This window comes from Pseudomonas kitaguniensis, from assembly GCF_009296165.1.
GTDB lineage: Bacteria > Pseudomonadota > Gammaproteobacteria > Pseudomonadales > Pseudomonadaceae > Aquipseudomonas > Aquipseudomonas kitaguniensis.
Genome location: NZ_VUAZ01000075.1, coordinates 1 through 52,751 on the forward strand (window position 1 = coordinate 1; position 52,751 = coordinate 52,751).

Below are 52,751 nucleotides of genomic sequence, written 5' to 3' on the forward strand. Positions count from 1 at the left end.
GCGCCCGCTGCGTGCGGGCGCCATGCTTTGGCAACTTGCCCAGATGCTTTGGGTTGGCGGCGTGTGGTTGTTACACATTGGCATACTGCCGGCGCTGGGCCTGATTGGTTTGGCGCCGTTGCTGATCGATGAGATCGATGGATTGCTGAGCGTGCTGCTGGTGAGCTTTGCGGCGGCGTGCGTCACGCTCCAGGTGCTGGTGCTGATCAAGGCCGAGGGCATGGAGAGTTTGTGGCGGGATATTCGCGGCCAGCTGCTGTTGATGGCGCTGTATGCATGCGCAATGTTTTGCGTGGTGCATGTATGGCTGCCGCAAGCGTTGCGCTGGCAGCTGTTCAGCTATCTTGTGCTAGGGTTTGCAGGCCTGGTGCTGGTTATGCAACCGGCGCCGGGATGGAGTGGCGGGGCACGCGAAGCGCGCCCGTAACCCTTGTTGTCATTTGAGCGTTATCACTTGAAGCGATGAACGTTCGACAACTGCTTGTTGGCGCTGAAGTTCTTGCGATACAGCAGCGCCATCTTGCCGATGACCTGAACCAGGTCTGCTTTGCCGACCTTGCACAGTTCTGCAATGGCGGCCAAGCGCGCTTCGCGGTCAAGGATGTTGACCTTGATTTTGATCAGTTCGTGATCGCCCAATGCGCGTTCAAGTTCGGCTAACACACCTTCAGTCAAACCGTTGTCTGCCACAATCAAAACTGGTTTCAGATGATGGCCAATGGATTTGTACTGTTTCTTCTGCTCTTGAGTGAGCGGCATAATCTGACCCCTGCGTCTGATCTTGTAAAAAGCGGCGGCCAGTTTACCCGAGCGAGTCCGGGACCGCCCAGTTAATCACGACCCGTTTTATTTTCGAGGTGGCCCGTGGCCCGTTCCAAAACTAGCCTTAAGTGGCTGCAAGAGCATTTCAACGACCCTTACGTCAAAATGGCGCAAAAGGACGGCTACCGCTCCCGTGCGAGTTACAAGCTGCTTGAGCTGCAGGAAAAGGACAAACTGATCCGCCCTGGCATGACGGTTATCGATCTTGGTGCCGCGCCTGGCGGTTGGTCGCAGGTGACCAGTCGTCTGATTGGTGGTCAAGGGCGTTTGATCGCTTCCGATATTCTGGAGATGGACAGCATCTCTGATGTGACCTTTGTTCACGGGGACTTCACTCAGGACGCCGTCCTGGCTGAAATTCTCGCGGCGGTGGGAAATTCGCAGGTAGACCTTGTGATTTCCGACATGGCCCCCAATATGAGTGGATTACCGGCCGTTGATATGCCACGAGCGATGTTCCTGTGTGAACTTGCACTGGACTTGGCGGGTCGAGTACTGCGTCCGGGCGGTGATTTTTTGGTCAAGGTTTTCCAGGGTGAAGGCTTCGACGAGTATCACAAGAACATTCGCAAGCTGTTCGACAAGGTACAGATGCGCAAACCGGACTCTTCACGCGGCCGGTCTCGTGAGCAATATTTGCTGGGCCGCGGTTTCCGTGGCATCGAAGGCGCCGCCAGTGATGAGCGTCTTTGAGGATTTGAAAGGAGGCGATAGGTTTTTTTATATCGCTTTCGTCACGAAGCTTTACGAATATTGTGTAGTCAAAGTTTCACAAAGGGTTACAGACGGCGCCTGCCAGTGTTGTAGGTAATGTAGTAAGTTAGGCCGGTGAATATCATGCGAAGCGCGCGCCAGTAGCGGAGCTTGCTTCAGAGGGTAGTTAATTGAACGATATGGCAAAGAATCTGATCCTGTGGTTGATCATCGCGGCTGTCCTGGTGACGGTGATGAACAACTTCTCCAGCCCTAACGAGCCGCAGACCCTCAACTATTCCGACTTCATCCAGCAAGTTAAGGATGGCAAGGTCGAACGCGTAGCGGTTGATGGCTTCGTGATCACCGGCAAGCGTAACGATGGCGACAGCTTCAAGACCATCCGCCCGAATATCCCGGACAATGGCCTGATCGGCGACCTGGTGGATAACCACGTGGTTGTTGAAGGCAAGCAGCCTGAGCGCCAGAGCATCTGGACCCAGTTGCTGGTTGCCAGCTTCCCGATCCTGGTGATTATCGCCGTGTTCATGTTCTTCATGCGCCAGATGCAAGGTGGTGCGGGGGGCAAGGGCGGACCCATGAGCTTCGGCAAGAGCAAGGCACGCCTGCTCTCCGAAGATCAGGTTAAGACCACCTTGGCTGACGTTGCAGGTTGCGATGAAGCCAAGGAAGAAGTCGGTGAGTTGGTCGAGTTCCTACGCGATCCAGGCAAGTTCCAGCGTCTGGGCGGCCGCATTCCTCGCGGTGTGCTGATGGTGGGTCCTCCGGGTACCGGTAAAACCTTGCTGGCCAAGGCGATTGCTGGCGAAGCCAAGGTGCCTTTTTTCACTATTTCCGGTTCTGATTTCGTAGAAATGTTCGTCGGCGTCGGTGCGAGCCGTGTTCGCGACATGTTTGAGCAGGCCAAGAAGCACGCGCCGTGCATCATCTTCATCGATGAGATCGACGCAGTGGGTCGCCATCGTGGTGCTGGCATGGGCGGCGGTCATGACGAGCGTGAGCAGACCCTCAACCAGTTGCTGGTTGAGATGGACGGTTTCGAAATGAATGACGGCATCATCGTCATTGCCGCAACCAACCGTCCGGACGTACTGGACCCTGCATTGCTGCGTCCAGGCCGTTTCGACCGTCAGGTGGTGGTGGGTTTGCCGGACATTCGTGGCCGCGAACAGATTTTGAAAGTACACATGCGCAAAGTGCCAATGGGTGACGACGTGGCTCCTGCCGTCATTGCCCGTGGTACACCTGGTTTCTCCGGTGCTGACTTGGCTAACCTGGTGAACGAGGCTTCGTTGTTCGCAGCCCGTACCGGCAAGCGCATTGTTGAAATGAAAGAGTTTGAGCTGGCCAAAGACAAGATCATGATGGGCGCCGAGCGCAAATCGATGGTCATGTCCGAGAAAGAAAAGCAAAACACCGCCTATCACGAAGCGGGTCACGCCATTGTTGGTCGCGTTGTGCCTGAGCATGACCCGGTCTACAAAGTGTCGATCATTCCTCGTGGTCGGGCGCTGGGTGTGACCATGTTCCTGCCGGAAGAGGATCGTTACAGCCTCTCCAAGCGTGCACTGATCAGCCAGATCTGCTCGTTGTACGGTGGCCGAATTGCTGAAGAGATGACCCTTGGTTTCGACGGTGTGACCACAGGTGCTTCCAACGACATCATGCGTGCCAGCCAGATTGCACGAAACATGGTGACCAAGTGGGGCTTGTCGGAAAAACTCGGTCCTTTGATGTATGCCGAGGAAGAAGGCGAAGTGTTCCTTGGGCGGGGCGGTGGCGGTCAAAGCGCCAGCTTCTCCGGTGAGACAGCCAAGCTGATCGACTCCGAAGTGCGCAGTATCATTGACCAATGCTACGGCACGGCCAAGCAGATCCTGACCGACAACCGCGACAAGCTGGATGCCATGGCTGACGCGCTGATGAAGTACGAGACCATTGATGCCGATCAGATTGACGACATCATGGCAGGTCGTACACCGCGCGAACCTCGCGACTGGGAAGGTGGCTCGGGTACATCGGGCACTCCGCCGGTGGTTTCGAACGAACGCCCTGAAGCCCCGATCGGTGGCCCTGCAGCTGATCACTAAGGTTTGAAATGACTTCTGCGTTGTCCTCAACCCGGTTGCCTTGCGGCAACCGGGTTCTTGATTTGGCCCATACACATGTCATGGGCATTCTTAACGTAACCCCCGATTCATTCTCCGACGGTGGCCGATTCGGTCAGCTGGATGCCGCATTGCGTCATGCCGAGGCAGTGGTTGCGGCTGGCGCTACGTTGATTGATGTCGGTGGTGAGTCGACCCGGCCCGGCGCTCGCGTGGTTTCTCCTTTGGAGGAACTGGAGCGGGTGGCGCCGGTTGTCGAGCGTATCGCGCGTGAATTGGATGTGATCATCTCGGTTGATACATCAACCCCTGCAGTGATGCGCGAGACAGCGCGCCTGGGGGCGGGGTTGATCAACGATGTGCGCTCGCTTCAACGCGACGGTGCCCTGGATGCTGCAGCAGCAACCGGTTTGCCGGTGTGCCTGATGCACATGCTCGGTGAGCCCGGCAACATGCAGGACAGCCCGCATTACGACGACCTTGTTGGCGAGGTGAGTGGGTTTCTTGCGCAAAGAATGGCTCAATGCGCCAAGGCAGGAATTGCTGCCGAAAAGATCATCCTTGATCCCGGGTTTGGCTTTGCCAAGACCCTTCAACATAATTTAAGTCTGTTCAAGCACCTGGAGTCCTTGCATGCTTTGGGCCGGCCCTTGTTGGTCGGCGTTTCGCGCAAGAGCATGATAGGGCAGGCCTTGAACCGTCCAGTGGGTGAGCGGCTATACGGCGGCTTGGCGCTTGCGGCGCTTGCCGTGACCAAGGGCGCACGTATTTTACGTGTGCATGACGTGGCCGAGACGGTCGATCTAGTGCGTATGATCGCTGCTGTAGAATCAGCCGAATAAGAATGATGGAGTACTTATGACAAAGAAATATTTTGGCACCGACGGTATCCGTGGTCGGGTCGGCGAATTCCCGATCACCCCTGACTTTATGCTCAAATTGGGCTGGGCAGCGGGCATGGCGTTTCGCAGCATGGGCGCGTGCCGCATTCTGGTCGGCAAGGACACCCGGATTTCGGGGTACATGTTTGAGTCGGCTCTGGAGGCCGGCTTGTCCGCCGCAGGTGCTGATGTAATGCTGCTCGGCCCAATGCCGACGCCTGCGATCGCCTACCTGACGCGTACCTTCCACGCTGAAGCCGGTATTGTGATCAGTGCCTCGCACAACCCGCATGATGACAACGGTATCAAGTTCTTCTCGGGTCAAGGCACCAAGCTGCCGGACGAGATCGAGCTGATGATCGAAGAGCTGTTGGATGCGCCGATGACGGTGGTGGAGTCGAGCAAGCTGGGCAAAGTATCGCGGATCAACGACGCGTCTGGTCGTTATATCGAATTCTGCAAAAGCAGCGTGCCCAGCAGCACCAATTTTGCCGGTTTGAAGATCGTAGTCGACTGCGCCCATGGTGCGACTTACAAGGTCGCGCCGAGCGTATTCAAAGAGCTGGGCGCGCAGGTAACCGTGCTCTCCGCTCAGCCAAACGGCTTGAACATCAATGATAACTGCGGCTCCACTCACATGGAGCAGTTGCAGGCGGCGGTTCTGGCCGAGCACGCCGATTTGGGCATCGCCTTTGATGGCGACGGCGATCGCGTGCTGATGGTCGACCACACCGGTACTGTGGTTGACGGTGATGACCTGCTGTTCATCATCGCTCGCGACCTGCACGAGCGGAACAAGCTGCACGGCGGTGTCGTCGGAACATTGATGAGTAACCTTGGGCTTGAGCTGGCATTGGCAGACCTTGGGATTCCCTTTGTCCGTGCCAACGTCGGTGACCGTTATGTGATCGCGGAGCTGCTGGAGCGTAACTGGTTGGTCGGCGGCGAGAATTCGGGGCACATTGTGTGCTTCCAGCACACCACCACGGGTGACGCAATTATTGCGGCGCTGCAAGTGCTGTTGGCGTTGCGTCGTCGCGAGGAGAGCCTGGCTCAGGCGCGCCAAGCGCTGCGCAAGTGCCCGCAAGTGCTGTTGAATGTGCGTTTTGCCGGCGGCGAAAATCCGATCGAACACCCTGCCGTCAAAGAGGCTTGCGAGCGTGTGAACCTGGCAATGGCGGGGCGTGGGCGGGTGTTGTTGCGCAAGTCTGGCACAGAGCCTCTGGTGCGCGTCATGGTCGAAGGTGAAGACGAAACACAGGTTCGCGGCCATGCCGAAGACCTGGCAAAACTGGTAACTGAAGTTTGCGCCTGAATTCGGCTTGCCAGTGATGATGCGGTTGGGTAACATCTGCGCCCACTTTGACCGACGAGGTACAGCATGCGTCGCACTATGGTAGCTGGTAACTGGAAGATGCACGGTACCCGCGCCAGTGTCGCTGAGCTGATCAACGGCCTTCGTCACTTGGCCTTGCCTGGCAGTGTTGATGTTGCGGTTTTTCCGCCTTGCTTGCATATCAGCCAAGTGGTTGATGGTTTGGAAGGCAAGTCGATCCAGGTCGGCGCGCAGAATTCTGCGGTAGAGCCCATGCAAGGTGCGTTGACCGGTGAGATTTCGCCGAGTCAGCTGGTTGATGCGGGTTGTGCATATGTACTTGTCGGGCACTCCGAGCGCCGTCAGATGATGGGCGAGCGTGATGAAACGCTCAACCGCAAGTTTGCAGCAGCACAGGCTTGTGGTCTGACTCCGATACTGTGCATAGGGGAAACCCTTGAGCAGCGTGAGTCGGGCAAAACGCTTGAAGTTGTCTCGCGTCAGCTGGGCAGCATCATCGAGGAGCTGGGTGTGGGTGCGTTTGCAAACGCAGTAATTGCTTACGAGCCGGTCTGGGCCATTGGTACCGGGCTGACTGCTACACCGCAACAGGCGCAGGATGTGCACGCAGCCATCCGCGCTCAGTTGGCGGCAGAGAATTCTGAGGTCGCACAAGGTGTGCGGCTTCTATACGGCGGCAGCGTGAAGGCGGCCAATGCGGTCGAACTGTTCGGCATGCCGGATATCGATGGGGGGCTCATTGGTGGAGCTTCCCTGAATGCAGATGAGTTCGGTGCGATTTGTCGCGCCGCGGGAAACTGAAAAAATGCTGGAAACAGTCGTAGTCGTTTTTCATCTGTTGGCTGCCCTGGGCGTAGTTGCCCTGGTTTTGCTGCAACAGGGTAAAGGTGCGGATGCTGGTGCGTCTTTCGGTGCAGGTGCTTCAAATACTGTATTCGGAAGCCAAGGTTCCTCTACCTTTCTTAGTAAGTTTACTGCTATACTTGCCGCCGGTTTCTTCATAACCAGCTTAGGGTTAGGTTACTTTGCTAAAGAGAAAGCTCATGTGCTGACTCAAGTAGGTTTGCCAAACCCGGCAGTGTTGGAAGTACCCAAAGCAAAACCGGCTTCTGATGATGTCCCGGTGCTTCAAGAGCAAAAGTCGGCTACTCCAGCGACTGACGTACCTCCAGCTCAAGAGCAGAAGTAAGAAGGGTTGTAAGCGCTGTATTGCCGAGGTGGTGGAATTGGTAGACACGCAACCTTGAGGTGGTTGTGCCCATAGGGTGTAGGGGTTCGAGTCCCCTTCTCGGTACCAATTATCAGGAGAGCCCGCTGTTGCGGGCTTTCTTGTAGGTGGAAGGTTACATTGACCCTGTAAGGGATCGGTCGTATACTTCCGCCCCAGCTTTGTCGCGGGGTGGAGCAGTCTGGTAGCTCGTCGGGCTCATAACCCGAAGGTCGTCGGTTCAAATCCGGCCCCCGCAACCAGTTTTAGCGGAGCCCCTTTTAAGGGGCTTTTTGTTAGCTGGACACTTTCAACGCCGCTGTTCGACGGCGTTTCAAGGATGGGCGTTTCGCCCATTTTTTTATTTTGCACAGCATGCACATACATGCACGAGGGGGTTCAGGTGTCGAGCAAGCTAGAAGAGTTGCAGGCCTTGCTGGCCCCGGTGATCGTGGCCCTAGGCTATGAATGCTGGGGTATTGAGTTTTCGGCTCAAGGTCGCCACTCAATGTTGCGCGTTTATATCGATAAAGAGGGCGGCGTGCTGGTGGACGATTGTGCCATTGTCAGCCGTCAGATCAGCGGTGTGCTGGATGTTGAAGATCCAATCGCTGTTGAATATACCCTCGAAGTTTCCTCGCCAGGCATGGAACGCCCACTGTTCACTATTGATCAGTTTGCAAAATTTGCCGGTGAACAAGTGAAGATCAAGCTGCGATCGCCATTCGAAGGGCGACGCAATTTTCAGGGCCTTCTGCGCGGTGTAGAAGAGCAGGATGTCGTGGTGCAGGTAGAAGACCATGAGTTCCTGTTGCCGATCGATATGATCGACAAGGCCAACATTATTCCCAGTTTTGACTGAGACGCGGATCCCGCGGATCCAATGGCTTGCGAAAGGCGAGGCGTACGATGAGCAAAGAAGTACTGCTGGTTGTTGAGTCGGTATCCAATGAAAAGGGCGTACCGGCAAACGTGATTTTTGAAGCGCTGGAGCTGGCCCTGGCCACTGCTACCAAAAAGCGTTTTGAAGACGAAGTGGATCTGCGTGTGGAAATCAACCGCCACACCGGTGCCTATGAGACTTTCCGTCGTTGGACGGTCGTCGAAGAAGCCGATCTTGATGATCCGGCCATCGAAACCTGGCCAAGCAAGGTTGCCGAAACGCATCCTGGCTCCAGCGTTGGTGATGTAGTCGAAGAAAAGATCGAGTCTATCGAGTTCGGCCGCATTGCTGCACAGACCGCCAAACAGGTCATCGTGCAGAAGGTTCGCGAAGCTGAACGCGCTCAAGTCGTTGACGCTTATCGCGAGCGCCTGGGTGAGATCATCTCCGGCACCGTGAAAAAAGTCACCCGCGATAACGTGATCGTCGATTTGGGTAACAACGCCGAAGCGTTGTTGGCTCGCGAAGACATCATTTCTCGCGAAACTTTCCGTGTTGGCGTGCGTTTGCGTGCGCTGCTCAAGGAAATCCGCACCGAGAACCGCGGCCCTCAACTGATCCTGTCGCGTACCGCGCCGGAAATGTTGATCGAGCTGTTCCGTATCGAAGTGCCGGAAATTGCCGAAGGCCTGATCGAAGTCATGGCTGCGTCCCGCGACCCGGGTTCGCGCGCCAAGATCGCGGTTCGGTCCAAGGACAAACGCATCGACCCGCAGGGCGCTTGCATTGGTATGCGCGGTTCGCGCGTCCAGGCAGTGTCGGGCGAATTGGGCGGTGAGCGTGTGGACATCGTGCTGTGGGACGATAACCCGGCGCAGTTCGTGATCAACGCCATGTCGCCGGCTGAAGTGGCGGCAATTATCGTTGACGAAGATGCCCATGCAATGGACATCGCCGTTGGCGCAGACAATCTGGCTCAGGCCATTGGTCGTGGTGGTCAGAACGTGCGTCTGGCCAGCCAACTGACCGGCTGGACCCTGAACGTGATGACCGAATCGGACATCCAGGCTAAGCAGCAAGCTGAAACCGGTGACATCCTGCGCAACTTCATCGACGAGCTGGAAGTCGACGAAGATTTGGCGCAGGTGCTGGTAGATGAAGGCTTCACCAGCCTGGAAGAGATTGCCTACGTACCGTTGGAAGAAATGCTCAACATCGACGGCTTTGACGAAGACACCGTCAACGAGCTTCGCGCTCGGGCCAAGGATCGTTTGTTGACTAAAGCCATCGCTACTGAGGAAAAGCTGGCAGACGCCCATCCGGCCGAAGACCTACTCTCGCTTGAGGGTATGGACAAGGATTTGGCGATGGAACTGGCGGTGCGCGGCGTAATTACCCGCGAAGACCTGGCCGAGCAGTCTATTGACGATCTGCTCGACATCGACGGCATTGACGATGATCGTGCCGGCAAGTTGATCATGGCCGCCCGAGCCCATTGGTTCGAGTAACTAGGCGCGGCCTGAGGAGAGAAGTGCATGACGCAAGTCACGGTGAAACAACTGGCCGATGAGGTCAAAACACCGGTAGAGCGCCTGTTGCAGCAGATGCGTGAGGCAGGTCTGCCGCACACCGCCGCCGACGAAGGTGTGAGCGACAGTGAGAAGCAGTCTTTGCTGACTCACTTGAAGAGCAGCCACAAGGCGAAAGTGGAAGAACCGCGCAAGATTACATTGCAGCGCAAAACCACCAGCACCCTGCGTGTTGCTGGTAGCAAAAGCATCAGCGTTGAAGTACGCAAGAAGAAAGTCTTCGTACAACGCAGCCCGGAAGAAATCGAAGCCGAGCGCAAACGCGATCTGGAAGAACGTCGTGCAGTAGAAAATGCTGCTCGTCAGAAGGCTGAAGAAGAAACCAAGCGTCGCGCCGAAGAAGAAGCGCGTCGCCAGCCTACTGCCGCGCAACCTGCTGCTGACGCAGTTGCCGCGCCAAGCGCTCCTGTTGAAGCTGTGCGTGAGGCCGCTCCGGTTGCCGCCGCTCCAGCGCCTGCAGCAGACGCCCGCAAGCGCGACGAACCTCGTCGCCCGGACAAACCTCGTGCCGACGACAACAATCGTCGCAGTGGCGGTGGTGATGGTGAGCGTAAAAACGCTCCGCATCGTGCTTCGGTCAAAGAGAAAGCGCCTGCTCCACGCGTTGCTCCACGTACCACCGACGAAGAAAGCGACAGCTTCCGTCGTGGTGGTCGCGGCAAGGCCAAGCTGAAAAAGCGCAACGCTCACGGTTTCCAGAGCCCAACCGGCCCTGTCGTGCGTGATGTGCAGATCGGCGAGACCATTTCTGTTGGCGATCTCGCCAATCAGATGTCGGTCAAAGCGGCTGAAATCATCAAGTTCATGTTCAAACTGGGTACTCCAGCGACCATCAACCAGGTGCTTGATCAGGAAACTGCTCAACTGGTAGCCGAAGAACTGGGCCACAAAGTGACCCTGGTCAGCGACACTGCCCTGGAAGACTCCCTGGCCGAGTCCCTGAAGTTTGAAGGTGAGACGTTCTCCCGTGCGCCAGTCGTGACCGTAATGGGCCACGTTGACCATGGTAAAACGTCGCTGCTCGACTACATTCGTCGTGCCAAGGTAGCTGCTGGCGAAGCCGGCGGTATCACCCAGCACATCGGTGCGTACCACGTTGAAACCGAACGCGGCATGGTCACCTTCCTCGACACCCCGGGTCACGCCGCGTTTACCGCAATGCGTGCCCGTGGTGCCAAGGCGACTGACATCGTGATTCTGGTAGTTGCAGCGGACGACGGCGTAATGCCGCAGACCATTGAAGCTGTCCAGCACGCCAAGGCTGCTGGTGTTCCACTGGTTGTTGCAGTGAACAAAATCGACAAACCGGGCGCCGATCTTGATCGCATCCGTAGCGAGCTGTCGGTTCACGGCGTGACGTCCGAAGAGTGGGGCGGTGATACGCCATTCGTTTCGGTTTCGGCGAAAGTCGGTACCGGTGTAGACGAATTGCTCGAAGCGGTCCTGCTGCAAGCTGAAGTACTCGAACTGAAAGCAACCCCTTCGGCCCCAGGTCGCGGTGTTGTGGTTGAATCGCGTCTCGACAAAGGTCGTGGCCCGGTTGCAACTGTTTTGGTTCAAGACGGTACTCTGCGCCAAGGCGACATGGTGCTGGTCGGTTCGAACTATGGCCGCGTACGTGCCATGCTCGACGAGAACGGCAAGCCAATCAAGGAAGCCGGTCCTTCCATCCCTGTCGAGATTCTCGGCCTGGACGGTACCCCGGACGCTGGCGACGAGATGAGCGTGCTGTCGGACGAGAAGAAAGCCCGTGAAGTGGCTCTGTTCCGTCAAGGCAAGTTCCGCGAAGTCAAATTGGCTCGCGCTCACGCCGGCAAGCTGGAAAACATCTTCGAAAACATGGGCCAGGCAGAGAAGAAGACGCTTAACATCGTCCTCAAATCTGACGTCCGTGGTTCTCTCGAAGCGTTGAACGGCGCCTTGAATGGCCTGGGTAACGACGAAGTGCAAGTGCGTGTTGTCGGTGGCGGCGTAGGTGGTATCACCGAATCCGACGCCAACCTGGCACTCGCTTCCAACGCTGTACTGTTTGGCTTCAACGTGCGTGCCGATGCTGGCGCTCGCAAGATCGTCGAGCAGGAAGGCCTGGACATGCGTTATTACAACGTCATCTACGACATCATCGAAGACGTCAAGAAAGCCCTTACCGGCATGCTTGGCAGCGACGTTCGGGAGAATATCCTGGGTATCGCCGAGGTGCGTGACGTGTTCCGCTCGCCGAAGTTCGGCGCGATCGCAGGTTGCATGGTTATCGAAGGTGTTGTGCACCGTAACCGTCCAATCCGCGTACTGCGTGAAGACATCGTTATCTTCGAAGGCGAGCTGGAATCCCTGCGCCGCTTCAAAGACGACGCTTCCGAAGTGCGTGCCGGCATGGAATGCGGTATCGGCGTCAAGAGCTACAACGACGTCAAAGCTGGCGACAAGATCGAAGTTTACGAGAAGGTCCAGGTTGCTCGTAGCCTCTAACTCTCGCACTTCAGGAGCCACGCAGTGTGTGGGCATGCAAATGCCCCGCGCAGCGTTCGGACTCTAAACGCAACGCCCGGTCTGGCTTTTGTCAGGCCGGGCGTTTGCCGCTTTCAGACCCCACGGGTTTCACCGTGTGGCAGTAACAGGTAACAAGACATGGCAAAAGAATACAGCCGTACCCAGCGTATCGGCGATCAGATGCAGCGCGAGCTGGCCCAACTGATCCGTCGCGAAGTCAAAGATCCACGCGTTGGCCTGGTGACCATCACCGCCGTTGAAGTGAGCCGTGACGTAGGTCACGCCAAGATCTTCATCACCGTGATGGGGCAGGACAGCAGCGAAGAAATCGCGCAAAGCATCAAGGTGCTCAATTCCGCCGCAGGTTTCCTGCGCATGCAGTTGGCCCGTGAAATGAAGCTGCGCAGCGTTCCCCAGTTGCATTTCCACTACGACGAAAGCGTCGTACGGGGTGCGCACCTGTCGGCACTGATCGAGCGCGCCGTGGCGGAAGACAATCACCACCCGTCCACACCTGAAGACGCCAAGGAGTAAGCGGTGGCTCAGGTCAAACGTATCCGTCGCAACGTCAGCGGCATCATCCTGCTCGACAAGCCCATTGGTTTTACCTCCAATGCTGCCTTGCAGAAGGTTCGCTGGCTGCTCAATGCCGAGAAGGCCGGGCACACCGGTAGCCTCGACCCGCTGGCCACCGGCGTACTGCCGTTGTGCTTTGGCGAGGCGACCAAGTTCTCGCAGTACCTGCTCGATTCCGACAAGGGTTACGAAACCCTGATGCAACTGGGCAAAACCACCACCACGGCGGATGCCGAAGGTGATGTTTTGCAGGTTCGCGACGTGACCGTTGGTCGTGCTGATATTGAAGCTGCTTTACCCGGTTTTCGCGGGAAAATCAGCCAGATACCGCCGATGTACTCCGCGCTCAAGCGTGATGGGCAGCCACTTTACAAACTGGCACGTGCGGGCGAAGTAGTGGAGCGTGAACCGCGTTCTGTTACTATTGCGCGCTTGGAATTGCTCGCCTGTGAAGGCGACACTGCCCGCTTGGCCGTGGACTGCAGCAAAGGCACCTATATCCGTACCCTGGTGGAAGATATTGGTGAACAGCTCGGTTGCGGCGCGTACGTTGCAGAACTGCGACGCACACAGGCTGGCCCTTTCAGCCTGGCGCAGACCGTCACGCTGGAAGAGTTGGAAGCCGTACACGCCGAGGGCGGCAATGAAGCGGTTGATCGCTTCCTGATGCCATCGGACAGCGGTTTGCTCGATTGGCCATTGCTGCACTTCTCGGAGCACAGCGCGTTCTACTGGCTTAACGGCCAACCGGTACGCGCCCCGGATGCCCCGAAGTTCGGCATGGTGCGAGTACAAGATCACAACGGTCGCTTTATCGGTATCGGTGAAGTGAGCGAAGACGGGCGCATCGCGCCACGTCGACTGATTCGGTCAGAATGACCGGACGAGTGTGGCTGTTAACAGGCACGGTCAACACTCATTTTTAGATACAGGGATTTGTCCCTGGCCTGTTGAGATCACCCTTTGGGTGGTTTCCTGAAAAAGGATTGCCTCATGGCTCTCGACGTTCAAGAAAAAGCACAAATCGTAGCTGACTATCAGCAAGCTGTTGGTGACACTGGTTCGCCAGAAGTGCAAGTTGCACTGCTGACCCACAACATCAACAAGCTGCAAGGTCACTTCAAGGCCAACGGTAAAGATCACCACTCCCGTCGTGGTCTGATCCGCATGGTAAACCAGCGCCGTAAGCTGCTGGACTACCTGAAAGGTAAAGATCTGGGCCGTTACCAGGCTCTGATCGCTCGCCTGGGTCTGCGTCGCTAATAAGCGATTGCGCTAGAGGTTGGTTGTCTGTCGTGTGTCAGTGGGATTCCCGCTGGTTCATGGCAGGCTCCCAGCCTCAAGTTTTATCTGGATACACGTTTTACCCTGGACCAGGATCGGGCCGATTCCCGACATTGCCCAAGAATTTCGCAAGAAGACAAGTTCCCCAAGAGCCACAAAGAAGGTAGGACACCGTGAACCCGGTTATCAAAAAATTCCAGTTCGGTCAGTCGACCGTTACCCTCGAGACAGGCCGTATCGCCCGTCAAGCCTCCGGCGCAGTGCTGGTTACCGTTGACGACGACGTCACCGTATTGGTGACCGTTGTGGGTGCCAAGCACGCGGACCCAAGCAAAGGCTTTTTCCCTCTTTCCGTTCACTACCAGGAAAAAACTTACGCTGCCGGTAAGATCCCTGGCGGTTTCTTCAAGCGCGAAGGTCGTCCTTCCGAGAAAGAAACCCTGACTTCCCGACTGATCGATCGTCCGATCCGTCCGCTGTTCCCGGAAGGTTTCATGAACGAAGTGCAGGTTGTCTGCACCGTCGTTTCCACCAGCAAGAAAACCGATCCGGACATCGCTGCGATGATCGGTACCTCGGCTGCGCTGGCAATCTCCGGTATTCCTTTCGATGGCCCGATCGGCGCTGCCCGTGTTGCTTTCCATGAAAGCACCGGCTACCTGCTGAACCCGACTTACGAGCAACAGAAAGCATCGAGCCTGGACATGGTCGTTGCCGGTACCTCGGAAGCTGTATTGATGGTTGAATCGGAAGCCAAAGAGCTGACCGAAGACCAGATGCTGGGCGCGGTGCTGTTTGCTCACGACGAGTTTCAGGTTGTGATCAACGCCGTTAAAGAATTGGCTGCTGAAGCTGCCAAGCCGACATGGGCCTGGGCGCCACAGCCTGAAGCCACTGCATTGCTGGGCGCTATCCGTGCCGAGTTCGGCGACGCGATCTCCCAGGCTTATGCCATCACCGTCAAGGCCGACCGTTACGCTCGCCTGGGCGAGTTGAAGGACCAGGTTGTTGCCAAGCTGTCCGGTGAAGAAGGCCAGCCTTCTTCCAGCGAAGTCAAAGCTGCTTTCGGCGAAATCGAATACCGCACCGTTCGCGAAAACATCGTTAACGGCAAGCCACGTATCGACGGTCGCGACACCAAGACCGTACGCCCGCTGAACATCGAAGTCGGCGTTCTGCCGAAGACTCACGGTTCGGCGCTGTTCACCCGTGGCGAAACGCAGGCCCTGGTCGTTGCCACTCTGGGTACTGCCCGTGATGCCCAACTGCTGGACACCCTGGAAGGCGAGAAAAAAGACCCGTTCATGCTGCACTACAACTTCCCTCCGTTCTCGGTAGGTGAGTGTGGTCGCATGGGTGGTGCTGGTCGTCGCGAAATCGGTCACGGCCGCCTGGCTCGTCGTTCGATTGCCGCCATGCTGCCTGCTGCTGACGTGTTCCCGTACACCATTCGTGTTGTGTCGGAAATCACCGAGTCCAACGGTTCCAGCTCCATGGCTTCGGTCTGCGGTGCTTCCCTGGCGCTGATGGACGCCGGTGTGCCGATGAAGGCGCCGGTAGCCGGTATCGCCATGGGCCTGGTTAAAGAAGGCGAGAAGTTCGCCATCCTGACTGACATCCTGGGTGACGAAGACCACTTGGGCGACATGGACTTCAAAGTAGCCGGTACCGCTAAAGGTGTTACCGCGCTGCAGATGGACATCAAGATCAAAGGCATCACCGAAGAAATCATGGAGATCGCTCTGGGCCAAGCCCTGGAAGCGCGCCTGAATATCCTCGGCCAGATGAACCAGATCATTGGTCAGTCGCGTACCGAGCTGTCGGAAAATGCTCCGACCATGATCGCGATGAAAATCGACACCGACAAAATCCGTGATGTTATCGGTAAAGGCGGCGCGACCATCCGTGCGATCTGTGAAGAGACCAAGGCTTCGATCGACATCGAAGACGACGGCTCGATCAAGATCTTCGGCGAAACCAAAGAAGCTGCAGAAGCTGCGCGTCAGCGCGTTCTGGGCATCACCGCTGAGGCCGAGATCGGCAAGATCTACGTCGGTAAGGTTGAGCGCATCGTCGACTTCGGCGCATTCGTCAACATCCTGCCGGGCAAAGACGGTCTGGTTCACATCTCCATGCTGAGCGATGCTCGCGTAGAGAAAGTGACCGACATTCTGAAAGAAGGCCAGGAAGTGGAAGTGCTGGTACTGGACGTGGACAACCGCGGCCGTATCAAGCTGTCCATCAAGGACGTAGCAGCAGCCAAGGCTTCGGGCGTTTAATTACCCGCAAGCTTCACGCTGAAAAGAGGACCCTTCGGGGTCCTTTTTTTACGCCTGCAGAAAATGTCTAAAAATCAGGCGCTTAGTTATATCTAAAAACCGCAACTTGCATGCAGTCATGGCTGCCTTCATGCAAGTTGCACGATTTCGAAAATCCATGATTTTGTTAAGTTGTTGTTTTATAAGGTTTTTTATTTGAAAAGTAACTTGGCACAGTGCCTGCAATATCCCTGTTAACGCTGCAGCATCAAGGTTCACACACTGCAGTCTTTCAATAAAACAGGAGTTACTCGTATGAAGAAGTTCGCTCTCGCTACCGCAACTGCTACTGCTCTGACCCTGGCCATGGCTAACGCTGCCTTCGCCCAGCCTTCCCAGGCGCCTATGACTTTGGCAGCCGGCGAAATGACCCAGGCCAAAGAGTCGACTTCGGACACTTGGATCACTACTAAAGTTAAAGCTGATCTGCTGACCGAGAAAGGCATTCCTGGTTCGGACATCAAGGTTGAGACCAACAAAGGCGTGGTTTCCCTGTCCTCGACAGTAGCAATCTCCGACTCGCAGAAAGCGACCGCTGTAGCGATCACCAAGCGCATCAAAGGTGTAACCGCAGTTTCGGCTGACGGCCTGCTGGCTGGCGGCGCTGTTAAGGCTGACAACATCGACAAATCCAAAGATGCCACTTCGGACACTTGGATCACTACCAAAGTGAAAGCTGATCTGGTCACAGAGAAAGGCATTCCTGGTACCGACATCAAAGTCGAAACCAACAAGGGTGTAGTTTCCCTGTCCTCTTCTGTCGCAGTGACCGAAGCACAGAAAACCACCGCGGTGAATATCACCAAGAAAATCAAAGGCGTTAAAGCTGTATCGGCCGATGGCCTGAAAGCAGAGTAACGCTACATTATTCGTTTGAATCGAACGGCGGCGGCTTAGGGTGAGTTAGATTTCCACCCAACGCACCTCTGGAGTTCATGCGACCGACCACACGGATGTGGTCATTACAGGCCCCGGCACTTGTGTCGGGGCCTGTTCTATTGCGGGGCAGGTATTGCTGTAACCCTCAACTCAAGGTTACAAGGCTGCTGTGGCGAGCGCGCTTGCTCGCCACAGGGCGCAAGACTCACAGCCAGCCGCCGATTACTCGGCGTCCAGGTGCAGTGGCGTAATGACTCGGCCATCCTTCTCGGCTTGCCCCAGGTTGGCGTCAATGAAGTACACCCGGTCATCTTGTAACTGGCCCTTGTCCACCAGGTAGTCCTTGATGGTACTGGCCCGGTCCTGGCCGAGTTGGCGCAGCAGCACATCACTGGCGCTCCAAAACTTGATCACGCCGTCACGCAGCTTCGCGGTGCGCTCGTCACTGCTCAGGTCTTTCCACTGCGCCGGAGGTTGTTGTTTCAGGCGGGTGCGGTAGATACCTTCCAGCAACGGCGCTTTTTCTTTTTCAGGTACTTCCAGCAGCGATGCCTGGGCCGGGACTTTGTCCCCGCGGCGCTGGAGTATCTTGTAGTAGTTGTATTGGTATTCACGCTCAAGACGTTCGGCGGCGATGAACGGGCCATCGCTGCTTGCAGCCGCAGTGCCTTCGATTTCCAGGCGCAGGGTAGGGCGCTCTTTCAGCGCCTTGGCCAGGGTGTTAAGCGCGCCTTCGGCGTCCTTGCTCAAATCGCTGGAGCCCGCAGCGAAAGACACCGTACCGAGGTCTTCCGAGCCGCCACCGCTGACCAGCCCGCCAATGAACTTGAATGGCGACGTAGCCGCGCGCACCACCAGGTTCCGCAGGGTTTGCCACACAATCGGCATCACGCTGAATTGCGGGTTGTTCAGGTCACCCGTCACCGGCAACTCCAGCGAGATTTTGCCGTCGCTGTCTTTGAGCAGTGCAATCGCCAGGCGAATCGGCAAGTCCACCGCATCGGCGCTGTCGACCTTGTCACCCAGTTGCAGCTGTTCAATCACCACTTTGTTCTGCGCCTTCAACTGGCCTTTGGTGATCACGTAGTGCAGGTCGAGGTTCAGGCGGCCCTTGCGGATACGGAAGCCCGCGAACTTGCCGGAGTAAGGCGTCAATGTAGTCAGTTCGACGCGCTTGAAGCTGGTGGCAATATCCAGCGCCGCCATTGGGTTAAATGGGTTCACAGCACCTTTGATAGTCACCGGCGCATAGCGATCCACCTTGCCGTTGATATCGACGCTGGCCGGTTTGGCCTGACGACTATCAATAGTGCCGATCTGCCCGTTGAGTTGTTGAACGGCCGTGGCGAAGTTCGGCGTGAGGCTGAAGTCGGCAAAGTTGGCCGAGCCGTCGTTGATCGCGATTTGCCCGATGTGAATGCCCAAAGGCTTGTCTTTACTGGCGGCAGGTTTGGCTGCCGATGAGCGGCCAATGTCGGCGGGCTGCGGGATCAGCAAGTCGTCGATGTTGGTCGTGCGGTCATCGTTGATCATGAAACGCACATAGGGTTGCAGCAGGTTGACCTTGTCGATCGACACGCTGTCGCCGTGTTGATAGTTCACGCCTTCCAGCACCAGGCGCTGCCACTTGAGGAAGTCGCGGGTCTTGAGGGTGTCGAGGGTGTGCAACTGATCGACCTGAGCATTGCCGGTTACCTGAAGTGCCAGCGGGTCAATGCTTTTCAGGTTCACATTGAGGTTGCTGCCGAGCATGCCACTGCGCAGTTCCAGCCGAATAAACGGGCTGATATACGCCTGCGCTACCCGTAGGTCGATGTCTTGGGTGGTGACGTTGAGCTTGGCACTGACCGGGTTGAGGTTGACCGCGCCGGTAGCCTGAATTTTGCCTTGCTTGCCCAGGCCGGTGTCGAGCTTCAGGTTAAACGGGCTCTGGTTGAGACTGTCGAAGTTCTGCACGTCGACATTCAGCGGCCCCAGTTCCAGCGCTACTGCCGGGTTGGCCTGACGGTCGGCCAAGTGCACCTGATAGTTGCGCAACTGCACATCTTTGAGCAGCACTTGCCACGGTTTGCTCGGCGCCGCAGGTGCAGCTTTGGGCGAATCGGCGGTTGCCGGGGCGGTGGCCGGTTCCGTCGCCCTGGAAGGTTTGCTCGGTTGGCTGGCAAACAGTTTCTGCCAGTCCAGTTGGCCATCGGCTTCGCGGGCGGCCCATGTTTCCAGTTTATTGCTGCGAATCTTGCCGACAATGACCTGCTGCTTGGCCAAATCTACTGTGGTTTCGCTGATGTCCAGGCGTTCCAGGCGTGCCAGCGGGCGACCATCCGGCGCTTTGATCGCGAAGGGCGCGATGCTCGCGGCGGTGTTGGTCAGCTTCAATTCGGTTTGTTTGTCGAGGCTGAAGGTGTAGTCGGTGCTGAAATTCAGTACACCGTTTTCCAGCACCAATGGCACCGCGTCACGTACGTACGGCCACCAGGCTTTCATCTTGCCGTCGGTGACTTTCAGCGTGCCCTTGGACGTGATCGGTACCAGGCTGAAATTACCTTTCCAGTCAATTTGCCCACCCTCCGGGCCTGCGGCCACCAAGGTCATGTCGGCATTATCTTCCGGCAGCGTGCTGAGGTTTTTCAGCTCAAAGTCTAGCGTGTCGTAGAGGAATTCAATCGGTTCACTGGGGCGCAAGTCTTGAAAGTGCACATAGCCGCCCGCCAGCTTGATGCTGTCGATGCGCAATGGGAACGGTTTTGCGTTCGGGTCGGCCGGGGTCGGCTCACTCGGCGGCACCTTGAACAGTTGCGCCAGGTTCAGTTGGCCGGATTTGTCAAACAGCAGCTCGGTCTTGGGTTTATCCAGCTGCACATCGGCCAAGTGCAGGGCACGGGTCCACAGGCTGTCGATCTGCAGGTTGGCATAGAGGCGTTCAAAACCCAGTTGTTCTTTGCCGGGTTCGCCGATTTTCAGGCCCCAAAGGGTCACTTCAAGGCTGAACGGGTTGAGCTCGATACGCTCAATGCGCGCCGGCACTGTGGCGTAATTGGCCAACTGTTGGTTGGCAATGCGAAGGGCGATGCCCGGCAAAATCAAAAAGCCCAGCAAACTGTACAGAGCAAGCGCGACCAACAAGGCGCCGGTGGTGCGAATCAAACCTTTGGGCATGGGTGACGCCAACTATGTCAAACGAGAGTGTCTTGGAGTATGGCACGGGTTTTCGGTTCCGAAGCACCCGGCCTTTTGAGACAAGTCCTACAGTTGCAGAATCAGCGTTTTCAGCGGCGGCTGCTGGTCCTGGGACGGAAAGTCAGCGCCAGGTGCCATGATCTGCCAGTCGCGTACCGGGCGGCCGGCTTTTTCGGCGCAGCGCAGTACCTGTTCACGCCAATCATCCATGCTGACTTTTGCCAAATTATTGCAGCAGATCAGCACGCCATTTTCGGCAGTCGCCAACAGCGCAGGCTTTAGCAAGCTCTGGTAGTCGCGTAGCAGGTCGACGGTGCCGAAGGCGCTCTTGGCCCACGCTGGCGGGTCAAGCAGCACCAAGTCATATTGACGTTGCTCAAGGTGTGGATAGCTCGGCAGCTTATGCCCGCGACGTTGGGTGATCGGCAAGCCCGCGAGTTGGCGAATCGCCGGGAAATAGTCGGACTGCACAAACGCCATGCCCGGCAATTTCGGGTTCAGCAGGCCGTTTTCACGACCGACCGCCAGGTTGCCCTCGGCAAAGTCCAGGTTGCACACCTCACTGGCGCCGCCGGCTGCCGCGCTCAAGCCAACCCCACAGGTGTAGGCGAACAGGTTCAGCACGCTTTTGCCGGCGCTGTGCGCCTTGACCCAGCCGCGCGTGTTGCGCAGGTCGAGGAACAGCAGTGGGTCCTGCCCGGCATGGCGCCCACGGACACGGTAATTGAGGCCCCACTCATGGCCGATCAAGTCTTGCAGTGCCTCGGGTTGCGCCCGGTACACCGTGTCTTCACGGTCGACTCGCGAGTTGCCACGCGAGCGGTCGTTGTACACCAGCAACAACTCCAGGCCCATGAACTGGTTGATCTGTTGGTGCAGGTCCAGCAGGTCCGCTGTTTCCAGCGATTGATGGAAGCTTTGCACCAGCAGTTGCGGGCCGTAACGGTCGATGGTCAGGCCGCCGGCGCCTTCCTGGCTGCCGTGGAACAGCCGGTAGCAGTCGGTGCCTTGGGCATGCAACTCGTTGATCAGGTCTTGGCGATGATTGAGAGCGGCGCGCAGCGCCTGATTCAAAGGAGTCATGAAGCGCGCCTTACAGGGTAAATGTGGGCGCGGAGTTTAACAGCTATGCGGCGCCGGCCACATCAGCCCCGTCCATCGATGGCCACGTTGCGTCGAACTTAGCGCTTCAGGTGTTTGTCGATCAGGCCGTCCACTACGCCGGGTTCGACGGCGTTCATCAACGTCACAAACGCGTAGATGCCTTGGCCTTTGACATCATGCGGATACCCTGCGACGACGGGTAGTCGGCTTGTGAGCTGCGCCGCGCACGGCATCGGCGATGGGGAATGTGCTGGTCGAACATGAGCGGTGCTTATTCTTGTTTTCGGGACACGTCACAAGATGCACGCTGTGGGGGAGGGTTCAATGCCAACGTCCAAACGAACGTTGGCCTTGCTGGCAGGCTTCAGCCGCGGTGACGACCGCGGAAGTAGTTGATCAAGCCCTGAGTCGACGCGTCGTCAGCCAGGGTTTCTTCGGCGCCGGTCAGGCGGTTGTACACGCCTTTGCCCAACTCTTTACCCAGTTCAACGCCCCATTGGTCGAAGGCATTGATGCCCCAGACCACGCTTTGCACAAACACTTTGTGTTCATACATCGCGACCAGTGCGCCCAGACGGCGCGGGCTGATGCGCTCCACCACGAGGGTGTTGCTTGGGCGGTTGCCAGGAATAACCTTGTGCGGTGCCAGCTTCTGCACCTCGGCTTCCGGTATGCCTTTTTCGCGCAGTTCGGCTTCGGCTTCGCTACGGGTTTTGCCCAGCATCAAGGCCTGGCTCTGCGACAGGCAGTTGGCGTACAGCCACTGGTGGTGGTCGGACACCGGGTTGAAGCTGACGATCGGCACGATGAAGTCGGCCGGGATCAGTTGGGTGCCTTGGTGCAGCAACTGGTGGTAAGCGTGTTGACCATTGCAACCCACGCCGCCCCAGATCACCGGGCCGGTATCGGTGGACACGGGCGTGCCGTCCTGGCGGACGCTCTTGCCGTTGGATTCCATGTCCAACTGTTGCAAATGTTTGGTGATGTTACGCAGGTAATGGTCGTACGGCAGGATCGCGTGGCTCTGCGCGCCCCAGAAGTTGCCGTACCACACGCCGAGCAGGCCCAGCAGTACGGGCATGTTCTGTTCGAACGGGGCGTTCTGGAAATGCTGGTCCATGGTGTAGGCACCGGACAGCAGTTCCTTGAAGTTCGACATGCCGATGGCCAGGGCGATTGGCAAACCGATTGCCGACCACAGCGAGTAACGACCGCCTACCCAGTCCCACATCGGGAATATGTTTTCTTCGCGAATACCGAAGGCCACCGCCGCCGCGTTATTGCTCGATACCGCGATGAAGTGGCGGTACAGCTCAGCTTCCGAACCACCCTGAGCCAAGTACAGGCGCGAGCGGCCTGGGCGTTTTTCAGGGTTTCGAGGGTATTGAAGGATTTCGACGAGACGATAAACAGCGTGGTCTCGGCGCGCAGCTTCATCGTCAGCTCGTGGAACTCGCTGCCGTCGATGTTCGCCAGGTAATGGCAGCGCACACCTTTGTGGGCGTAAGACAGCAGCGCTTCAGAGACCAGCTCCGGGCCGAGGAACGAGCCACCGATGCCGATGTTGACCACGTCAGTGATCGGCTTCTCGGTGTAACCACGCCACAGGCCATCGTGGATACGGCCGACCAGGTCAGTGATCTGGTTCAGCACTTTGTGCACGTCCGGCATGATGTTCACGCCGTTGACCGACAGCTTGTCGCCCACCGGGCGGCGCAAGGCGGTGTGCAGCGCCGGGCGGCCTTCGGATGAGTTGACGGGCTCGCCGGCGTACAGCGCGTCGATGGCGCCTTTAAGGTCGACTTCCTTGGCCAGGCCTACCAGCAAGTCGCGGGTTTCGCTGGTGATCAGGTTTTTCGAGTAATCGAGGAAAAGCCCGCAGCTGCTCAAGGTGAACTGTGAAAAGCGCTGGGGATCGGCATTGAACGCTTCGCGCATGCTGAAATCCTGCATGGCTTGGCGATGTTGATTGAGCGCTTGCCAGGCGGGCAGAGCGGTAACGTCATGAGGAGTGCGGTAGTACGCCATCGCTGCGGGTTTCCTTTTATTACGGGGACTGCCTTTAGGACACTTCAAGTGCCGGAACGTCCAGTCTTTCGTCAAGAGTGGGTTCCGCACAGCGCTAGCATGAGCGCCGGGCGATTACATTAAACCTAGCGTGTCGATATGTCTTGGCTTTGTCTGCGCTGTAGCCGGTACTTTTTTATACCGGCGCAGCAGGGAGGGCAAGCGGCGAGCAGTTTTTTGCAGAAAAACGCAAGCAGGATCAGGCCAGGTTCAGGTGCAGGTTGTCGATCAGGCGCGTCGCGCCCAAGTACGCCGCCACCAGAATCACCACATCACGGTCTTCAGGCGTCGCCGAGCGCAGGTGCACGCCGTGGCGCACTTCGAGGTAGTCCATGCGCAACCCGGCGGCTTCGATCAGTTGGACCTGCTCGGCTCGCAGCGTGGCGAAATCGTGATCACCGGCCTTGATGGCGGCGGCCATCTGGCTGAGGCTTCGGTACAGCACGGGGGCAATGGCGCGCTGCTCTTCGCTGAGGTAACCGTTACGCGATGACAGCGCCAGGCCATCGGCGGCACGCACGGTCGGCTCGCCGATGATCTGGATCGGCAGGTTCAGGTCATGCACCATGGCGCGGATCACCGCCAGTTGCTGGTAGTCCTTCTGGCCAAACACGGCCATGTCCGGCTGGACCATATTGAACAGCTTGTTGACGACCGTGGCCACGCCTTCGAAGTGCCCGGGGCGGCTGGCACCGCACAGGCCTTCGGACAGTTGCGGCACGCTGACGCGGGTTTGGCCGTTCATGCCACCGGGGTACATTTCGTCGACGGTTGGCGCGAACAACAGATTGCAGCCGGCTTGCAGGAGCTTTTCCTGGTCGGCGGCGAGCGTGCGCGGGTACTTATCCAAATCTTCGCCGGCGCCGAACTGCAGCGGGTTGACGAAAATACTCGCCACCACGAACTCCGATTGCTGCGCCGCCTTGCTCACAAGGGTGGCGTGGCCGCTGTGCAGATTGCCCATGGTAGGCACAAAGCCGATGCGCTTGCCGGCACTGCGTGCGTGGGCGACGGCCGCTCGCAGTTCTCGTACGGTTTTAACGGTGTTCATGCAGAAAATCCGTGTTCGGCGCCAGGGAAGGTAACGGCTTTGACTTCACTGACGTAGGCGCTCAGCGCGGCGTGGATGCTGTCTTGGCCAGCCATGAAGTTCTTCACGAACTTCGGCGCACGGCCGGTCAGTGTCAGGCCGAGCATGTCGTGCACCACCAGCACTTGGCCGTCGGTGGCGGAACCCGCGCCAATCCCGATCACCGGTACTTTGACCGCTTGCGTGATCTCTGCCGCCAGCTCGCTCGGCACGCATTCCAGCAAAATCATCGCGGCACCGGCTTGCTCCAGGGCAATCGCGTCCGCTCGCATCTGGCGCGCCTGGGCTTCGTTGCGGCCTTGAACCTTGTAGCCGCCGAGGATGTTCACCGACTGCGGTGTCAGCCCCATGTGTGCGCATACCGGCACACCGCGCTCAGCCAGCAGGCGGATCGACTCGGCGAGCCAGGCAGCGCCTTCGACCTTGATCATGTGCGCCCCGGCTTGCATCAGTTTGCCGGCGTTCTGGAACGTCTGTTCGACGGTGGCATACCCCATGAACGGCAGGTCGGCGATGATAAAAGCACCGTCGTTACCGCGTTTGACGCTGGCGGTGTGGTAGGCGAGCTCATCGGTGGTGACGGGCAAGGTGCTGTCATTGCCTTGAAGAACCATGCCCAGTGAGTCACCTACCAGCAACACTTCGACGCCGGCCTGGCAACTGGCGTGGGCAAAGGTGGCGTCGTAGCAGGTCAGCATGGTGATTTTTTCACCTTTGAGCTTGAGGCTCTGCAAGGTGGTCAGGGTAACGTCTGGCATGAAAAGGGTCCTCGTTCAGGCGCTTGGAAACAGCGAGTAACGCGCGTGAGTCTTCGTTTATACAGGCGCACTGTCTTGAGAGCAGTGCTTATAAGGCCTGGATTGCGCCCTTCAGCGCCGGGTTGGCGGCGGCGGGACGCCTATAGTCGTGATGAGGGCTTGGGAAGTCAATTGGATGTGTTACCGCATTGTTACGATGGCGGTGTTACCGCTGTTACTGATGCGATTCAGCAGGATGCAGACCCAATGGGGGAGTGGGCTTGCTCGCGATGGCGGTGTGTCAGTAGAAAATACGTATCTGAAACACCGCCACCGCGAGCAAGCCCGCTCTCACAGAGGATCGAGTCAAGCAGTGCGCAGGCGTTCCAGGCCGACAAACGGGCAGGCCGTCAGCAGCTCTTTGAGCGTTTGGCCGTCAGGCAGTTGCAGGTCGGCGGGGGCCAGTTCAGCCAGCGGGTACAGCACAAACGCCCGCAGGTGCATCTGGTAATGCGGCACTGTGAGGCGCGGTTCGTTGATCAGGCGGTCGCCAAACAACAGAATGTCCAAATCCAGCGTGCGTGGCCCCCAGCGCTCCAGGCGCTCGCGTCCCTGGTCATTCTCGATGGCTTGCAGCGCATCCAGCAGTTCCAATGGCGCAAGGCGGCTGTCCACAGCGGCAACCGCGTTGGTATAGCGCGGCTGGCCGGGGAGCAGGGAGTCACTTTGATAGAACGCCGACACGCCGGCGAGGCGCGTGCCAGGCAACAACGCCAGCGCGTCGATGGCGCTGCGTAATTGCTGGTCCGGGGCAGCCAGGTTGCTGCCCATGCCGATGTAGATACGCTCCACGTTTATTCGCCCGCAGCGCCCGACGCATCGGCAGCGCTGCGTTTGCGCCTGGTGGAGCTGCGACGACGCTTCTTCGGCCCTTCGCTGGCGCCATCGCCTTTGCTGCCGAGGTCACGAATCATGTCGCGGCGCTGGCTGTCATTCGCGTCTTGATAGTCGGTCCACCATTCACCGAGGCCATCCGTCTGCTCGCCGGCGTTTTCGCGCAGCAGCAGAAAGTCATAGCCGGCACGGAAGCGCGGGTTGTCCAGCAGCAGATCGGCGCGTTTGCCGCTGCGGCGGGGCAGGCGTTCCTGCATGTCCCAGATCTCGCGGATCGGCATGGTGAAGCGTTTTGGAATAGCGATGCGTTGGCACTGCTCGGCGATCAGCTCGTGAGCGGCTTCCTGCATGGCAGGAATGGGCGGCATGCCGCGGTCTTGCAGGCGCAGTACGCGCTTGGGCAAGGCCGGCCACAACAGGGCGGCAAACAGGAACGCCGGGGTGACCGGTTTGTTCTGTTTGATGCGCAGGTCTGTGCTGATCAACGCTTCGCTGATCAGGGTATGGGTGTATGTCGGGTTGTATTCCAATGCCTCGGCGCTGGCCGGGAACAATGGATCGAACAACTGCAGGTCGACGAGCATTTCAAACGTGTCGGCGGCATAGCCCGAGAGGAACAACTTCAGCACTTCTTCGAACAGGCGCGCCGAAGGAATTTCACGCAGCATCGGTGCCAGCTCGCGAATCGGTGCGGCGGTGTGTTTCTCGATGCCGAAATTCAACTTGGCGGCAAAACGCACGGCTCGCAGCATGCGCACCGGGTCTTCCTGGTAGCGCTGCGTGGGGTCGCCGATCAAGCGGATCAGGTTGTTGCGAATGTCGTGTACGCCATTCGCGTAATCAAGGATGCGCTCGCTGACAGGGTCGTAATACAGGGCGTTGATGGTGAAGTCGCGGCGTTGCGCGTCTTCTTCCAGGCTGCCGTAAACGTTGTCGCGCAGGATGCGGCCGCTCTCGTTGCGAGAGGACTGGTTGGTGTCTTCCTCTTCATCGTTTTGCGGGTGCCCTGCGCGAAAGGTCGCGACCTCGATGATTTCGCGGCCAAAGTGAATGTGCACGAGTTTGAAGCGGCGGCCGATGATTCGCGCATTGCGGAACTCGGCACGCACTTGCTCGGGCGTGGCACTGGTGGCGACGTCAAAATCCTTGGGCGTGATATTGAGCAGCATGTCGCGCACGCAACCACCCACCAGATAAGCCTGGTAGCCGGCGTTCTGCAAACGTTCGACGATGTTCACCGCGTAGCGGCTGAATTGAGCACGCTGCAATGAATGCTGATTGCTGTTAAGCACTTCAGGCGTGCTGCGAATGTGTTGCGTACGACGCAAGGGAGAACGGAATGACTGGAACAACTTCTTCAGCATGGGATGCACTGTTTGAAGGAATGTTCGGCCATAACGAAGAATGACCGCATGATGGGCCGGGATTCTAGCATTTAGTCAGGGGATGGTGTAGGAACAAGCTGCAAGGCGTGCGCTGGAAGCTTAAAGAAGTGCGCAGATTGGGCAAACGCCAGAAACTACAAGGGGAGCCGAAGCTCCCCCAGAAGTAGTTGCGTGCTCTATTTTTATTATGGGTTGCGGGCTTCTTGTTTTTATTGATCGCCCTCGCCATGAAGCTTCACCTTCATGGCACTCCCAATCGGGAGCCAAGAGCAAACGGATTGCTTTGGTCGCTGTGTTGCTGATCTACGATCCAACCAGTTCAGGCTCTGCCTTAGGGCAGTTTTTGTTGTTCTCGGCCTGGTTGCGGGGCAAGCCCCAATTGCAACGCCTCTCCAAAAGAATCAGTTAGCTGCGCCTCCGCCGTGTTGTTTTTGTTATGCGTGAGTCGATTCGTCTTATTTTTATTGTCTTGTACAAAGCTTGTTATTGTTCTTGTACCAAGCATATAGCAGGGTGCGTGCCAACTTTTGTAGCGCCCAGTGAAACCGGGGGTTTGCTGGGTTTTCGGGTTTTTGAAGGGCGAAAAAAAGCCGGGGCTTCGTTACCGTAAGCCCCGGCTTTTGTTACGCGAAAAAGCTGCGGTAACAGTTTTTTCACATCTGAAGGTGTTACCTGTGGGGGCGCACCCTCACGTCTCGCTGGCCACCCCGGTCTTGCGCCTTGGAATGCCCAGGCGCTGGCGGCGTTCCCACAAGCACTTGCGGCTTACGCCAAGCTTGCGCGCCAGTTCGGTCTCGGTCATGTGGTCCTGATGCTCAAGGACGAAATGCTGGAAGTAATCTTCCAGTGACAAATCTTCCGTCGGTTCATGGCTGGTATTGCTACCGCCGCCCTGTTGCGGGGCCAGGCCGATAAAGTCGTCATCCTCCAAATCACTGAGTTCGATGTCGATGCCCAGCAGCTCGGCGGAAATTTCCGGGCTCTCTGACAAAATCACCGCGCGTTCGACCGCGTTCTCCAGCTCGCGCACGTTGCCCGGCCACGCGTAGTGCCGAATAGCCTGCTCGGCGTCTGCAGCAAACGTGAGGTCGGTACGGTTGATGCGCGCGCTCTGGCGCAGCAGGAATGCGTGGGCAATCTCGTTGACGTCGGCGCCGCGCTCGCGCAGCGGCGGCAGCTTCAGCGCGATGACGTGCAAGCGGTAGTACAAGTCTTCACGGAACTGGCCGATCTTGGCCAGGCTTTTCAAGTCGCGGTGGGTGGCCGCGATCAGCCGCACATCGACTTTCTGCGACTGCACCGAACCTACGCGGCGAATCTCGCCTTCCTGCAACACACGCAGCAAGCGCGCCTGAGCTTCCAGCGGCAGCTCGCCGATTTCGTCGAGGAACAAGGTGCCGCCGTCGGCCGCTTCGACCAAGCCTGCACGCCCGGCGCTGGCACCGGTAAACGCGCCTTTCTCGTGGCCGAACAGCTCGGACTCGATCAATGATTCAGGGATCGCTGCGCAGTTTACCGAAATCATCGGCGCCTTGGCGCGCCTGGACAGGTTGTGCAGGGCGCGGGCGACCAGCTCTTTACCGGTGCCCGACTCGCCCTGAATCAATACATTGGAGTCGGTAGGCGCGACTTTGCGGATCTTGCTGTACAGGTCCTGCATCGGTGGGCAGGAGCCAATAATGCCGATTTCGCCATTACTGTTATCCACGCCTGGCTTGTCTGCACCGTTGGCCGCTTTACCCGCAGGCCGCTGCTCGGCGGTTGCCCCGCCGGCAGACTGGCGGTCGCGCAGAATGCGCGCCACGGCCTGGAGCATTTCGTCGTGGTCGAAAGGCTTGGCGATGTAGTCGACCGCGCCCATCTTCATCGAGTCGACTGCCGAACGCAGGCTGGCGTAGCTGGTCATGATCAGCACCGGCGTGCCCTGCCCAAGCTTGATCAGCTCAGTGCCCGGTGCGCCCGGCAGGCGCAGGTCGCTGACAATCAGGTCGAACGTGGGGATGCTGAATCGCTCTTGGGCTTCCTGCACCGAGCCGGCTTCGCTGACCTGGTACTGATTACGTTCAAGCAGGCGACGCAAGGCAGAGCGGATAATGGTTTCGTCTTCGACGATCAAAATGTGCGGCATTGATTCAACTCTCTCGACGGTCTCAGTTCACAGCGGACGTCGCTTCGACATGACGCGGCAAAGTCACCCGAATACGGGTGCCGCGTTGGCTTTCGGTGTCAGCCGGGCTGTCGATGGTGATTTGTCCATAATGCTCTTCAACGATGGAATAGACCAGTGCAAGGCCCAGACCTGTCCCTTCGCCCGGGTCCTTGGTGGTGAAGAACGGTTCGAACAACCGGTCCATGATGTTTTGTGGAATTCCGCTGCCCTCATCTTCAACGATCAGGTCGACCGTGTGCTCGAAAGCCTCGGTCTTGACCCTTACCGCGCCACCGGCCGGCGTGGCGTCGCGCGAGTTGGACAGCAGGTTGATCAGCACTTGGGCAAGGCGTTGTGAATCGCCGTCGACCCAGTGGTCCGGGTCGCACAGGTTAAAGAACTGTACCTCGAAATTGCGCCGGTTCAAGGCCAGCAGCCCAATCGCATCCTGCGCCACTTCGGCCAGGCACACCGCTTCAGCCTGATTCTGGTGGGCGCCGGCATGTGCAAAGCTCATCAGCGACTGCACGATGCGTGAAACACGCTTGGTCTGCTCAAGGATTTGCCCGCTGATTTCGATGATTTCGCCGTCTTCTTCGCGCTCTTCCCGAAGGTTCTGCGCCAGGCAGGCGATACCGGTAATCGGGTTGCCGATCTCATGCGCCACACCCGCTGCCAGGCGGCCAATGCTGGCCAGGCGCTCGGAGTGCACCAGCTTGTCTTCGAGCATTTGCGTGTCGGTCAGGTCTTCCACCAGCAACACCAGGCCGCTGTTACCGGGCGCCAGCGGCTCATCGATCGCCGCCTTGTGCAGGTTGAGCCAGCGGGTCTGGCCGTCCAGCGCCAGGTGCTGTTTGTGCAAGTGCTCATCGGGCAGGTTGATAAAGCCTTGCAGCAGTTCTTTCCACGGGTCGCCCAAAGTATTCAGGCGCGAACCCACCACCCGCTGCGCGGCGATGCCGGTGAGTTCTTCCATGGCCTTGTTCCACATCAAAATCTCTTGGTCCTTGGCCAGGGAACACACGCCCATCGGCAGTTCCTGCAGGGTCTGCCGATGGTAGCGGCGCAACGCATCGAGTTCGGCGGCGAGGCCCGTCAGGCGTGAGTGGTAATCCTCCAGCCGGCTCTCGATAAAATGGATGTCTTCGGTGACGTAGTTTTCGCCGCCAGCCTTGTAAGGCAAGAAGGTTTCCACCATGTCTTGCGACACGCTTGGCCCCATCAGGCCGGACAGGTTGGCTTCGATACGGTCGCGCAGGCGGCGCAGCGCGTAAGGGCGGCGCTCGTCAAACGGCAGGTAGAGGTCGCGCAGCGCTTGTTCGACCTCCTTTTGCGCGGCTTTCGCACCCAGCGGTTTGGCCAGTTGCGTGGCAAATTCCTGCGGTGAAGCGGCATGCAGCTCGCGGCGTTGCGGGCGCCGCACGTTGTCCACCGCGCAGGCTTCGGCGGCGCTGGTTTCTTCGGGGCTGGCGTTGGTGAACAGCGAGATCAAGGTGAACATCAGTACGTTGGCAGCCAGCGACGCAATCGCCGCCATGTGCCAACTGGTGTCGTCCAGCACGTAGATCATGTTCAGTAACGGAATGTAGAAACCCTGCAGGTTGCCGACCAGCGGCAGCAGCATGGTCACAACCCACACCAGGATGCCAGCCAGCAGCCCGGCGATAAAACCGCGCCGGTTGGCGGTCGGCCAGTACAGCACCGACAACACGCCCGGCAGGAACTGCAAGGTGGCGACAAAGGCAACGATGCCGAGGTTGGCCAGGTCTTGCCCGGCCCCCAGCAGCAGGTAAAAACCGTAACCGGCCATGATGATGGCGACGATCAGCGCGCGGCGCGTCCATTTCAGCCAGCGGTAAATGTTGCCCTCTGCGGGCGGCTGATACAGCGGCAATACCAGGTGGTTAAGCGCCATGCCCGAGAGCGCCAGCGTGGTGACAATGATCAACCCGCTGGCGGCCGACAAACCGCCGACATACGCCAGCAACGCCAGGGATTTGCTGTTGGCGGCAATGCCCACGCCGAGCGTGAAATATTCGGGGTTGGTGGTCGCGCCCAGCTTGAGACCTGCCCACAGAATCAGCGGCACCGCCAGGCTCATCAGCAGCAGAAACAGCGGCAGGCCCCAGCTTGCACTCACTAATGAGCGCGGGTTGAGGTTCTCGGTGAACGTCATGTGGTACATGTGCGGCATCACAATCGCCGAGGCGAAGAACACCAGCAGCAGCGTGCGCCACGGGCCTTCCTGTAACGGCGTGTGCAAGGCGGCGAGGGCGGTCTGGTTTTGCAATAGCCACAGTTCAAGCTGTTGCGGGCCATCGAACACGCCGTACAGCGCATACAGGCCGACGCCGCCGATGGCGATCAGCTTGATCACCGACTCGAAGGCAATCGCAAACACCAGGCCTTCGTGTTTCTCGCGCGTAGCGATATGGCGTGAACCGAAGAAAATCGTGAACAGGGTGATCAGCGCGCAAAAGGCCAGGGCGACGCGGTGCTGCACCGGCTCGCGGGTCAGGATGCTGATGGAGTCGGCCACCGCCTGAATCTGCAGGGCCAGCAGCGGTAAAACGCCGAGCAACATGAAAATCGTGGTCAGCGCGCCGGCCCAGGTGCTGCGAAAGCGAAAGGCGAACAGGTCCGCAAGGGACGATAATTGATACGTGCGGGTGATCTTAAGAATCGGGTACAGCAACACCGGCGCCAGCAGGAACGCGCCGGACACCCCGAGGTAGCTGGACAAAAAGCCGTAACCGTACTGATACGCCAGGCCCACCGTGCCATAAAACGCCCAGGCACTGGCATACACGCCAAGTGACAATGTGTAGGTCAACGGATGGCGAATGATCGCCCGCGGAATCATTCCGCGCTCACTGATCCAGGCCACGCCGAACAGTGCAGCCAGGTAGGCGGCGCTGATCAGCAGCATCTGGGTGAGGCTAAAGCTCATCGGCATCTTTTTGGCTCTGCAGGATGAAGGTCACGACGATCAGGATCAGCCACAGCAGATACGGGCGATACCAGGCGCCCGTGGCGTCGATCCACCAATCCATGATGGCGGGAGAAAACAGGTAAATTCCGACGACCAGCAGCAGGACCAATCGATAGATGTACATGTTGGCCTCTGATTAAAAAACTGCGGCGATGGTAACGGATGGCTGGGAAGCTGCAAGCGCGTTTAGCTCAATTGCGCCTCGGCCAGCGTCAGTGTGCGCGGGATCAGCAAAGCATCCCAGTGCCGGATGCCCCAATCCAGCAGTTCGCGTGGGCTGGCATGCAGCAGTTCATCGCCGGGTTGCTGGCCGAGGGCGCGCAATGCTCTCACTAGCAAAGGCGTGGCGTGGTCCGGTGTCAACGGCGGGGAACGGTAGGATTTGCCCAACTTGTTGCCGTCCGGCTGGATGATCAGTGGCACGTGCAAATAGCGCGGTTGGCGCAGGCCCAGCAACTCTTGCAGGTAAAGCTGGCGTGGCGTGGAGTCGAGCAAGTCGGCGCCGCGCACGATATCGGTCACACCTTGCCAGGCATCGTCGAGCACTACCGCCAGTTGGTAGGCATAGAAGCCGTCGCGGCGACGGATGACAAAATCGCCCACATCGCGGCCCAGATGCTGTCGGAATTCGCCCTGTACGCGGTCGGTAAAGTGGTAATCCAGCTCGGGCACGCGCAAGCGGATAGCCGCATCATGCTGAGCGTGCCCGGCATTACGGCACAGCCCAGGGTAAATGCCGTTGTAAGGTTCGAGCTGTTTGCGCGAACAGGTGCAGGCGTACGCCAGGCCGTGGTTGAACAGGCTGTTGAGTACGTCGGCGTAGGCCTCATGCCGCTCGCTTTGCAGCACCCGTTCACCGTCCCATTCAAAGCCGTAGCTTTCCAGCGCGTGCAGGATCGCCGCCTGGGCGCCGGGTGCTTCGCGGGGCGGGTCGAGGTCTTCCATGCGCATCAGCCAGCGGCCATGGTTGGCGCGGGCGTCGAGGTAGGAGGCGAGGGCGGCGACCAGTGAGCCGAAGTGCAAGTGGCCGCTGGGCGTGGGCGCGAAACGCCCGATATAGGAAGAGGCTGTCATGGGGCCGGATACTACTGGAAAATCGCTAAACGCCAGAAACAAAAATGGGGCGTTTGCACGCCCCATTCGTTCAGCTCGACAGGATTACTTGCCGACCTGTTTTTCCTTGATTTCAGCCAAGGTCTTGCAGTCTACGCACAGGTCCGCGGTAGGGCGGGCTTCCAGGCGACGAATACCAATTTCGACGCCGCAGGATTCGCACCAGCCATATTCTTCGTCTTCGATCAGTTGCAGCGTTTTGTCGATTTTCTTGATCAGCTTGCGCTCGCGATCACGCGCACGCAGTTCGAGGGCGAATTCCTCTTCCTGGCTGGCACGGTCTGCCGGGTCCGGAAAGTTGGCGGCTTCGTCCTTCATGTGATCAACCGTGCGGTCGACTTCTTGCATCAAGTCCTGCTTCCACTTGTGCAGGATCTTGGTGAAGTGCTGGCGCATGGGTTTACCCATGTACTCCTCACCCTTCGTTTCGACGTAAGGTGTGAAGCCGCTGAGGCTCTGCTGCTGTTGCTTTGCTTGGGTGGACATGAATAGACCGCCTCTCACTCTTCTAATCCATTGCGCAGGATTGCAACGTCACCGACACCTGCCGGCCCTGCGGCTGCAAGCGGGCGAACTTACCAGATAGATTCAGGGTGCGCCACTCCCGGTTGTCGACGGCCACAGCAAACAGGTTGCAAACAAAGACAGCCCGCCACGGCTGGTTATGTAGCGTCTCGAATGTTGATTTTAGTCGTTTTGCACGCACTTGCCCGAGCCATATACCTGGCCGAGCAGGCAATAGAGCATGTTTTACCGCGAGGGTTCGGTAGAATCCGAATTTTGTCCTCACCGTTAAGGAAGGCTAATGGCTCAGCCCTACAGTGCGCGCAGTCGCGCTATCGAACCTTTTCATGTCATGGCGTTACTGGCGCGCGCCAATGAACTGCAAGCGGCCGGCCATGATGTGATCCACCTGGAAATCGGCGAGCCGGATTTCACCACGGCCGAGCCGATCATTCAGGCCGGTCAGGCGGCATTGGCTAACGGCAAGACCCGCTACACCGCCGCGCGCGGTTTGCCGGAGCTGCGCCAGGCGATCAGCGGGTTTTATCAGCAGCGCTATGGCCTGAACGTAGACCCTGAGCGCATCCTGATCACGCCCGGCGGCTCCGGCGCATTGTTGCTGGCCACGAGTTTGTTGGTCGACCCCGGCAAACACTGGCTGTTGGCGGACCCAGGCTACCCGTGTAACCGACATTTTTTGCGATTGGTGGAAGGCGCGGCGCAATTGGTGCCGGTAGGCCCTGAGGTGCGCTACCAATTGACCGCCGAGCTGGTTGCCAAGCATTGGGACCAGCACAGCGTGGGCGCGCTGGTTGCGTCGCCTGCCAACCCGACCGGCACCCTGCTCACGCGTGACGAATTGGCGGGCTTGTCGAGTGCAATCAAGGCGCGAAACGGCCACTTGGTGGTGGATGAGATCTATCACGGCCTCACCTACGGCACCGACGCCAGCAGCGTGCTGGAAGTCGACGACGATGCTTTCGTCTTAAATAGTTTTTCGAAGTATTTCGGTATGACCGGTTGGCGCCTCGGCTGGCTGGTGGCGCCGCCCGCCGCTGTGGGGGAATTGGAAAAGCTCGCGCAAAACCTCTACATCAGTGCGCCGAGCATGGCCCAGCACGCGGCACTGGCCTGTTTCACCACGCAAACCCTGAGCATTCTGGAGGCACGCCGCGCCGAGTTCGGCCGTCGTCGCGATTTCCTGCTACCGGCCTTGCGCGAATTGGGCTTCGGCATTGCGGTAGAGCCCGAGGGCGCGTTCTACTTGTATGCGAATATCAGCGCGTTCGGCGGCGATGCCTTCGCGTTCTGCCGTCATTTTCTCGAAACCGAGCACGTGGCCTTTACGCCGGGGCTGGATTTCGGCCGCCATCAGGCCGGTCACCATGTGCGGTTTGCCTACACGCAAAACCTTGATCGACTACAGGAGGCGGTGGACCGAATCGCCCGTGGCTTACGGAGCTGGCAAGGCTGATGCGCTTTCATCCTCCCCTCGAAGAAGCACGGCTGATTCGCCGCTACAAACGCTTCCTCACCGATATCGAAACCGTGACCGGCGAGTTATTGACGATTCACTGCCCCAACACCGGTTCGATGCTCAACTGCATGATGGAAGGCGGCCAGGTCTGGTTCAGCCGTTCCGATGATCCCAAGCGCAAGCTGCCGGGCACTTGGGAAATTGCCGAAACGCCGCAAGGCCGGCTGGCGTGCGTTAACACGGCGCGTGCCAATCAACTGGTTGAGGAAGCATTGCGCGCCGGGGTGATCACCGAGCTCAACGGCTTTACCGCCTTGAAGCGCGAAGTGCCCTACGGCCAGGAAAACAGCCGCATCGACTTTCGCCTGGATTACCCGCAGGGCGCGGCGTATGTCGAAGTTAAAAGCGTAACGCTGGGTTTCGATGGCACGGCAGTCGCGGCGTTCCCCGACGCCGTGACCCAGCGCGGCGCCAAGCATTTGCGCGAACTGGCGCACTTGGCGCGCGACGGTGTGCGGGCGGTGCAGTTGTATTGCGTGTGTCTGTCGGGGATCGAGGCGGTGCGCCCGGCGGTGGAAATAGACGCCGGTTACGCCGCTGCGTTGCGCGAGGCCAAGGCGCCGGCGTGGAGGTGTTGGCTTACGGTGTGCGGGTTACGCCTGAAGAAATGTACGTCGAGCGTCGCCTGGATGTGCTGATCGGCGACTAGAGTTCAACCCACAAGCCGTGTTCGTCTTCGCGGCCGGGCAGGGCGGTGAGGCTTTTGCCCGCGCAAGGGCCGGCAATGCATTCGCCGCTCTCGATTAGGAACAACGCGCCGTGGGTAGCGCACTGGATCAGGCTGGCGCTGGTGTCGAGGAAGTGGTCGGGTTGCCATTCCAGCGGGATGCCGCGATGCGGGCAGCGGTTGATATAGAAGTAGGCAACGCCTTCCCTGCGAACGGCCAGCAGCTTGCAGCCGTCGATCTCGAATCCGCGGCTGGTGTTCGGCGCGAGGGCGTCTGCGGGGCAGAGAAACTTCATATCAATCCTTAAGTGCCTTGACGTTCAAATGCAAACAATTATCAAATGCAGGCTTCGCTCGTTAGCTGATCGGGCGCTCAGTACGATGCCAGTCAGGTGTTATCTGTCACATCGACGAGTGCTTGAGTGGCCCTGCCCCTGGAAGGAAACCCTGTTATGCGCCTGAGTACCAGCGCTATCGCGCTCGTTGCCGCACTGCTGATCAACCACGCGGCAAATGCCACTGAACTGCCACAACGCTGGGTCAGTGCCGGCGGGGCGTTATCGGAATGGGTGACGGACTTGGGCGGTGAGTCGAAGTTGGTGGGGGTCGATACCACCAGCCAGCACCCGGAGTCGCTAAAAGCCTTGCCAAGCATTGGTTATCAACGGCAACTGTCAGCCGAGGGCATCCTTAGCCTGCGCCCGCAAATTTTGGTGGGCACTGAAGAAATGGGCCCGCCACCGGTGCTGGCGCAGATTCGCGGCGCGGGTGTGCAAGTAGACATGTTCTCGGCCCAGCCGGACCTTGCGACCTTGAAGGGCAACCTGCAGCACTTGGGCAAATTACTCGGCAATCAGGCCAAGGCCGACGAATTGTTTACTGAATATGAACAGGCACTTGAACAGCAACAACGTTGGCTCGCCAAGGCTCAGGCAACCGAAAAGGCGCCGGGCGTGCTGTTGGTGCTGGGCCACGCGGGTGGCAAGCCGTTGATAGCCGGTAAAGACACGGCCGCTGACTGGATAGTGCGTAAAGCGGGCGGGCGCAATTTGGCGACTCACACCGGTTACAAGCCGTTTTCGGTGGAGTCGTTGGCCGGGCTAAGCCCCGATGTGTTGGTGTTTGCTGACCGTGCACTGACGGGCGATGCGGCGCGCGCGGCGTTGTTCAAGGAAAACCCGATGTTGGCGTTAACGCCTGCGGCCAAGAATGGCCGGGTGTTCGAGCTGGACCCAACCCTGCTGGTTGGCGGGCTGGGGCCGCGATTGCCGCAAAGCCTGGTGCAACTGTCTGCCGGGTTTTATCCGTCTCAGGCTAAAACTGCTCCATGACCACTCTGGTTAAACCCAAAACGCTGTTTATCGGGCTGACGCTGCTGTGTGTCTTGGCGATCTGGCTGTCGTTGGCGTTAGGGCCGGTCAGCCTGCCGCTGCTGGATACGCTGCGGGCGGCCTTGCGCTTGATGGGGGTGCCGATTGAGGCGCAAGGCCTGGAGCAGGCCGAACTGATCCTTGGGCAGATTCGCCTGCCGCGTACCTTGCTGGGCCTGGCAGTCGGTGGCGTACTGGCGTTGTCGGGCGTGGCGATGCAGGGCTTGTTTCGCAACCCGCTGGCGGACCCCGGTTTGGTCGGCGTGTCCAGCGGCGCGGCGCTCGGGGCGGCGGTGGCGATTGTAGGCGGTTCTTTATTGGGTGGGTTGCCGGAGGTGCTCGGGCCGTACCTGTTGTCGTTGTGTGCGTTTCTCGGTGGGCTTGGGGTAACGGCGCTGGTCTATCGCCTGGGGCGCCGCAACGGCCAGACCAATGTGGCGACGATGCTGCTGGCCGGCATCGCCCTCACCGCGCTCGCCGGTTCGGCGGTGGGGCTGTTTACCTATTTGGCCGACGACGCCACTTTGCGCACCCTGACGTTCTGGAACCTGGGCAGCCTTAATGGCGCGGTCTATTCGCGGTTGTGGCCGTTGTTGCTGGTCAGCGCCGGGGTGGCGCTGTGGTTGCCGCGCCGGGCCAAAGCGCTGAATGCATTGTTACTGGGTGAGTCTGAAGCCAGTCACCTTGGCGTCAACGTGGAAGGGCTCAAGCGCGAACTGGTGTTTTGTACGGCGCTGGGTGTGGGCGCGGCAGTGGCGGCGGCAGGCATGATCGGTTTTGTCGGGCTGGTGGTGCCGCATTTGGTGCGGCTGCTGGCGGGGCCGGACCACCGGGTACTGCTTCCGGCTTCGGTGTTGGCGGGGGCAAGTCTGTTGCTGTTTGCTGACCTTGTGGCGCGTTTGGCACTGGCGCCTGCGGAATTGCCGATTGGCATTGTGACGGCGTTTATTGGCGCGCCGTTTTTTCTGTTTTTGTTGCTGCGAGGGCGCGCCTGATGCTGCGAGTCGAAGCGCTGCAGATCCGTCGCGGGCGCAAGGTTGTGTTGGCGAATGTCGACCTGGACCTGCTGCCGGGCGAAGTGCTTGGGGTTTTGGGGCCTAACGGCGCAGGCAAAAGCACGTTGCTCGGTGCACTCTGCGGCGAGTTGCATCCGGATCAGGGCGAAGTGTGGCTGGACCAGCAAGCACTGAAAAGTTGGAGTGGCGTGCAGCGTGCGCAACGCTTGGCGGTGTTGCCGCAAACCTCGACCCTGGACTTCGCGTTCCGTGTGGAAGAAGTCGTCGGCATGGGGCGCTTGCCGCATCAGACCGGTCACGTGCGTGATGACGAAATTATTCACGCGGCGCTGCAAGCTGCGGATGTGGCGCACTTGAGCGGTCGCAGTTACCTGGCGCTGTCCGGCGGCGAGCGCCAGCGCGTGCACTTGGCGCGGGTGCTGGCGCAGTTATGGCCAGGCGAAACAGGGCAGACATTGCTGCTGGATGAGCCGACCTCAATGCTTGACCCTTTGCATCAGCACACCACCTTGCAGGCCATCCGCAGTTTTGCCGACAGAGGCGCTGCAGTGTTGGTGATCCTGCATGACCTGAATCTGGCGGCTCGCTACTGTGATCGCATTCTGTTGCTGGAAGATGGGCGCCCACACGCCCTGGATACGCCGGCAAAGGTGTTGCGACCTGAGCCGTTGAAGGCCGTGTTTGGTTTGGATGTGCTGGTACAACCGCATCCGGAACGCGGGCACCCGCTGATTATCGCGCGCTGAGACGCGCTTTTTCACAGGCAAAAAAAGACCCGGCAAGCGCCGGGTCAAATAACCGTGATTAGCCTGATGAGGAGATAATCTGAGAGTCCGAACCAATGGTCTTTCAGTTATCGGCTGATCTCGCGACCAGTTGTGATAATCATAACGATTCTCATTTGAGAGTCAACACTTGTTTTTGCGTGCGCTGCCGGTTTTCTCAAACACTCGTACGAAATCCCGTAAACGCTGGGTGTTACTGCTGATCTAATTCTTCTGCCGCGCTGAAATTGCCTCCAGCTGGCGGTTCAATGCTTCCTTACGCTCTGTGGGAAGGTCGTTCCAATGCACATCCATCAGCGCGCCTTCAATGGCATACAAGAGTACTTTGGATGCGCGGAACCCGCGCGTGCGCACGGCTCTATAGGCATCGACCGCCCCGAGGCGGCGCAGGTCGGATGCACTGTGGATGCCCACGGCGTGCAGCCATTGAGCCGACGTCTTGCCAAGGTTTTTCAGGTGTTGCAGCTCATCGTTCATCAAGCCTCCATGCGACGGCCGAAGGGTGCGGTGGGTATCGTGACCAGGCAAGCCTGAAAAGGAGTGTAGCGCTCAGCAGGAAAAGTGTAGTTCTTTGGTCAGTAACGGCTGAAAAGCTATAAGAATCGCTGGGGCGTTTGCCCGCAGGCAGGCGGAGGCACCCGGCACGCGGGCGCGTACCAAGCGTTGGAGGCGTGATGTTATTTGGTGCGGTAGCGCAGGCGAGTGCCGAAATTAACCGACATCAGAATCTCGTCTGCCGTCAGCTCAGGCGCAAAGTAGGTGCCGGAGATTTGCGCGTGAGCCAAGCTGGCGCCTTCCAGTGAGCAGCCGCGCAAGTCCAGGCCACGCAGGTCGGCAGAGCGAAAGTAGGCGTCGGTGAAATCCACACCCGTTGCATCCAGTTCACGCAGGTCGAGCCCGCGGAAGTCGCCACCGCGCATGTCAATAGCGCCGTCTTTGGGACGCTGCTGGTTGAAGCCGCGAACATCGTCCTTGTGCAGGAGTGCGTAGAGCGGTGTATCAAGAAGCTTTGGCTGACTCATGACGACGACTCCTGCTTTAAGGATAATGTCATTATGGTGGCATATTTTCTCGATCGTGCACCGAAGTCGGTGACACGACCAGAAAATATTTTTTTACAGGCCCGGCAGGCGTTGGCGAATGTGTGCGACCAAGGCGTCGAGGGTGCCGCTTTCATTGGTTTCGACACGTTTGCTCAGCAGCAGTTCTTCCGCCGACAACGCATCGCGGTTGGCCTGCTGCGCTTCGATAACCGCCAAGGTCGCGTCGGACGGATCGTTTTTATCTGCCTGACGCTGTGCCAGCCAACTGGCGATAACGGCCTGTGGTGCGTTGCAATCCAGGATCAGGAAGGGCGCGCCGGTGGCCTCGGCAATTTTCGCGGCTGCGTCGCGCTGCTCGCGTTTCAAGAAGGTGGCATCCAGCACCACTGGGTAGCCGGCGCGCAATACGCTGTCGGCAATTTCGTTCAGGCGGGCGTAGGTCGCAGCACTGGCGTCGGTGGTATAGATGCCGGCCTGTGGCGTGTTTTCGACAGGCTGCTCGCCAAACAGGCGCTTGCGTTCCACATCCGAACGCAAGCGTACGGCGCCCAACGCTTCGACATGCGCATGGCCACGTGGCTCTTGCCGACGGCTGATACACCGTGCGTAATTGCCAGGAAGCGTGAGGGAATAGTGCTGTAGCTTTCAGCCAGGTTGGCGTAGTTGCGGTACTGGCGCAGGGTAGTGGCGCGCTCCACCGGGCTGGCCTCGCTCGGCATACTGAACAACGCCACTTTGGCGCGTACCAGCGCGCGGTAGGCTTTATAGAAGTTGAGCACTTCAAGGCCCTGGTAGTCGCCGGTCAGTTCCAGGTATTGGCTGATAAAGCGGCGCGCCAGAGACTTGAGGCCGCGGTCTTCAAGGTCCATCGCCAGGAACGCGCTGTCGGCGTAGACATCGGTAAAGCGGAACGGCTCGTTGAATTCGATGCAGTCGAAAATCACGACGTGGCCGTCGATCAGCGTCGCGTTGCCCAAATGAATATCGCCATGGCATTCGCGGGTGAAGCCGTCCAGCTTGCGCTGTGCCAGCAACGGCTTAAGGCGTTCGAAGCTGCTTTCAGCCCAGGCTTGCAGCGCCTCCAACTGAGCCAGGTCGGCCTTGTCGCTGAGGAACGGGCGGATCTGATCGAAGTTCTGGCGTACCGGCGCCATGACCTCGTCCGGCGTGCCGGCCGGGTGTTCCTGCGGGACCTTGGGCGCGGTCAGGTGGAAGTGCGCAATCTGTTTGGCCAGTTCATCGACGTGCGCACTGGTCAGTTCGCCATTGGCTTGCAACGTGCTGAGCAGTTGGCTTTGCGGGAACTGGCGCATTTTGAGCGCGTACTCGATCGCCGGGCCTTCGCCATTCAATTGTGGCGCTTGGGCAGTGCCGGTAATCGGCAACACTTCAAGGTACAAATCTTCGGTCAGGCGCTGGTTGAGGCGCAGCTCTTCGTTGCAGAAGTGGCCGCGATCACTCAAGTCGGTAAAATCCAAAAAGCCGAAGTTCATCGGTTTCTTCAATTTATAAGCGAAGGGACCCGTCAGGATGACCCACGAAATATGCGTCTCGATGACTTGAAACGCTTCAACCGGATGGGGATACAAAGCCGGGTTTTGCAGGGCAGCGATCAGGGACTGGCTCACGGGCGATCCTTCAAAGTCTGGGGGAAATCATGGCGTGCATTATGGCGGTTACAACCGGTCGTGCAAACCGCTGTCCGGCTCATGTTGATCAGCAATAAAGTGCGTATAATCCGCCGCCATGACTCGAACCCGATCTCCCCGTTCCCGTAAAAAACCTCCTCCTTCGCGTGGCCTGCGCCCGTGGCTGGGCTGGGCGCTCAAGCTCGGCCTGGTGGGCCTTGTGGTGCTCGCAGGCTTCGCGGTGTACCTCGACGCTGTGGTGCAGGAGAAGTTCTCCGGCAAGCGCTGGACCATTCCGGCCAAAGTGTACGCACGCCCGTTGGAACTGTTCACCGGCCAAAAGCTGAGCAAGGACGACTTCCTCACCGAGCTCGACGCCTTGGGCTATCGCCGCGAACCTGTGAGCAATGGCCCGGGCTCTGCGGCCGTCAGCGGCAATACCGTCGACCTGAACACCCGTGGCTTCCAGTTCTATGAAGGCCTGGAAAAAGCCCAGCCGGTGCGCGTGCGCTTCTCTGGCGATTACGTCGCCGAGCTGTCGTCACTCAATGGTTCGAAGCTGCCCGTGGTGCGCTTGGAACCGTTGATGATCGGCGGCATTTACCCGAAAAACCTTGAAGATCGCATCCTGATCAAGCTTGATCAGGTGCCTCCCTACTTGCTCGAAACCCTGGTGGCGGTTGAAGACCGCGATTTCTACAGCCACTGGGGCGTCTCACCCAAATCGATTGCCCGCGCCCTCTGGGTTAACACCTCCGGCGGCAAGATGACTCAGGGCGGCAGCACGCTGACGCAACAATTGGTCAAGAACTTCTACCTGACCAACGAACGCAGCCTGACCCGCAAGCTCACCGAAGCCATGATGGCCATGCTGTTGGAGTTGCATTACAGCAAGCAGGAAATCCTTGAGGCGTACCTCAACGAGGTATTCGTCGGTCAGGATGGCCAGCGCGCCGTGCACGGTTTCGGTTTGGCCAGTCAGTTCTTCTTTGGCCAGCCATTGTCCGAGTTGAAATTGCATCAAGTCGCGCTGCTGGTGGGGATGGTCAAGGGGCCGTCGTATTACAACCCGCGTCGCAACCCGGAGCGCGCGCTCGAACGGCGTAACCTGGTGCTCGACGTGCTGGAGCAGCAAGGCGTGGCCACTGCCGAGCAAGTGGCGGCTGCGAAAAAAATGCCACTGGGTGTAACCACTCGCGGCAAGCTGGCCGACAGCTCGTTCCCGGGCTTTATCGACCTGGTCAAGCGCCAGTTGCGTGAAGACTACCGCGACGAGGACTTGACCGAAGAAGGCCTGCGGATCTTCACCAGCTTCGACCCGATTTTGCAGATGAAAGCCGAAGCGTCGGTCAACGACACCTTCAAGCGCCTGACGGGCCGTAAAGGCTCCGACGAAGTAGAAGCGGCCATGGTCGTGACCAACCCGGAAACCGGTGAAGTGCAGGCCATGATCGGCAGCCGTCAGGCCAGTTTCGCCGGCTTCAACCGCGCGCTGGATGCGGTGCGGCCAATCGGCTCGCTGGTTAAGCCGGCGGTGTACCTGACGGCCCTGGAAAAACCGAGCAAATACACCCTGACCAGTTGGCTCTCGGATGACCCGCTGTCGGTCAAAGGTGCAGACGGCCAAGTGTGGACGCCGCAGAACTTTGATCGACGCTCGCACGGCACCGTCTTCCTGTATCAGGGCCTGGCGCATTCCTACAACATCTCCACCTCGCGCCTTGGGCTTGAAGTGGGGGTGCCGAATGTGCTGAAAACCTTGGGCCGCCTGGGCATCAACCGTGAGTTCCCGGCGTTCCCATCGATACTGCTGGGCGCTGGCGCCATGACCCCGATGGAAGTGGCGACGATGTACCAGACGCTCGCCAACGGTGGCTTTAATACACCGATGCGCGGCATTCGCAGCGTGCTGACCGCGGAGGGCGAGCCGCTCAAGCGTTATCCGTTCCAGATTCAGCAACGTTTTGATGCGGGCTCCATCTACCTGATCCAGAACGCCATGCAACGCGTGATGCGTGAAGGCACCGGGCGCTCGGTCTACAGCGTGCTGCCGGCGAACCTGACACTCGCGGGCAAGACCGGTACCAGTAACGATTCGCGTGACAGTTGGTTCGCAGGCTTCGGCCAGGATGTGCTGGCCGTGGTATGGCTGGGCCGCGACGATAACGGCAAGACGCCGTTCACCGGTGCGACGGGTGCGTTGCAGGTCTGGACCAGCTTTATGCGCAAAGCCGACCCGCTGCCGCTGAACATGCCGCAGCCGGATAACATCGTGCAGGCCTGGATTGATCCGCACACGGGGCAGGGCTCCGATGCCAACTGCCCCGGCGCGGTACAGATGCCGTATATTCGCGGCAGCGAGCCACCACCCGGCGCCGCGTGCGGTGGCAGTGCCCCCGCTGACGCGGAATCGGTGATGGATTGGGTCAAGGGCTGGATGAATTAAGCAAAGAGGGTTTCAAGTGAACAAGTGGTGGATTCCAGCTATTACAGCTCTGGCTTTGCTCAACGGTTGCGCCAGCGTGCAGCGCGGCTCGATCCCTGTGGTGGATTCGAGTTCGGCTGTCTCGAATAACGACCGCATCTCGGCCAACGGCGGTTTCCGTCAGACCGTGGTCAAGCGTCCTGCCCAAGCCACACCTCAAGCCATGCCGCAGGATTCGGGTGTGGTGGTGATGGTGCCGGGCGGTGGGGCTGCCGCTGCCGCGCCGATCAGTTCTGAGCCGTGGACCCCAGGGCCAAGCACCTCGGGGCCGATCAACACTGCGCCGGTTCAAACAGCGCCGGTCAATCAGGGCACTTACAACATGCCGTCGACGCCGAGCGGTATTCCGTCGTCGTCCAGTGCGGGTGGTCTGTCGGCTGACGAGCAACTGGATGGCCCGGTGCTGTCCTTGCTCACTACCGCCCAGCAGCAGCAGGCCGGTGGTGACTTGAACGGCGCGTCGTCGAGCCTTGAGCGCGCTCAGCGCGTGGCGCCTCGCGAGCCACAAGTGCTGTATCGCCTGGCCCAAGTGCGCCTGGCCCAGGGTGATGCGCCGCAAGCCGAGCAGTTTGCCCGGCGTGGGCTGAGCCTGGCCAATGGCCGCCCAGACCTGCAAGCCAACCTTTGGGCATTGATTGGTGACGCGCGTGCCGCACAGGCGACGCCGCCGGTGCCGCGCAAGCTCGGCAAAAAGCTAAGGTCAGCCTCTGATGGATGCACGGTTCCCGGCCATTGCCGAACAGTTATTGCTGATCGAGCGCGAACTGCGCCTGCAGGGCTGGTGGGACGACGTGTCCCCCAGCGCCGAAGCGCTCGGCAGCGTCGAGCCGTTTGCGGTGGATACCCTGGACTTTCACCAGTGGCTGCAATGGATTTTCCTGGTGCGCATGAAGCAGATCCTTGAACATGATCTGCCGTTGCCAAATGCCTCGGGGATTATGGAGATGGCTGAGATGGTCTACGCCGACCGGCCGTTGCAAAGCCTTGGTTTGCGAAATGCGCTGAAAAAGTTCGACCAATTGATCGTCGACGCTCGTTAATTGCCTGACTGCCGGGTTTTCCGGCAGTCTTGCGCATATTTCTACCGCTTGACGACATTCAGGCGAGTTTTATCCCTCCTCAAAGCCCTTTCTTCTACGTTCTGATGCGCTTAGTTGGAAAAAAGCGCAATTATTGCTTGACTTGAACGGCCTGAAACAGAAGAATCCAAAGTCCGCTGTATCGGGACTGCCAGAAGCAGGCCCGCTCAGCAGATCATGAGGCGCACATCCGCGCCGACCTGTAACACCCGCAACGCGTTACCTCGCGCTGGGTGGGAAAAGCCCGCAACACTTGGGACGATCCCAATACTTGCTCAGTCAGTGCTGACGTAGTCGGCGACCACCGTCGCTCATGCTCTGTTGAGAAGTAAACCTATTAAGACCCGTCGGTTTTTAACGGACGGTATTCTGGCGTTTTAGAGGTGAACAACGTGGAGCTTTTATCTGGCGGTGAGATGCTCGTCCGCTTTTTGCGTGACGAAGGCGTCGACTATATCTACGGGTACCCAGGTGGTGCTCTGCTGCATGTTTACGACGCACTGTTCAAGGAACCGGCTGTTACCCACATCCTGGTTCGCCACGAACAGGCCGCAACCCATATGGCTGACGGTTACGCCCGTGCCACCGGTAAAGCCGGTGTGGTACTGGTAACGTCCGGCCCTGGCGCAACCAATGCCATTACCGGCATCGCGACTGCGTATATGGACTCCATTCCGATGGTGATCATTTCCGGCCAAGTGGCAAGTACCATGGTCGGTACCGACGCGTTCCAGGAAACCGACATGATCGGTATCTCCCGGCCGATCGTGAAACACAGCTTCATGATCAAGCATGCGTCGGAAATCCCGGAAGTCATGAAAAAGGCGTTCTATCTCGCGCAGTCCGGTCGCCCGGGCCCCGTCGTCGTAGACATCCCGAAAGACATGACCAACCCGGCTGAAAAATTCGAATACATCTTCCCGAAGAAAGCCAAGCTGCGTTCCTACAGCCCGGCCGTTCGTGGGCACTCGGGGCAAATCCGCAAGGCGGCAGAAATGCTTCTGGCGGCCAAGCGCCCAGTGCTGTACTCGGGCGGTGGGGTGATTCTGGGGGGCGGTTCCGCGCCGCTGACCGAATTGGCCAAACTGCTTAACCTGCCGGTCACCAACACCTTGATGGGCCTCGGCGCATTCCCGGGCACGGATCGTCAGTTCGTCGGCATGCTTGGCATGCACGGCAGCTACACTGCCAACCTGGCCATGCACCACGCTGACGTGATCCTGGCCGTGGGCGCGCGTTTTGATGACCGTGTGATCAACGGCGCGAGCAAGTTCTGCCCGAATGCCAAGATCATCCACATCGACATCGACCCGGCGTCCATCTCCAAGACCATCAAGGCCGACGTGCCGATTGTTGGGCCAGTGGAGAGCGTGCTGACCGAAATGGTCGCTGCACTCAAGGACATCGGCGAGGCGCCGAACAAGGAATCCGTTGCCAGTTGGTGGAAGCAGATCGACGAATGGCGCGGTGACCGTGGCCTGTTCCCTTACGACAAGGGCGACGGCAGCATCATCAAGCCACAAACCGTGATCGAGACCCTGTGCGAAGTGACCAAGGGCGACGCCTTTGTGACCTCCGACGTGGGCCAGCACCAGATGTTCGCCGCGCAGTACTACAGGTTCGACAAACCTAACCGCTGGATCAACTCCGGCGGCCTGGGCACGATGGGCTTTGGTTTCCCTGCGGCCATGGGTGTGAAGCTGAACTTCCCCGACAACGACGTTGCGTGCGTGACCGGCGAAGGCAGCATCCAGATGAACATCCAGGAACTGTCGACGTGCTTGCAGTACGGTCTTCCGGTGAAGATCGTCTGCTTGAACAACGGCGTGTTGGGCATGGTTCGCCAGTGGCAGGACATGAGCTACGGTAGCCGTCACTCCCATTCCTATATGGAGTCGCTGCCGGATTTCGTCAAATTGGTTGAAGCCTATGGCCACGTCGGCATGCGTATCACTGATTTGAAAGATCTGAAGCCGAAGATGGAAGAGGCGTTCGCCATGAAGGACCGCCTGGTGTTCCTGGATATTCAGGTAGATACCAGCGAGCACGTCTACCCGATGCAGATCAAAGACGGCTCTATGCGCGACATGTGGCTGAACAAGACGGAGCGTACTTAATCATGCGGCACATTATCTCCCTGCTTCTGGAGAACGAACCCGGCGCTCTGTCTCGTGTTGTCGGCCTGTTTTCGCAACGCAACTACAACATCGAAAGCCTGACCGTGGCCCCGACCGAAGACCCGACCTTGTCGCGCCTGACGCTGACCACCGTGGGTCATGATGAGGTGATCGAGCAGATCACCAAGAACCTCAACAAGCTGATCGAAGTGGTCAAGCTGGTCGACCTGTCGGAAAGTGCTCACATCGAGCGCGAGCTGATGTTGGTCAAGGTTAAAGCCACAGGCGCCCAGCGTGCCGAGATCAAACGCACTACCGATATTTATCGCGGGCAGATCGTCGATGTGAGCGCCAGCGTTTATACCGTTCAACTGACCGGTACAAGCGACAAGCTGGACAGCTTCATCCAGTCGATCGGGACGGCCTCGATTCTGGAAACTGTACGCAGTGGTGTCACCGGGATTGCCCGTGGCGACAAAGTACTCAGCATCTAACCCAAATTAGTGAATGGCCTTACGGCCTGGATATATAGAGGAACCTCATGAAAGTTTATTACGAAAAAGATTGTGACCTGTCGATCATCCAGGGCAAAAAAGTCGCCATCATCGGCTACGGCTCCCAGGGCCACGCGCAAGCTTGCAACCTGAAGGATTCCGGCGTTGACGTGACTGTTGGCCTGCGCAAAGGCTCGGCCACGGTTGCCAAGGCTGAGGCCCATGGCCTGAAAGTGACTGACGTTGCTTCTGCTGTTGCGGCGGCCGACCTGGTCATGATCCTGACCCCGGACGAGTTCCAGTCCGCGCTGTACAAGAACGAAATCGAGCCGAATATCAAGAAAGGCGCCACCCTGGCCTTCTCCCACGGCTTTGCGATTCACTACAACCAGGTTGTTCCGCGCGCCGACCTCGACGTGATCATGATCGCGCCGAAAGCACCGGGCCACACCGTGCGTTCCGAGTTTGTCAAAGGCGGCGGTATCCCTGACCTGATCGCGATCTACCAGGACGCGTCGGGCAACGCCAAAAACGTTGCACTGTCCTACGCCGCCGGCGTGGGTGGCGGTCGTACCGGCATCATCGAAACCACCTTCAAGGACGAAACTGAAACCGACCTGTTCGGCGAGCAAGCCGTTCTGTGCGGTGGCACCGTTGAACTGGTCAAAGCCGGTTTCGAAACCCTGGTTGAAGCAGGCTACGCGCCAGAAATGGCCTACTTCGAATGCCTGCACGAACTGAAGCTGATCGTCGACCTCATGTACGAAGGCGGTATCGCCAACATGAACTACTCGATCTCCAACAACGCCGAATACGGCGAGTACGTGACTGGCCCGGAAGTGATCAACGCCGAGTCCCGTCAGGCTATGCGCAACGCCCTGAAACGTATTCAGGACGGCGAATACGCCAAAATGTTCATCAGCGAAGGCGCTACCGGCTACCCTTCGATGACCGCCAAGCGTCGTAACAACGCCGCTCACGGTATCGAAATCATCGGCGAGCAACTGCGCTCCATGATGCCGTGGATCGGTGCCAACAAGATCGTCGACAAAGCCAAAAACTAAGTCGTACGCATCAACGGAAAACGCGGCTTAGGCCGCGTTTTTTCGTTTGAGAGGCGGGTTCTGGTATAAAGCTGCATCGTTTGCGGGCGAACACGCGTCGCAAGTATCTGTCGAATTTTTTTCACACCGTTGCAAGGTAAAGTCCATGACCGAACGTCCCGAAGAGCCACGCCAGGCTTATGACGCCGAAAGCCTGCTGCCGATCGATGAACATGTCGAAGACGGGCATGACGCGGAAGGCCGCAAGGTCCGGCATCGTGGCATCTATCTTCTGCCCAACCTGTTCACTACCGCGAACCTGTTTGCCGGCTTCTACTCCATCATTAACTCCATGAGCGCTCAAAGCGCTTTGGCGGCGGGAGATGCGGTCAGCGCAAGCAAGTATTTCGGGTTTGCCGCCATCGCAATTTTCGTCGCCATGGTGCTCGACGGCCTTGATGGCCGTGTGGCACGTATGACCAATACCCAAAGTGCCTTCGGTGCCGAGTACGACTCCTTGTCGGACATGGTTGCCTTTGGTGTCGCACCCGCATTGCTGGCCTTCGCCTGGGCGCTGGGGGATATGGGCAAAGTCGGCTGGATGGTCGCCTTCATCTATGTCGCGGGCGCCGCGTTGCGCCTGGCGCGCTTCAATACCCAGGTTGGTACTGCCGACAAGCGTTATTTCATTGGTCTTGCCAGCCCGGCTGCTGCGGGAGTGGTGGCGGGTATCGTGTGGGCCTTCAGTGACTACGGCATCCAGGGTTCGAAGATGTCATTCCTGGTGGCCTTGATGGTTGCGGCGGCCGGTATGCTGATGGTCAGTAATATCAAGTACAACAGTTTCAAGGAGTTAGACCTCAAGGGGCGCGTGCCTTTTGTGGCGATCCTGGTAGTGGTGCTGGTGTTCGCGGTCGTGTTCAGTGACCCGCCGCGTATTTTGCTGCTGGCTTTCCTGGTCTACGCCGCGTCTGGGCCGGTTCAGTACTTGCTGCATCTGCGCCGGGACAAAACATTGCCTTAATGTAATTTCGTCCATACTCCGCAGTCTATTGGTGCATCAGTCCTCCAATGCTGCGGAGTTGCCATGTTAATCAAAATCCCCAAAGCGTCCGATTGTCATGAATCGGATGTCACGCCTGAATCTTTTTATCTCTCTCGACGTAGCCTGCTCGGCGGCGCACTTGCCGGTATTGCCGTCAGTGCCTTGCCACGCCTGGCCAGTGCTGACGATGCTGCACGTTATGCGGATGTCGAGCCGGGTAATGCGCCGAAATGGTTTACCGAAAAATTGCCGAGCACAAAATGGCAGGCGGTAACGGTGAAAGACGAGGCCATTACTCCATTCAAGGACGCCACCCACTACAACAACTTCTATGAGTTCGGCACAGGCAAGGGCGACCCGGCGACGAATGCGGGTTCACTCAAAACCGAACCCTGGAGTGTTGTGATAGATGGCGAGGTGGGCAAACCTGGGCGTTACGCCCTGGAAGACTTCATGAAGCCTTATCAGTTGGAAGAACGGCTCTACCGCTTGCGCTGCGTTGAGGCGTGGTCAATGGTCATTCCCTGGATGGGTTTTCCGATTTCTGCCTTGCTCAAGCAGGTTGAGCCGACCTCCAAAGCCAAGTACATCCGATTTGAAACCCTTCAGGACCCTAAAACCATGCCGGGGCAGCGCTCCAGCTTTGGCTTGATTGACTGGCCCTATATAGAAGGGTTGCGTCTTGATGAGGCGATGAATCCTTTGGCGATCCTGGCTGTCGGCATGTACGGGCGCGAGCTGCCTAACCAGAATGGCGCGCCTTTGCGTCTGGTGGTGCCGTGGAAATATGGTTTCAAGAGTGTGAAGTCGATTGTGCGCATCAGCCTTGTGAGCGAACAGCCGAAAACCACTTGGCAGAGCATTGCGGCGGATGAGTACGGGTTTTATGCGAACGTAAACCCTACGGTTGATCACCCCCGCTGGACCCAAGCGCGGGAGCGTCGTCTGCCGAGTGGCCTGTTCAGCCCTAACGTGCGTGAGACGCAGATGTTCAATGGCTACTCGGATGAAGTCGCCTCTCTCTATACAGGCCTCGATCTGCGGAAGAATTACTGATGCGTTACCCGATTTGGCGGATTGGCGTCTTTATCGCAGTGGCAATATGGCCATGCTGGTGGCTCTATGAAGCGTGGAGTTCTGCCCTGGGGCCTGATCCGGGAAAAGTGCTGGTTGATCGGCTCGGCTTGGGCACCTTGATTCTGCTGTTGATCACCTTGGGAATGACGCCGCTGCAAAAACTCAGCGGTTGGGCGGGGTGGATAGCGGTGCGCCGGCAATTGGGCCTGTGGTGTTTTGCCTATGCAGTGCTGCACTTGGCGGGTTATTGCGTGTTTGTCCTGGGGCTCGACTGGTCTCAGCTTGGGGTGGAGCTGCGCAAGCGGCCTTACATTATTGTGGGGGCGTTAGGTTTCCTGTCGCTGTTGGTGCTGGCGGTAACGTCTAATCGCTATAGTCAGCGGCGCCTGGGCAGCCGTTGGAAGAAGCTGCACCGCCTTATCTATGTGATTCTTGGGCTGGGTTTGCTGCATATGCTGTGGATCGTGCGGGCCGACCTTAAAGAGTGGGCTATCTATGCATCTATAGGTGCGCTGCTTCTGGTGCTGCGGCTGCCTCCGGTTATGCGTCGAATCCCGCGCCTTATTGCTAAAAAACCACCTTCTGCAACAAAAGCGTAATTAGTGCTTGACGGCAGATTCTGGAAGTCTATAATTCGCCCCACTTCCGGCGCAGTCGAAACGGAAAACTCCTTGGTAAACAAAGAGTTATGCGAGATTCGACAGCGAGTTGCTTCAGTTCATCGAAGCCCAGAAGGAGTTGGTAGAGCGGCGTTGTTTGGCTCTATTAACGTTTCGATCTTCTCGGTCGAAAGCGGAGAAAAAGAGGTGTTGACAGCAGCGTGTAACGCTGTAGAATTCGCCTCCCGCTAACGAGAGATCGGAAGCGCAAGTGGTTGAAGTTGTTGAAGAATTCTTCGAAAACTTCTGAAAATAATCACTTGACAGCAAATGAGGCTGCTGTAGAATGCGCGCCTCGGTTGAGACGAAAGATCTTAACCAACCGCTCTTTAACAACTGAATCAAGCAATTCGTGTGGGTGCTTGTGGGGTCAGACTGATAGTCAAAAAGATTATCAGCATCACAAG

The 52,751-nt window shown here is 58.5% G+C and carries 43 protein-coding genes, 2 tRNA genes and 4 pseudogenes; 31 read left to right on the forward strand and 18 right to left on the reverse strand.

What is annotated here, in order from left to right; genetic code table 11:
• The first annotated feature begins 22 nt into the window (after positions 1-22).
• A complete protein-coding gene (locus F0169_RS13690; protein ID WP_058412554.1) occupies positions 23-427 on the forward strand; it encodes a hypothetical protein in 405 nt (134 codons plus the stop codon).
• Positions 428-450: 23 nt separating this feature from the next.
• Here F0169_RS13690 and F0169_RS13695 read toward each other — a convergent pair whose 3' ends face one another.
• Positions 451-759 carry a YhbY family RNA-binding protein gene (locus F0169_RS13695; protein WP_029298992.1) on the reverse strand — a complete coding sequence of 103 codons (309 nt, stop codon included), beginning with the start codon at positions 757-759 and terminating at the stop codon, positions 451-453.
• Positions 760-864: 105 nt separating this feature from the next.
• On the opposite strand from F0169_RS13695, the gene rlmE reads away from it, so the two are divergent.
• The 16 genes from rlmE to F0169_RS13775 all read left to right on the forward strand — a co-directional run bounded on the left by rlmE (position 865) and on the right by F0169_RS13775 (position 17,066).
• Positions 865-1,515 (forward strand): 23S rRNA (uridine(2552)-2'-O)-methyltransferase RlmE, encoded by a 651-nt coding sequence (rlmE, locus tag F0169_RS13700; protein WP_058412553.1) that lies wholly within the window; start codon positions 865-867, stop codon positions 1,513-1,515.
• Positions 1,516-1,715: 200 nt separating this feature from the next.
• The gene (ftsH, locus tag F0169_RS13705) at positions 1,716-3,626 is read left to right on the forward strand and encodes an ATP-dependent zinc metalloprotease FtsH (protein ID WP_058412552.1); all 1,911 of its coding nucleotides are present in this window, start codon (positions 1,716-1,718) and stop codon (positions 3,624-3,626) included.
• 8 nt (positions 3,627-3,634) lie between these two features.
• Positions 3,635-4,486, forward strand: coding sequence for a dihydropteroate synthase (folP, locus tag F0169_RS13710; protein WP_152746827.1), 852 nt, complete (start codon positions 3,635-3,637; stop codon positions 4,484-4,486).
• A 16-nt stretch (positions 4,487-4,502) separates the two neighbouring features.
• Complete coding sequence (gene glmM / locus F0169_RS13715; RefSeq protein ID WP_099236409.1) at positions 4,503-5,840, forward strand: phosphoglucosamine mutase; 1,338 nt, start codon at positions 4,503-4,505, stop codon at positions 5,838-5,840.
• A gap of 66 nt (positions 5,841-5,906) precedes the next feature.
• A complete protein-coding gene (gene tpiA, locus F0169_RS13720) occupies positions 5,907-6,662 on the forward strand; it encodes a triose-phosphate isomerase (RefSeq protein ID WP_152746828.1) in 756 nt (251 codons plus the stop codon).
• Between the two features lie 4 nt (positions 6,663-6,666).
• Positions 6,667-7,050, forward strand: a complete 384-nt coding sequence (gene secG / locus F0169_RS13725; protein ID WP_010206600.1) for a preprotein translocase subunit SecG — start codon at positions 6,667-6,669, stop codon at positions 7,048-7,050.
• Positions 7,051-7,072: 22 nt separating this feature from the next.
• A tRNA-Leu gene (locus F0169_RS13730) sits at positions 7,073-7,158 on the forward strand.
• A 96-nt stretch (positions 7,159-7,254) separates the two neighbouring features.
• Positions 7,255-7,331: transfer RNA gene (locus tag F0169_RS13735), tRNA-Met, on the forward strand.
• Between the two features lie 140 nt (positions 7,332-7,471).
• Positions 7,472-7,930 (forward strand): ribosome maturation factor RimP, encoded by a 459-nt coding sequence (rimP, locus tag F0169_RS13740; RefSeq protein WP_034117933.1) that lies wholly within the window; start codon positions 7,472-7,474, stop codon positions 7,928-7,930.
• A gap of 47 nt (positions 7,931-7,977) precedes the next feature.
• A complete protein-coding gene (nusA, locus tag F0169_RS13745; protein WP_058412548.1) occupies positions 7,978-9,459 on the forward strand; it encodes a transcription termination factor NusA in 1,482 nt (493 codons plus the stop codon).
• Between the two features lie 27 nt (positions 9,460-9,486).
• On the forward strand, positions 9,487-12,009 hold the full coding sequence (gene infB / locus F0169_RS13750) for a translation initiation factor IF-2 (protein ID WP_058412547.1): 2,523 nt from the start codon (positions 9,487-9,489) through the stop codon (positions 12,007-12,009).
• A gap of 159 nt (positions 12,010-12,168) precedes the next feature.
• A complete protein-coding gene (rbfA, locus tag F0169_RS13755) occupies positions 12,169-12,564 on the forward strand; it encodes a 30S ribosome-binding factor RbfA (RefSeq protein WP_152746829.1) in 396 nt (131 codons plus the stop codon).
• Positions 12,565-12,567: 3 nt separating this feature from the next.
• Positions 12,568-13,485: a tRNA pseudouridine(55) synthase TruB gene (gene truB, locus F0169_RS13760; protein ID WP_058412545.1), complete on the forward strand. Its 918-nt coding sequence runs from the start codon at positions 12,568-12,570 to the stop codon at positions 13,483-13,485.
• A gap of 114 nt (positions 13,486-13,599) precedes the next feature.
• Positions 13,600-13,869 carry a 30S ribosomal protein S15 gene (rpsO, locus tag F0169_RS13765; protein ID WP_058412544.1) on the forward strand — a complete coding sequence of 90 codons (270 nt, stop codon included), beginning with the start codon at positions 13,600-13,602 and terminating at the stop codon, positions 13,867-13,869.
• Between the two features lie 194 nt (positions 13,870-14,063).
• Positions 14,064-16,169, forward strand: coding sequence for a polyribonucleotide nucleotidyltransferase (gene pnp, locus F0169_RS13770; protein ID WP_058412543.1), 2,106 nt, complete (start codon positions 14,064-14,066; stop codon positions 16,167-16,169).
• A gap of 294 nt (positions 16,170-16,463) precedes the next feature.
• Entirely contained in the window at positions 16,464-17,066 is a 603-nt protein-coding gene (locus F0169_RS13775; RefSeq protein ID WP_058412542.1) for a BON domain-containing protein, read from the forward strand.
• Positions 17,067-17,309: 243 nt separating this feature from the next.
• On the opposite strand, the gene F0169_RS13780 is transcribed toward F0169_RS13775, so the two are convergent.
• The 12 genes and pseudogenes from F0169_RS13780 to dksA form a co-directional block, all read right to left on the reverse strand.
• The gene (locus F0169_RS13780; protein ID WP_152746830.1) at positions 17,310-20,243 is read right to left on the reverse strand and encodes a DUF748 domain-containing protein; all 2,934 of its coding nucleotides are present in this window, start codon (positions 20,241-20,243) and stop codon (positions 17,310-17,312) included.
• An 87-nt stretch (positions 20,244-20,330) separates the two neighbouring features.
• The gene (locus F0169_RS13785; protein ID WP_152746831.1) at positions 20,331-21,347 is read right to left on the reverse strand and encodes a class I SAM-dependent rRNA methyltransferase; all 1,017 of its coding nucleotides are present in this window, start codon (positions 21,345-21,347) and stop codon (positions 20,331-20,333) included.
• 385 nt (positions 21,348-21,732) lie between these two features.
• Positions 21,733-23,396, reverse strand: a pseudogene (gene pgi, locus F0169_RS13790) (glucose-6-phosphate isomerase).
• Positions 23,397-23,634: 238 nt separating this feature from the next.
• Positions 23,635-24,486, reverse strand: a complete 852-nt coding sequence (gene panC, locus F0169_RS13795) for a pantoate--beta-alanine ligase (protein ID WP_152746832.1) — start codon at positions 24,484-24,486, stop codon at positions 23,635-23,637.
• On the reverse strand, positions 24,483-25,283 hold the full coding sequence (gene panB / locus F0169_RS13800) for a 3-methyl-2-oxobutanoate hydroxymethyltransferase (RefSeq protein ID WP_058412536.1): 801 nt from the start codon (positions 25,281-25,283) through the stop codon (positions 24,483-24,485). Before panB ends, panC begins: the two co-directional genes overlap by 4 nt.
• A gap of 345 nt (positions 25,284-25,628) precedes the next feature.
• Positions 25,629-26,114, reverse strand: a complete 486-nt coding sequence (gene folK / locus F0169_RS13805) for a 2-amino-4-hydroxy-6-hydroxymethyldihydropteridine diphosphokinase (protein WP_172979437.1) — start codon at positions 26,112-26,114, stop codon at positions 25,629-25,631.
• Positions 26,115-26,116: 2 nt separating this feature from the next.
• Entirely contained in the window at positions 26,117-27,520 is a 1,404-nt protein-coding gene (locus F0169_RS13810) for a polynucleotide adenylyltransferase PcnB (RefSeq protein ID WP_152746833.1), read from the reverse strand.
• A gap of 709 nt (positions 27,521-28,229) precedes the next feature.
• Positions 28,230-29,669: a sigma-54-dependent transcriptional regulator gene (locus tag F0169_RS13820; RefSeq protein WP_058412533.1), complete on the reverse strand. Its 1,440-nt coding sequence runs from the start codon at positions 29,667-29,669 to the stop codon at positions 28,230-28,232.
• A gap of 22 nt (positions 29,670-29,691) precedes the next feature.
• Positions 29,692-32,646 (reverse strand): sensor histidine kinase, encoded by a 2,955-nt coding sequence (locus F0169_RS13825; protein ID WP_172979438.1) that lies wholly within the window; start codon positions 32,644-32,646, stop codon positions 29,692-29,694.
• The gene (locus F0169_RS13830; RefSeq protein ID WP_003176118.1) at positions 32,630-32,806 is read right to left on the reverse strand and encodes a hypothetical protein; all 177 of its coding nucleotides are present in this window, start codon (positions 32,804-32,806) and stop codon (positions 32,630-32,632) included. Before F0169_RS13830 ends, F0169_RS13825 begins: the two co-directional genes overlap by 17 nt.
• A 62-nt stretch (positions 32,807-32,868) precedes the next feature.
• Positions 32,869-33,756, reverse strand: coding sequence for a tRNA glutamyl-Q(34) synthetase GluQRS (gene gluQRS, locus F0169_RS13835; RefSeq protein WP_152746835.1), 888 nt, complete (start codon positions 33,754-33,756; stop codon positions 32,869-32,871).
• An 84-nt stretch (positions 33,757-33,840) separates the two neighbouring features.
• Entirely contained in the window at positions 33,841-34,281 is a 441-nt protein-coding gene (dksA, locus tag F0169_RS13840) for an RNA polymerase-binding protein DksA (RefSeq protein WP_058412530.1), read from the reverse strand.
• Positions 34,282-34,600: 319 nt separating this feature from the next.
• Here dksA and F0169_RS13845 point away from each other — a divergent pair, with 319 nt between their 5' ends.
• Together F0169_RS13845 and sfsA are read left to right on the forward strand one after the other, a co-directional pair.
• Entirely contained in the window at positions 34,601-35,773 is a 1,173-nt protein-coding gene (locus F0169_RS13845; protein WP_152746836.1) for a pyridoxal phosphate-dependent aminotransferase, read from the forward strand.
• A pseudogene (sfsA, locus tag F0169_RS13850) lies at positions 35,773-36,485 on the forward strand (DNA/RNA nuclease SfsA). Before F0169_RS13845 ends, sfsA begins: the two are co-directional and overlap by 1 nt.
• Here the strand turns inward: sfsA and F0169_RS13855 are convergent.
• Entirely contained in the window at positions 36,482-36,799 is a 318-nt protein-coding gene (locus tag F0169_RS13855; protein ID WP_152746837.1) for a Rieske (2Fe-2S) protein, read from the reverse strand. The pseudogene sfsA and the gene F0169_RS13855 sit on opposite strands and share 4 nt — an antisense overlap.
• A 156-nt stretch (positions 36,800-36,955) precedes the next feature.
• On the opposite strand from F0169_RS13855, the gene F0169_RS13860 reads away from it, so the two are divergent.
• The 3 genes from F0169_RS13860 to F0169_RS13870 are packed head-to-tail and all read left to right on the forward strand — an operon-like array spanning position 36,956 to position 39,635.
• Complete coding sequence (locus tag F0169_RS13860) at positions 36,956-37,834, forward strand: heme/hemin ABC transporter substrate-binding protein (protein WP_152746838.1); 879 nt, start codon at positions 36,956-36,958, stop codon at positions 37,832-37,834.
• Complete coding sequence (locus F0169_RS13865; RefSeq protein ID WP_152746839.1) at positions 37,831-38,868, forward strand: FecCD family ABC transporter permease; 1,038 nt, start codon at positions 37,831-37,833, stop codon at positions 38,866-38,868. Before F0169_RS13860 ends, F0169_RS13865 begins: the two co-directional genes overlap by 4 nt.
• Positions 38,868-39,635 (forward strand): heme ABC transporter ATP-binding protein, encoded by a 768-nt coding sequence (locus tag F0169_RS13870; protein ID WP_152746840.1) that lies wholly within the window; start codon positions 38,868-38,870, stop codon positions 39,633-39,635. The genes F0169_RS13865 and F0169_RS13870 overlap by 1 nt, the downstream gene beginning before the upstream one ends.
• A 243-nt stretch (positions 39,636-39,878) precedes the next feature.
• Here the strand turns inward: F0169_RS13870 and F0169_RS13875 are convergent, their stop codons facing one another.
• The 3 genes and pseudogenes from F0169_RS13875 to F0169_RS13885 all read right to left on the reverse strand — a co-directional run bounded on the left by F0169_RS13875 (position 39,879) and on the right by F0169_RS13885 (position 42,345).
• The gene (locus F0169_RS13875; RefSeq protein ID WP_058412523.1) at positions 39,879-40,151 is read right to left on the reverse strand and encodes a TfoX/Sxy family protein; all 273 of its coding nucleotides are present in this window, start codon (positions 40,149-40,151) and stop codon (positions 39,879-39,881) included.
• Positions 40,152-40,351: 200 nt separating this feature from the next.
• A complete protein-coding gene (locus F0169_RS13880) occupies positions 40,352-40,696 on the reverse strand; it encodes a pentapeptide repeat-containing protein (protein WP_058412522.1) in 345 nt (114 codons plus the stop codon).
• A gap of 93 nt (positions 40,697-40,789) precedes the next feature.
• Positions 40,790-42,345, reverse strand: a pseudogene (locus F0169_RS13885) (bifunctional aminoglycoside phosphotransferase/ATP-binding protein).
• A 118-nt stretch (positions 42,346-42,463) separates the two neighbouring features.
• On the opposite strand from F0169_RS13885, the gene mrcB reads away from it, so the two are divergent.
• The 9 genes and pseudogenes from mrcB to msrQ all read left to right on the forward strand — a co-directional run bounded on the left by mrcB (position 42,464) and on the right by msrQ (position 52,284).
• Positions 42,464-44,791, forward strand: coding sequence for a penicillin-binding protein 1B (gene mrcB, locus F0169_RS13890; RefSeq protein ID WP_058412520.1), 2,328 nt, complete (start codon positions 42,464-42,466; stop codon positions 44,789-44,791).
• 16 nt (positions 44,792-44,807) lie between these two features.
• Positions 44,808-45,541, forward strand: a pseudogene (locus F0169_RS13895) (tetratricopeptide repeat protein).
• Positions 45,541-45,870 carry a YqcC family protein gene (locus tag F0169_RS13900; RefSeq protein WP_122250196.1) on the forward strand — a complete coding sequence of 110 codons (330 nt, stop codon included), beginning with the start codon at positions 45,541-45,543 and terminating at the stop codon, positions 45,868-45,870. The pseudogene F0169_RS13895 and the gene F0169_RS13900 overlap by 1 nt, the downstream one beginning before the upstream one ends.
• A gap of 431 nt (positions 45,871-46,301) precedes the next feature.
• Positions 46,302-48,026 carry an acetolactate synthase 3 large subunit gene (locus tag F0169_RS13905; RefSeq protein ID WP_058412584.1) on the forward strand — a complete coding sequence of 575 codons (1,725 nt, stop codon included), beginning with the start codon at positions 46,302-46,304 and terminating at the stop codon, positions 48,024-48,026.
• A gap of 2 nt (positions 48,027-48,028) precedes the next feature.
• On the forward strand, positions 48,029-48,520 hold the full coding sequence (ilvN, locus tag F0169_RS13910) for an acetolactate synthase small subunit (protein ID WP_003176102.1): 492 nt from the start codon (positions 48,029-48,031) through the stop codon (positions 48,518-48,520).
• Between the two features lie 47 nt (positions 48,521-48,567).
• Positions 48,568-49,584, forward strand: coding sequence for a ketol-acid reductoisomerase (ilvC, locus tag F0169_RS13915; RefSeq protein WP_007948647.1), 1,017 nt, complete (start codon positions 48,568-48,570; stop codon positions 49,582-49,584).
• Positions 49,585-49,729: 145 nt separating this feature from the next.
• On the forward strand, positions 49,730-50,587 hold the full coding sequence (pssA, locus tag F0169_RS13920) for a CDP-diacylglycerol--serine O-phosphatidyltransferase (protein WP_058412517.1): 858 nt from the start codon (positions 49,730-49,732) through the stop codon (positions 50,585-50,587).
• A gap of 63 nt (positions 50,588-50,650) precedes the next feature.
• Positions 50,651-51,664 carry a protein-methionine-sulfoxide reductase catalytic subunit MsrP gene (gene msrP / locus F0169_RS13925; protein ID WP_152746842.1) on the forward strand — a complete coding sequence of 338 codons (1,014 nt, stop codon included), beginning with the start codon at positions 50,651-50,653 and terminating at the stop codon, positions 51,662-51,664.
• Entirely contained in the window at positions 51,664-52,284 is a 621-nt protein-coding gene (gene msrQ, locus F0169_RS13930) for a protein-methionine-sulfoxide reductase heme-binding subunit MsrQ (protein WP_058412515.1), read from the forward strand. Before msrP ends, msrQ begins: the two co-directional genes overlap by 1 nt.
• A 114-nt stretch (positions 52,285-52,398) precedes the next feature.
• On the opposite strand, the gene F0169_RS27545 is transcribed toward msrQ, so the two are convergent.
• Positions 52,399-52,751: hypothetical protein (locus F0169_RS27545; protein ID WP_152746843.1), on the reverse strand; the 353-nt coding region annotated here is incomplete at its 5' end.

Excerpts from the sequence above, each read along its gene's own strand:
- F0169_RS13690 (WP_058412554.1), top strand. The coding sequence starts at position 23 with ATGCTTTGGCAACTTGCCCAGATGCTTTGGGTTGGCGGCGTGTGGTTG.
- F0169_RS13695 (WP_029298992.1), bottom strand. The coding sequence starts at position 759 with ATGCCGCTCACTCAAGAGCAGAAGAAACAGTACAAATCCATTGGCCAT.
- ftsH (WP_058412552.1), top strand. The coding sequence starts at position 1,716 with ATGGCAAAGAATCTGATCCTGTGGTTGATCATCGCGGCTGTCCTGGTG.
- folP (WP_152746827.1), top strand. The coding sequence starts at position 3,635 with ATGACTTCTGCGTTGTCCTCAACCCGGTTGCCTTGCGGCAACCGGGTT.
- glmM (WP_099236409.1), top strand. The coding sequence starts at position 4,503 with ATGACAAAGAAATATTTTGGCACCGACGGTATCCGTGGTCGGGTCGGC.
- tpiA (WP_152746828.1), top strand. The coding sequence starts at position 5,907 with ATGCGTCGCACTATGGTAGCTGGTAACTGGAAGATGCACGGTACCCGC.
- secG (WP_010206600.1), top strand. The coding sequence starts at position 6,667 with ATGCTGGAAACAGTCGTAGTCGTTTTTCATCTGTTGGCTGCCCTGGGC.
- nusA (WP_058412548.1), top strand. The coding sequence starts at position 7,978 with ATGAGCAAAGAAGTACTGCTGGTTGTTGAGTCGGTATCCAATGAAAAG.
- infB (WP_058412547.1), top strand. The coding sequence starts at position 9,487 with ATGACGCAAGTCACGGTGAAACAACTGGCCGATGAGGTCAAAACACCG.
- rbfA (WP_152746829.1), top strand. The coding sequence starts at position 12,169 with ATGGCAAAAGAATACAGCCGTACCCAGCGTATCGGCGATCAGATGCAG.
- rpsO (WP_058412544.1), top strand. The coding sequence starts at position 13,600 with ATGGCTCTCGACGTTCAAGAAAAAGCACAAATCGTAGCTGACTATCAG.
- F0169_RS13775 (WP_058412542.1), top strand. The coding sequence starts at position 16,464 with ATGAAGAAGTTCGCTCTCGCTACCGCAACTGCTACTGCTCTGACCCTG.
- F0169_RS13780 (WP_152746830.1), bottom strand. The coding sequence starts at position 20,243 with ATGCCCAAAGGTTTGATTCGCACCACCGGCGCCTTGTTGGTCGCGCTT.
- F0169_RS13785 (WP_152746831.1), bottom strand. The coding sequence starts at position 21,347 with ATGACTCCTTTGAATCAGGCGCTGCGCGCCGCTCTCAATCATCGCCAA.
- panC (WP_152746832.1), bottom strand. The coding sequence starts at position 24,486 with ATGAACACCGTTAAAACCGTACGAGAACTGCGAGCGGCCGTCGCCCAC.
- panB (WP_058412536.1), bottom strand. The coding sequence starts at position 25,283 with ATGCCAGACGTTACCCTGACCACCTTGCAGAGCCTCAAGCTCAAAGGT.
- F0169_RS13810 (WP_152746833.1), bottom strand. The coding sequence starts at position 27,520 with ATGCTGAAGAAGTTGTTCCAGTCATTCCGTTCTCCCTTGCGTCGTACG.
- F0169_RS13820 (WP_058412533.1), bottom strand. The coding sequence starts at position 29,669 with ATGCCGCACATTTTGATCGTCGAAGACGAAACCATTATCCGCTCTGCC.
- F0169_RS13825 (WP_172979438.1), bottom strand. The coding sequence starts at position 32,646 with ATGCCGATGAGCTTTAGCCTCACCCAGATGCTGCTGATCAGCGCCGCC.
- F0169_RS13830 (WP_003176118.1), bottom strand. The coding sequence starts at position 32,806 with ATGTACATCTATCGATTGGTCCTGCTGCTGGTCGTCGGAATTTACCTG.
- gluQRS (WP_152746835.1), bottom strand. The coding sequence starts at position 33,756 with ATGACAGCCTCTTCCTATATCGGGCGTTTCGCGCCCACGCCCAGCGGC.
- dksA (WP_058412530.1), bottom strand. The coding sequence starts at position 34,281 with ATGTCCACCCAAGCAAAGCAACAGCAGCAGAGCCTCAGCGGCTTCACA.
- F0169_RS13845 (WP_152746836.1), top strand. The coding sequence starts at position 34,601 with ATGGCTCAGCCCTACAGTGCGCGCAGTCGCGCTATCGAACCTTTTCAT.
- F0169_RS13855 (WP_152746837.1), bottom strand. The coding sequence starts at position 36,799 with ATGAAGTTTCTCTGCCCCGCAGACGCCCTCGCGCCGAACACCAGCCGC.
- F0169_RS13860 (WP_152746838.1), top strand. The coding sequence starts at position 36,956 with ATGCGCCTGAGTACCAGCGCTATCGCGCTCGTTGCCGCACTGCTGATC.
- F0169_RS13865 (WP_152746839.1), top strand. The coding sequence starts at position 37,831 with ATGACCACTCTGGTTAAACCCAAAACGCTGTTTATCGGGCTGACGCTG.
- F0169_RS13870 (WP_152746840.1), top strand. The coding sequence starts at position 38,868 with ATGCTGCGAGTCGAAGCGCTGCAGATCCGTCGCGGGCGCAAGGTTGTG.
- F0169_RS13875 (WP_058412523.1), bottom strand. The coding sequence starts at position 40,151 with ATGAACGATGAGCTGCAACACCTGAAAAACCTTGGCAAGACGTCGGCT.
- F0169_RS13880 (WP_058412522.1), bottom strand. The coding sequence starts at position 40,696 with ATGAGTCAGCCAAAGCTTCTTGATACACCGCTCTACGCACTCCTGCAC.
- mrcB (WP_058412520.1), top strand. The coding sequence starts at position 42,464 with ATGACTCGAACCCGATCTCCCCGTTCCCGTAAAAAACCTCCTCCTTCG.
- F0169_RS13900 (WP_122250196.1), top strand. The coding sequence starts at position 45,541 with ATGGATGCACGGTTCCCGGCCATTGCCGAACAGTTATTGCTGATCGAG.
- ilvN (WP_003176102.1), top strand. The coding sequence starts at position 48,029 with ATGCGGCACATTATCTCCCTGCTTCTGGAGAACGAACCCGGCGCTCTG.
- ilvC (WP_007948647.1), top strand. The coding sequence starts at position 48,568 with ATGAAAGTTTATTACGAAAAAGATTGTGACCTGTCGATCATCCAGGGC.
- pssA (WP_058412517.1), top strand. The coding sequence starts at position 49,730 with ATGACCGAACGTCCCGAAGAGCCACGCCAGGCTTATGACGCCGAAAGC.
- msrP (WP_152746842.1), top strand. The coding sequence starts at position 50,651 with ATGTTAATCAAAATCCCCAAAGCGTCCGATTGTCATGAATCGGATGTC.
- msrQ (WP_058412515.1), top strand. The coding sequence starts at position 51,664 with ATGCGTTACCCGATTTGGCGGATTGGCGTCTTTATCGCAGTGGCAATA.